57 protein-coding genes, 1 rRNA gene and 1 pseudogene are annotated in these 52,422 nt (G+C 40.3%); 17 read left to right on the top strand and 42 right to left on the bottom strand.

Features of this window, described 5'->3' with window-relative positions:
- Positions 1-86: ribosomal RNA gene (locus tag JOC78_RS15875) — 16S ribosomal RNA — on the bottom strand; the annotation flags it as partial.
- Between the two features lie 265 nt (positions 87-351).
- Entirely contained in the window at positions 352-1,221 is an 870-nt protein-coding gene (locus JOC78_RS15870) for a nucleotidyltransferase-like protein (protein ID WP_204557859.1), read from the bottom strand.
- A 156-nt stretch (positions 1,222-1,377) separates the two neighbouring features.
- On the opposite strand from JOC78_RS15870, the gene JOC78_RS15865 reads away from it, so the two are divergent.
- A complete protein-coding gene (locus JOC78_RS15865; RefSeq protein WP_204557858.1) occupies positions 1,378-1,728 on the top strand; it encodes a YgzB family protein in 351 nt (116 codons plus the stop codon).
- 31 nt (positions 1,729-1,759) lie between these two features.
- Here the strand turns inward: JOC78_RS15865 and perR are convergent, their stop codons facing one another.
- From perR to JOC78_RS15845, 4 genes are all read right to left on the bottom strand, one after another.
- Positions 1,760-2,212, bottom strand: a complete 453-nt coding sequence (gene perR, locus JOC78_RS15860; RefSeq protein ID WP_204557857.1) for a peroxide-responsive transcriptional repressor PerR — start codon at positions 2,210-2,212, stop codon at positions 1,760-1,762.
- 160 nt (positions 2,213-2,372) lie between these two features.
- Positions 2,373-3,320 (bottom strand): NAD(P)-dependent oxidoreductase, encoded by a 948-nt coding sequence (locus JOC78_RS15855; protein ID WP_204557851.1) that lies wholly within the window; start codon positions 3,318-3,320, stop codon positions 2,373-2,375.
- Between the two features lie 29 nt (positions 3,321-3,349).
- Positions 3,350-3,820, bottom strand: a complete 471-nt coding sequence (gene bcp / locus JOC78_RS15850) for a thioredoxin-dependent thiol peroxidase (RefSeq protein ID WP_204557848.1) — start codon at positions 3,818-3,820, stop codon at positions 3,350-3,352.
- A gap of 132 nt (positions 3,821-3,952) precedes the next feature.
- The gene (locus tag JOC78_RS15845; protein WP_204557845.1) at positions 3,953-4,354 is read right to left on the bottom strand and encodes a potassium channel family protein; all 402 of its coding nucleotides are present in this window, start codon (positions 4,352-4,354) and stop codon (positions 3,953-3,955) included.
- A 145-nt stretch (positions 4,355-4,499) separates the two neighbouring features.
- On the opposite strand from JOC78_RS15845, the gene JOC78_RS15840 reads away from it, so the two are divergent.
- Positions 4,500-5,789: a glutamate-1-semialdehyde 2,1-aminomutase gene (locus tag JOC78_RS15840; protein ID WP_204557842.1), complete on the top strand. Its 1,290-nt coding sequence runs from the start codon at positions 4,500-4,502 to the stop codon at positions 5,787-5,789.
- A 231-nt stretch (positions 5,790-6,020) separates the two neighbouring features.
- Positions 6,021-7,100, top strand: a complete 1,080-nt coding sequence (locus JOC78_RS15835; RefSeq protein WP_204557840.1) for an FUSC family protein — start codon at positions 6,021-6,023, stop codon at positions 7,098-7,100.
- A gap of 61 nt (positions 7,101-7,161) precedes the next feature.
- Here the strand turns inward: JOC78_RS15835 and JOC78_RS15830 are convergent, their stop codons facing one another.
- The 7 genes from JOC78_RS15830 to ntdP all read right to left on the bottom strand — a co-directional run bounded on the left by JOC78_RS15830 (position 7,162) and on the right by ntdP (position 15,382).
- Positions 7,162-8,076 carry an ABC transporter permease gene (locus JOC78_RS15830; RefSeq protein ID WP_204557838.1) on the bottom strand — a complete coding sequence of 305 codons (915 nt, stop codon included), beginning with the start codon at positions 8,074-8,076 and terminating at the stop codon, positions 7,162-7,164.
- 15 nt (positions 8,077-8,091) lie between these two features.
- On the bottom strand, positions 8,092-9,096 hold the full coding sequence (locus tag JOC78_RS15825; protein WP_204557836.1) for an ABC transporter permease: 1,005 nt from the start codon (positions 9,094-9,096) through the stop codon (positions 8,092-8,094).
- Between the two features lie 110 nt (positions 9,097-9,206).
- Positions 9,207-10,814, bottom strand: a complete 1,608-nt coding sequence (locus tag JOC78_RS15820; RefSeq protein WP_204557834.1) for an ABC transporter substrate-binding protein — start codon at positions 10,812-10,814, stop codon at positions 9,207-9,209.
- A gap of 42 nt (positions 10,815-10,856) precedes the next feature.
- Positions 10,857-11,825: an ABC transporter ATP-binding protein gene (locus JOC78_RS15815; protein ID WP_204557832.1), complete on the bottom strand. Its 969-nt coding sequence runs from the start codon at positions 11,823-11,825 to the stop codon at positions 10,857-10,859.
- The gene (locus tag JOC78_RS15810) at positions 11,822-12,811 is read right to left on the bottom strand and encodes an oligopeptide/dipeptide ABC transporter ATP-binding protein (protein ID WP_204557829.1); all 990 of its coding nucleotides are present in this window, start codon (positions 12,809-12,811) and stop codon (positions 11,822-11,824) included. The genes JOC78_RS15815 and JOC78_RS15810 overlap by 4 nt, the downstream gene beginning before the upstream one ends.
- 188 nt (positions 12,812-12,999) lie before the next feature.
- Positions 13,000-14,748: an ABC transporter ATP-binding protein gene (locus JOC78_RS15805; protein WP_204557826.1), complete on the bottom strand. Its 1,749-nt coding sequence runs from the start codon at positions 14,746-14,748 to the stop codon at positions 13,000-13,002.
- A gap of 103 nt (positions 14,749-14,851) precedes the next feature.
- Positions 14,852-15,382, bottom strand: coding sequence for a nucleoside tri-diphosphate phosphatase (gene ntdP / locus JOC78_RS15800; protein ID WP_204557824.1), 531 nt, complete (start codon positions 15,380-15,382; stop codon positions 14,852-14,854).
- A 134-nt stretch (positions 15,383-15,516) separates the two neighbouring features.
- Here ntdP and JOC78_RS17670 point away from each other — a divergent pair, with 134 nt between their 5' ends.
- Positions 15,517-15,645: a hypothetical protein gene (locus JOC78_RS17670; protein ID WP_275582041.1), complete on the top strand. Its 129-nt coding sequence runs from the start codon at positions 15,517-15,519 to the stop codon at positions 15,643-15,645.
- A 33-nt stretch (positions 15,646-15,678) separates the two neighbouring features.
- Here the strand turns inward: JOC78_RS17670 and JOC78_RS15795 are convergent, their stop codons facing one another.
- Positions 15,679-15,885, bottom strand: coding sequence for a gamma-type small acid-soluble spore protein (locus JOC78_RS15795; RefSeq protein ID WP_204557822.1), 207 nt, complete (start codon positions 15,883-15,885; stop codon positions 15,679-15,681).
- Between the two features lie 71 nt (positions 15,886-15,956).
- The gene (fabL, locus tag JOC78_RS15790) at positions 15,957-16,709 is read right to left on the bottom strand and encodes an enoyl-[acyl-carrier-protein] reductase FabL (RefSeq protein ID WP_204557820.1); all 753 of its coding nucleotides are present in this window, start codon (positions 16,707-16,709) and stop codon (positions 15,957-15,959) included.
- 92 nt (positions 16,710-16,801) lie between these two features.
- On the opposite strand from fabL, the gene JOC78_RS15785 reads away from it, so the two are divergent.
- Entirely contained in the window at positions 16,802-17,026 is a 225-nt protein-coding gene (locus JOC78_RS15785) for a hypothetical protein (protein ID WP_204557803.1), read from the top strand.
- 233 nt (positions 17,027-17,259) lie between these two features.
- Here the strand turns inward: JOC78_RS15785 and mutY are convergent, their stop codons facing one another.
- On the bottom strand, positions 17,260-18,363 hold the full coding sequence (gene mutY, locus JOC78_RS15780; RefSeq protein ID WP_204557801.1) for an A/G-specific adenine glycosylase: 1,104 nt from the start codon (positions 18,361-18,363) through the stop codon (positions 17,260-17,262).
- Positions 18,364-18,476: 113 nt separating this feature from the next.
- Here mutY and JOC78_RS15775 point away from each other — a divergent pair, with 113 nt between their 5' ends.
- Together JOC78_RS15775 and JOC78_RS15770 are read left to right on the top strand one after the other, a co-directional pair.
- Positions 18,477-19,469 carry a metal-dependent hydrolase gene (locus JOC78_RS15775; RefSeq protein ID WP_204557799.1) on the top strand — a complete coding sequence of 331 codons (993 nt, stop codon included), beginning with the start codon at positions 18,477-18,479 and terminating at the stop codon, positions 19,467-19,469.
- Positions 19,470-19,535: 66 nt separating this feature from the next.
- A complete protein-coding gene (locus JOC78_RS15770; protein WP_204557797.1) occupies positions 19,536-20,072 on the top strand; it encodes a M15 family metallopeptidase in 537 nt (178 codons plus the stop codon).
- A 21-nt stretch (positions 20,073-20,093) separates the two neighbouring features.
- Here JOC78_RS15770 and JOC78_RS15765 read toward each other — a convergent pair whose 3' ends face one another.
- Positions 20,094-20,363: a YfhJ family protein gene (locus JOC78_RS15765; protein ID WP_204557795.1), complete on the bottom strand. Its 270-nt coding sequence runs from the start codon at positions 20,361-20,363 to the stop codon at positions 20,094-20,096.
- 30 nt (positions 20,364-20,393) lie between these two features.
- The gene (locus tag JOC78_RS15760) at positions 20,394-20,723 is read right to left on the bottom strand and encodes a YfhH family protein (protein ID WP_204557794.1); all 330 of its coding nucleotides are present in this window, start codon (positions 20,721-20,723) and stop codon (positions 20,394-20,396) included.
- 68 nt (positions 20,724-20,791) lie between these two features.
- On the opposite strand from JOC78_RS15760, the gene JOC78_RS15755 reads away from it, so the two are divergent.
- Complete coding sequence (locus tag JOC78_RS15755; protein WP_204557793.1) at positions 20,792-21,460, top strand: SDR family NAD(P)-dependent oxidoreductase; 669 nt, start codon at positions 20,792-20,794, stop codon at positions 21,458-21,460.
- Here the strand turns inward: JOC78_RS15755 and recX are convergent.
- On the bottom strand, positions 21,457-22,257 hold the full coding sequence (gene recX / locus JOC78_RS15750) for a recombination regulator RecX (protein ID WP_204557861.1): 801 nt from the start codon (positions 22,255-22,257) through the stop codon (positions 21,457-21,459). The genes JOC78_RS15755 and recX overlap by 4 nt on opposite strands.
- A 184-nt stretch (positions 22,258-22,441) precedes the next feature.
- Here recX and JOC78_RS15745 point away from each other — a divergent pair, with 184 nt between their 5' ends.
- On the top strand, positions 22,442-23,344 hold the full coding sequence (locus tag JOC78_RS15745) for a TIGR01777 family oxidoreductase (protein WP_204557791.1): 903 nt from the start codon (positions 22,442-22,444) through the stop codon (positions 23,342-23,344).
- Between the two features lie 346 nt (positions 23,345-23,690).
- On the opposite strand, the gene JOC78_RS15740 is transcribed toward JOC78_RS15745, so the two are convergent.
- Both JOC78_RS15740 and JOC78_RS15735 read right to left on the bottom strand, forming a co-directional pair.
- Complete coding sequence (locus JOC78_RS15740) at positions 23,691-24,968, bottom strand: uracil/xanthine transporter (RefSeq protein ID WP_204557789.1); 1,278 nt, start codon at positions 24,966-24,968, stop codon at positions 23,691-23,693.
- A 30-nt stretch (positions 24,969-24,998) separates the two neighbouring features.
- Positions 24,999-25,568: a sugar O-acetyltransferase gene (locus JOC78_RS15735; RefSeq protein ID WP_204557787.1), complete on the bottom strand. Its 570-nt coding sequence runs from the start codon at positions 25,566-25,568 to the stop codon at positions 24,999-25,001.
- A gap of 323 nt (positions 25,569-25,891) precedes the next feature.
- Between JOC78_RS15735 and JOC78_RS15730 the strand changes: the two genes are divergently transcribed.
- A complete protein-coding gene (locus JOC78_RS15730) occupies positions 25,892-26,389 on the top strand; it encodes a DUF4825 domain-containing protein (RefSeq protein ID WP_338023222.1) in 498 nt (165 codons plus the stop codon).
- 52 nt (positions 26,390-26,441) lie between these two features.
- Here the strand turns inward: JOC78_RS15730 and JOC78_RS15725 are convergent, their stop codons facing one another.
- The 6 genes from JOC78_RS15725 to JOC78_RS15700 all read right to left on the bottom strand — a co-directional run bounded on the left by JOC78_RS15725 (position 26,442) and on the right by JOC78_RS15700 (position 31,534).
- A complete protein-coding gene (locus tag JOC78_RS15725; RefSeq protein WP_204557782.1) occupies positions 26,442-27,338 on the bottom strand; it encodes a hypothetical protein in 897 nt (298 codons plus the stop codon).
- A gap of 76 nt (positions 27,339-27,414) precedes the next feature.
- Positions 27,415-28,140: a DUF421 domain-containing protein gene (locus JOC78_RS15720; protein ID WP_204557778.1), complete on the bottom strand. Its 726-nt coding sequence runs from the start codon at positions 28,138-28,140 to the stop codon at positions 27,415-27,417.
- A gap of 126 nt (positions 28,141-28,266) precedes the next feature.
- On the bottom strand, positions 28,267-28,608 hold the full coding sequence (locus JOC78_RS15715) for a zinc ribbon domain-containing protein YjdM (RefSeq protein WP_204557775.1): 342 nt from the start codon (positions 28,606-28,608) through the stop codon (positions 28,267-28,269).
- A gap of 41 nt (positions 28,609-28,649) precedes the next feature.
- Complete coding sequence (locus JOC78_RS15710; RefSeq protein WP_239587231.1) at positions 28,650-30,317, bottom strand: methyl-accepting chemotaxis protein; 1,668 nt, start codon at positions 30,315-30,317, stop codon at positions 28,650-28,652.
- 168 nt (positions 30,318-30,485) lie between these two features.
- A complete protein-coding gene (locus JOC78_RS15705; RefSeq protein ID WP_204557769.1) occupies positions 30,486-30,926 on the bottom strand; it encodes an OsmC family protein in 441 nt (146 codons plus the stop codon).
- Between the two features lie 131 nt (positions 30,927-31,057).
- Complete coding sequence (locus JOC78_RS15700) at positions 31,058-31,534, bottom strand: GNAT family N-acetyltransferase (protein ID WP_204557766.1); 477 nt, start codon at positions 31,532-31,534, stop codon at positions 31,058-31,060.
- A 197-nt stretch (positions 31,535-31,731) separates the two neighbouring features.
- On the opposite strand from JOC78_RS15700, the gene JOC78_RS15695 reads away from it, so the two are divergent.
- A complete protein-coding gene (locus JOC78_RS15695) occupies positions 31,732-31,914 on the top strand; it encodes a hypothetical protein (RefSeq protein WP_204557763.1) in 183 nt (60 codons plus the stop codon).
- A 133-nt stretch (positions 31,915-32,047) separates the two neighbouring features.
- Here the strand turns inward: JOC78_RS15695 and JOC78_RS15690 are convergent, their stop codons facing one another.
- Positions 32,048-32,200, bottom strand: a complete 153-nt coding sequence (locus JOC78_RS15690; protein WP_204557759.1) for a DUF4083 domain-containing protein — start codon at positions 32,198-32,200, stop codon at positions 32,048-32,050.
- Between the two features lie 193 nt (positions 32,201-32,393).
- On the opposite strand from JOC78_RS15690, the gene JOC78_RS15685 reads away from it, so the two are divergent.
- Positions 32,394-32,948, top strand: coding sequence for a hypothetical protein (locus JOC78_RS15685; protein ID WP_204557757.1), 555 nt, complete (start codon positions 32,394-32,396; stop codon positions 32,946-32,948).
- A 32-nt stretch (positions 32,949-32,980) separates the two neighbouring features.
- Here JOC78_RS15685 and JOC78_RS17540 read toward each other — a convergent pair.
- Positions 32,981-33,136, bottom strand: a pseudogene (locus JOC78_RS17540) (23S rRNA (uracil(1939)-C(5))-methyltransferase RlmD); the annotation flags it as partial.
- 53 nt (positions 33,137-33,189) lie between these two features.
- The gene (locus JOC78_RS15680) at positions 33,190-34,053 is read right to left on the bottom strand and encodes a LysR family transcriptional regulator (RefSeq protein ID WP_204557754.1); all 864 of its coding nucleotides are present in this window, start codon (positions 34,051-34,053) and stop codon (positions 33,190-33,192) included.
- Between the two features lie 130 nt (positions 34,054-34,183).
- On the opposite strand from JOC78_RS15680, the gene JOC78_RS15675 reads away from it, so the two are divergent.
- Positions 34,184-34,966, top strand: a complete 783-nt coding sequence (locus tag JOC78_RS15675; protein ID WP_204557751.1) for a class I SAM-dependent methyltransferase — start codon at positions 34,184-34,186, stop codon at positions 34,964-34,966.
- A 370-nt stretch (positions 34,967-35,336) separates the two neighbouring features.
- Here JOC78_RS15675 and rlmD read toward each other — a convergent pair whose 3' ends face one another.
- From rlmD to JOC78_RS15655, 4 genes are all read right to left on the bottom strand, one after another.
- Positions 35,337-36,722: a 23S rRNA (uracil(1939)-C(5))-methyltransferase RlmD gene (gene rlmD, locus JOC78_RS15670; protein ID WP_204557747.1), complete on the bottom strand. Its 1,386-nt coding sequence runs from the start codon at positions 36,720-36,722 to the stop codon at positions 35,337-35,339.
- Between the two features lie 3 nt (positions 36,723-36,725).
- Positions 36,726-37,595, bottom strand: a complete 870-nt coding sequence (locus tag JOC78_RS15665; protein WP_204557744.1) for a DNA-3-methyladenine glycosylase family protein — start codon at positions 37,593-37,595, stop codon at positions 36,726-36,728.
- An 82-nt stretch (positions 37,596-37,677) separates the two neighbouring features.
- A complete protein-coding gene (pdaA, locus tag JOC78_RS15660) occupies positions 37,678-38,457 on the bottom strand; it encodes a delta-lactam-biosynthetic de-N-acetylase (RefSeq protein ID WP_204557740.1) in 780 nt (259 codons plus the stop codon).
- Positions 38,458-38,750: 293 nt separating this feature from the next.
- Complete coding sequence (locus tag JOC78_RS15655; protein ID WP_204557731.1) at positions 38,751-40,292, bottom strand: fumarate hydratase; 1,542 nt, start codon at positions 40,290-40,292, stop codon at positions 38,751-38,753.
- Between the two features lie 248 nt (positions 40,293-40,540).
- Here JOC78_RS15655 and JOC78_RS15650 point away from each other — a divergent pair, with 248 nt between their 5' ends.
- A complete protein-coding gene (locus JOC78_RS15650) occupies positions 40,541-41,731 on the top strand; it encodes a CapA family protein (protein ID WP_204557728.1) in 1,191 nt (396 codons plus the stop codon).
- 26 nt (positions 41,732-41,757) lie between these two features.
- On the opposite strand, the gene JOC78_RS15645 is transcribed toward JOC78_RS15650, so the two are convergent.
- The 4 genes from JOC78_RS15645 to JOC78_RS15630 all read right to left on the bottom strand — a co-directional run bounded on the left by JOC78_RS15645 (position 41,758) and on the right by JOC78_RS15630 (position 44,737).
- On the bottom strand, positions 41,758-41,949 hold the full coding sequence (locus JOC78_RS15645) for an SE1561 family protein (RefSeq protein WP_204557726.1): 192 nt from the start codon (positions 41,947-41,949) through the stop codon (positions 41,758-41,760).
- A gap of 276 nt (positions 41,950-42,225) precedes the next feature.
- On the bottom strand, positions 42,226-43,035 hold the full coding sequence (locus JOC78_RS15640) for a YfkD famly protein (protein WP_204557724.1): 810 nt from the start codon (positions 43,033-43,035) through the stop codon (positions 42,226-42,228).
- A 110-nt stretch (positions 43,036-43,145) separates the two neighbouring features.
- Positions 43,146-44,201: a calcium/proton exchanger gene (gene cax, locus JOC78_RS15635; RefSeq protein WP_204557723.1), complete on the bottom strand. Its 1,056-nt coding sequence runs from the start codon at positions 44,199-44,201 to the stop codon at positions 43,146-43,148.
- A 149-nt stretch (positions 44,202-44,350) separates the two neighbouring features.
- Positions 44,351-44,737 carry an OsmC family protein gene (locus tag JOC78_RS15630; RefSeq protein ID WP_204557720.1) on the bottom strand — a complete coding sequence of 129 codons (387 nt, stop codon included), beginning with the start codon at positions 44,735-44,737 and terminating at the stop codon, positions 44,351-44,353.
- Between the two features lie 272 nt (positions 44,738-45,009).
- On the opposite strand from JOC78_RS15630, the gene JOC78_RS15625 reads away from it, so the two are divergent.
- On the top strand, positions 45,010-46,923 hold the full coding sequence (locus JOC78_RS15625; protein WP_204557719.1) for a heavy metal translocating P-type ATPase: 1,914 nt from the start codon (positions 45,010-45,012) through the stop codon (positions 46,921-46,923).
- A 47-nt stretch (positions 46,924-46,970) separates the two neighbouring features.
- Here the strand turns inward: JOC78_RS15625 and JOC78_RS15620 are convergent, their stop codons facing one another.
- Together JOC78_RS15620 and JOC78_RS15615 are read right to left on the bottom strand one after the other, a co-directional pair.
- On the bottom strand, positions 46,971-47,807 hold the full coding sequence (locus tag JOC78_RS15620; RefSeq protein ID WP_239587226.1) for a YihY/virulence factor BrkB family protein: 837 nt from the start codon (positions 47,805-47,807) through the stop codon (positions 46,971-46,973).
- A gap of 13 nt (positions 47,808-47,820) precedes the next feature.
- On the bottom strand, positions 47,821-48,168 hold the full coding sequence (locus tag JOC78_RS15615; RefSeq protein ID WP_204557717.1) for a YtxH domain-containing protein: 348 nt from the start codon (positions 48,166-48,168) through the stop codon (positions 47,821-47,823).
- Between the two features lie 317 nt (positions 48,169-48,485).
- Here JOC78_RS15615 and JOC78_RS15610 point away from each other — a divergent pair, with 317 nt between their 5' ends.
- Both JOC78_RS15610 and JOC78_RS15605 read left to right on the top strand, forming a co-directional pair.
- On the top strand, positions 48,486-49,841 hold the full coding sequence (locus JOC78_RS15610) for an alanine/glycine:cation symporter family protein (RefSeq protein ID WP_204557716.1): 1,356 nt from the start codon (positions 48,486-48,488) through the stop codon (positions 49,839-49,841).
- A gap of 130 nt (positions 49,842-49,971) precedes the next feature.
- Positions 49,972-50,193 carry a DUF1128 family protein gene (locus JOC78_RS15605; RefSeq protein WP_204557713.1) on the top strand — a complete coding sequence of 74 codons (222 nt, stop codon included), beginning with the start codon at positions 49,972-49,974 and terminating at the stop codon, positions 50,191-50,193.
- Between the two features lie 38 nt (positions 50,194-50,231).
- Here the strand turns inward: JOC78_RS15605 and JOC78_RS15600 are convergent, their stop codons facing one another.
- Entirely contained in the window at positions 50,232-50,747 is a 516-nt protein-coding gene (locus JOC78_RS15600; protein WP_204557712.1) for a type 1 glutamine amidotransferase domain-containing protein, read from the bottom strand.
- Between the two features lie 111 nt (positions 50,748-50,858).
- A complete protein-coding gene (locus JOC78_RS15595) occupies positions 50,859-52,244 on the bottom strand; it encodes an alanine/glycine:cation symporter family protein (protein WP_204557710.1) in 1,386 nt (461 codons plus the stop codon).
- Positions 52,245-52,422 lie beyond the last annotated feature (178 nt).

Here is a 52,422-nt window from a genome sequence, read left to right as displayed (position 1 = left end):
GCAAGCTCCAGTCAAGTCCGCTCGACTTGCATGTATTAGGCACGCCGCCAGCGTTCGTCCTGAGCCAGGATCAAACTCTCCAAAAAGATGTTTGACTTGCTCATTTTGACAATTTACATTGTCGGTTGTTTCATTTAAACGTTGACGTTTATTTTGTTCAGTTTTCAAAGATCAATGTCTCGTTCGCGTTAGCTTATTTCCTAACGGCGACTTTATTATCTTACCAAGTTGTTCATTTAATGTCAACAACTTTTTTAATTTTATTTCGCCGCTGCTGTTTTTCTCTCAGCAGCGACGCTTATTAATATACCAACTTGAATTAAAAACGTCAATAGTTTTTCGTAAATAATTTTAACGATCGATAATTTTATAATAGCGGTGGTATATTCCCTGTCCCTTTGTAGGAACTTTCATTACTTCTATGAACCCTTTATCCAGCAAATATTCTATTAGCATATTTAAATCTACAGCATAGTGTTTAATCTCAGGATGATTAAGCAGCTCGTTTATTGTCCACCAGTCTCTTTCTTTTAAAACAGCTAGAAAATGTGATGATCCGCTTTCCGTTCGCGAGTGTATTAAAAACTCACTTGCTAAAAACAATAGCTCGAGCCTTTTCTGTAAATCTTCATCGCTTGTCAGGAGCTCTTCATATAATTTATATATTTCAGGTTCGATCTGTTTCACTTGATTCCATACTGTTAATTCGGGGTGGAAACCATGCTCAATGACTGCAAGACGCGCTAGGTGATGCAAAGAGTGGACGACATGATTGTATGCATCGAGATAATGACCGTTATTAAAAAAGGACTTTCCATCAATATACCTTCTAATTAACTTAGAAAATTCAATGGCCATCTTAATTTTACGACCGTAAAAAGGAAACTCTCTCATTTCGATCTTTAATTCATGAACATACTCGTTTCGATCAAACAAAATCTTGCCATGATACAGCCACTCTACAAACTTTCGGTTACTTCCTAATAATAGCCACTCTTTTAGCTGGGCTTCTGTAATTACATATAAAGCAGCTTGTTTATTTTCGTATAAATAGTGCTTAACAAACACCGGCTCTTCCGCTTCCTTCACTATAACCAGCAAAATCGCATCAAAGTTTTCAGTAAAAGAATTAACTTTCTCTCTTTTCTCTATTGATATAACTCCAAGCGTATTTCGTTGGCTCGTCCGCTCTTGATATATAGAACGAAGGATATCCTCCATTAAAAATTCCTCCAAACACAAGTTTGTTTTACACACTACTTTTCGACAAAAACGGATGAATCCCTTTAAAAATGTGATGAAAATTCGACAAGATCATTCATCTATTATTATTCTTAACAATTATGGTATAGTTTATTGTTAGGAGGTCGAATTAAAATGGCTAAAAGTTATTCAAGCAAAATAAACCGAATACGCACATTTGCACTCAGTTTAATATTTATCGGATTTATTATTATGTATGTAGGTATTTTCTTTAGACAATCTCCTCTTGTCATGACCATATTTATGCTGCTTGGCCTGCTTTCTATCATCGCCAGTACGGTTGTGTATTTCTGGATCGGCATGCTTTCCACGAAAGCTGTTCAGGTTGTCTGCCCAAGCTGTCATAAGCCGACCAAAATGCTTGGAAGAGTAGATATGTGCATGCATTGCAAAGAGCCTTTAACTCTTGATGAAAAGTTAGAGGGTAAAGAGTTTGATGAGAAGTACAATCAAAAGAAAAAATAAAAGAATTGTTCGTTTATCGAACAATTCTTTTTTAATGAATTTCTTTATTAGAATGGCATTCAGGACATTCACCGTAAATTTCCATGCGATGATGACTAATCTTAAAGCCTGTTACGTGAGAAGCCAGCTGTTCTACCTCATCTAAACCCGGATAGTGGAAGTCAACAATCTTGCCGCAGCTTTCACAGATCACATGGTAATGTTCAGTCGTTACGAAATCAAATCTGCTGGAAGCATCTCCATAGGTCAGTTCTTTCACCAGTCCTACTTCACGAAACACACGCAAATTATTATAAACCGTCGCCACACTCATATTAGGGAATTTACCTTCTAACGCTTTATAAATGTCATCAGCCGTCGGATGAGCCATTGATTGAATCAGAAATTCAAGTATTGCATGACGCTGAGGAGTGATCCTAACACCAGTTTGCTTCAATGTATCTAATGCTTCTTTTAAATGATTGTGATCATGAGACACGGTCATGCACCTCGCTATTTTAAAAAGTATTATTAAATTATAATCTTTATAAATAGTGTACTAATTTCCCCTGTGTTTTGTCAATATAACGGACTAAATTACTTGTATTATGAACCTTCATTAAAAAAAGAACAAACTATGATCATTCTAGTTTGTTCTTTGTCGTTCAATATCCTTTTTCTACATCAATCAAGTTTTGCAGATCTAGATCCGATTGCAAATACTTTTCTAAGTTGTATTCAAATATTTCAAATGCTCTAGGCAAATACATTTTCGAGATACTTGAAATATGAGGCGTAACCGTCAGGCGATCTTGATGCCAATACGCATGATCTTTAGGCAAAGGCTCTTCCATAAATACATCTAAATAAGCGTGAGCAATCTGATTGTCATTCAATGCCTCCAACAAAATCTGCTCTTCAAATAGATCGCCCCGTCCGATATTAATAAAAGCTGCTTCTTGTTTCATCGCTTCAAAATGCGATTTTTGAATGAAATATTTCGTTTCCTTTGTACTTGGCAAAACAGAGACAACAAAATCTGCCTGAGGAAGAGCTGTAAGTATATCATCTTGTTTAAAGATGCGGTCGAAGTGTTCAGCAGAGCCTCCACTCCGATTAACTCCTGCTGTATTCATACGAAATGCTTTGGCTAACCTTGCGATTTCACTTCCAATGGCTCCCGTTCCCAACACCAGCAATTCTTTGCCCGAGAGCTCCTGTAGCGGCAGCTTTTTATTCCACATCTTTTCTTGCTGCAATTTTAATAGCTCCGGGAAACGCTTGACGTGATTAAGCATATACCCCATTGTAAATTCAGCCATCGGAATTTTGTGAATCCCCCTGGCGTTAGTCACGATGATCTGTCTTTTTTTAATGGATTTAAATGGCATTCTCTCAAGACCTGCTGACGCCACCATGATCCACTTTAAATTCTGGCACTTATCAATGTACTCATCAGTTAAGTCTTCGCCAAATGTGACAAGCACTTCTGCTTCCTCTAGCATTTCTGCTTCCTTAATAGAAGGATAAAACAGAAACTCTGCACTCGAAAACTTTTCTTTCATTTGTGCTTGCAGCTCTCTGCTTGGACGAAATGTAGATACCACCTTCACAAAAATCCCCTCCATCCCTTATGTATGATTTAAGACTGCTTGTCCTGTATAAATTGCAGGGCTTCTTCAACATGCCCTTTCACTTTGACCTTTCTCCATTCCTTGATTAGCGTGCCTTCTGGGTCAATAATAAACGTCGATCTTTCAATGCCCATATATTCCTTGCCGAAATTCTTCTTTAGCTTCCAGACACCATATAGTTCACACGCCTTGTGTTCTTCATCTGCCAGCAAAAGAAAAGGCAGGTCATATTTATCAATAAATTTCTTGTGGCGTTCAACAGGGTCTGTGCTAATTCCTAGAATAACCGTATTTAACCCGCTGAATTTTTCATGCTGGTCACGGAAGTCACAAGCTTGTGTCGTGCACCCAGGCGTCATATCTTTCGGATAGAAATAAAGCACGACGTTTTTCCCTTTAAAATGAGATAAAGAAACTTCTTCTCCGCTGTTAGCTAACAGTGTAAAATCCGGTGCCATTTCATTCAATTGTGCAGTCATATCATTCTTCCTCCTTGTTAACTTTGCAAGCACCCGTTTCTAAGAACTCGAAACTGTTCATAAAAAAACGGCAGGCTCTGCTTTTCTTTTAGCCTACCTAATCATGGATAATATGGCAAATTAAAAGGCGATTTACCGAGAATCTTTTTCAAGCATCGTACGGACGACGAACGCCGTTGGAATCGTATAGCCGACCCAGGCTTCCAGCATAGCGACCCATCGACCAGCTCCCTCTGGAACAATATCGCCATACCCCACGGAAAATAACGTGATGCCGCTAAAATATAAGGAGGTGAAGAATTTATCCCAATAAGTAATGGCCGGCGAGTTTTCACCCGTGATGATAATGATGTTCATCATATCCATTAATAAATAGATAAGAGCAAAGCCAATCATGATCGTTAAATACAAAAAACCAAAATATATAAAGTAAGTAAACGAAAGATACCGGTGGTGAGGTCTAGCAGGGCTGAACAGTCCTTTCATGCTCATGATCATACAAATAACAACCGCACCTGTCATCATGACCGTCATTTTTCTTCTCTCCCTTCGCAATGAAGAAAAGCTTGTCATCCTACTATACGTCCGCTGCCATCCTTTTATGAACTATCCCAATCATTGCGAATGTTAGCCTACCGTACTAAAATGATAGGAGAAATCCAATTGGAGGTACATATACATGAAATTTACACAGTCCGAAATGATCCACAAAGAGGCACTTGAACATATCGTAGGCGGCGTCAATAGCCCGTCAAGATCTTACAAAGCGGTTGGAGGCGGCTCTCCTGTTGCTATGGAGAGAGGAGAAGGAGCTTACTTCTATGATGTAGACGGTAATAAGTACATAGATTATCTTGCTGCGTACGGTCCGATTATCACAGGACACGCTCACCCTCACATCACAAAAGCGATCACAAAAGCAGCGGAAACCGGTGTGCTATTCGGAACCCCCACTCCCTATGAAGTGACATTTGCAAAAATGCTGAAAGAAGCCATGCCAGCGATGGACAAGGTTCGTTTTGTCAACAGCGGAACAGAAGCGGTTATGACTACGATTCGGGTGGCACGAGCTTATACAGGCCGCGATAAAATTATCAAATTCGCCGGATGTTACCATGGACATTCAGATTTAGTGCTAGTAGCGGCAGGCTCTGGTCCTTCAACATTAGGTACGCCTGATTCCGCTGGTGTTCCTAAGAGCATCGCCCAAGAAGTCATTACTGTTCCTTTTAATGAAATTGAACCTTTGAAAGAAGCTCTTGAAAAATGGGGGGACGAGATCGCCGCTGTTCTTATTGAGCCGATCGTCGGAAACTTCGGCATCGTGGAACCGAAAGAAGGATTTTTAGAACAAGTAAAAGAGCTAACTCATCAAGCGGGGTCTTTATTAATATTTGATGAAGTGATCACAGCCTTCCGCTTCATGTACGGCGGAGCACAAGATTTGTTAGGGGTTACACCGGATTTAACAGCTCTTGGCAAAATCATTGGCGGCGGCTTGCCGATCGGCGCATACGGCGGACGCGCGGAAATTATGGAGAAAGTCGCTCCATTAGGCCCTGCGTATCAAGCGGGAACGATGGCTGGGAACCCTGCCTCTATGCTATCCGGAATTGCTTGCCTTGAGGTATTGAAAGAAGAAGGCGTGTATGAAAAGCTCGATGAACTTGGGGCAGTCTTGGAAGAAGGAATTCTTAAAAGTGCGCACAAACATGGAATTAACATCACCATTAACCGCTTAAAAGGCGCGTTAACAATCTACTTCACTAACGAAAAAGTAGTGAACTATGAACAAGCGGAAGCGACAGACGGAGAAATATTTGGCCGCTTCTTTAAATTAATGCTTGAACAAGGCATTAACTTAGCTCCTTCGAAATATGAAGCATGGTTCTTAACAACCGCTCACACAGAAGAAGATATTGAAACTACATTGCAGGCAGTAGATATGGCTTTTTCAAAACTGAAGTAATTCATTTAAAAGAGGTCCTTGCTGGCCTCTTTTGTTTTATTTAACTTTAGCTCTATGCGTATAACAAACGAGTTGTGTAAATATAATGATACAATATGTTCTTTTGTCCCTTGCTATTAAATCCAGTCCATTGTATAGTACAATATTGTTTACACTGTCTTGTTTATCAACAAACAAATAGTGGTAATCACTTTTTAATAAACTTCCATCAAGAAAGGAATTATTTATTCTATGAAGCTAGGTGCCCGCATATTTAAAACGGGAATTGCCATTGTGCTCGCTTTATATGTATCTGACCTGCTTAACTTGCCGTCACCGGTTTTTGCAGGCATTGCTGCGATCTTTGCGATTCAGCCAAATATCTATCGTTCCTATCTAACCGTCATCGAACAGATTCAGGCCAATATAGTTGGGGCAGTTATTGCTATAGCCTTTGTTTTGCTTTTTGGAAATCATATTATTATTGTAGGTTTGGCCGCAATCGTCGCCATTAGCACCATTTTAAAGCTGCATTTAGAAAAAACCATCGGGCTTGCTCTGGTGACCGTTATTGCCATTATGGAAGTTCAGAACGAACAATTTATACAGTTTGCCACCATTCGGTTTTTCAATATATTTATTGGTGTCGCGTCAGCCTTCCTTGTCAATTTAGTGTTTCTGCCGCCTAAGTACGAAACCAAGATATTTAACCAGGTCAGTCTAGTGACAGAGGATATCTTAAAATGGATTCGCTTAAGCTCAAGGAATGCTTCTGAATATCATTTACTGAAGAAAGACTTGCGGAAGATTAAAGAGCGGCTCATAAAGATTGATAACTTATATTTACTCTACAAAGAGGATCGTGTGAAAAGAAAGAAGAAAAGAATCGCTAAAAACCGAAAAATTGTTCTCTTTCGCAACATGATCACTTGTACGAGAAGAAGTTTTGATATTTTACGGAGAATGAATCAGTTTGAAAATGAGATCTATCATTTAAGTCCCGAACTCCAAAGAACTCTCCAAGACCACCTGGATTGTCTGATGGGTTATCACGAACATATCTTGCTGCGGTTTAGAGGAAAAGTAAAACAGGATATGGATTCAGAAGATATCTTTGAATTATGCATCAATAGAGAAGAATTTATGGATTTGTTTACGAAAGAAATTCATAAAGGTTCAACAGAAGGCGAGAACACATCTATTCACCTGCTGCACATCCTTTCTTCTGTATTGGAATACGGAGAAACCCTTGATCACCTGGATCAATTAATGACTAGCTTCCATAAATATCATAAAGAAGACGACATGATTGAATTCGAGGATGAGGAATAATAAAAGCGTTCAAAATCGGCTTGGCTGATTTTGAACGCTTTTTTTGATTAGATATATTCTCTTAATTCTTCATCCGCGGATCTAGAGCATCACGAAGTCCGTCGCCCATAAGGTTAAAACCTAAAACGGTCAGCATAATCGCGACACCTGGAAAGAATACTGTCCAAGGGGCCTGCATGATAAAGTCTTTAGAATCCGCAAGCATTTTCCCCCACTCTGGAGTTGGCGGCTGTGCGCCCATTCCAAGGAATCCAAGAGCAGCCGCTTCAATGATCGCCGTAGCAATTGCCAGCGTACCTTGAACGATAATCGGAGCGAGACTGTTTGGCAAAATGTGATGAACAAGTATTCTTCCATCTTTCATGCCAATCGCCTTTGCCGCCGTAATATACTCTTCCTCTTTAATCGTCAGCACTTTAGATCGGACTAGCCGCCCAAACGTTGGTACGTTTATGATGGCTATCGCGATTAATGCGTTTTGCAAGGAAGGGCCAAGCATAGCGACTACCGCAATCGCCAGCAAGATACTTGGAAATGCCAGTAAAATATCAAATATTCTTGAGATAATGGTATCTACCCATTTCCCGTAGTATCCGGCAATGATGCCGAGTGTTGATCCTACAATTACTGACCCAGTTACAGATAGTAATCCGATCCACAATGAAATTCTTGCTCCGTATACGACTCTGCTGAAAATATCGCGGCCAAACTCATCCGTTCCAAACCAGTGTTCAGCCGATGGAGGCAAATGTTTGTCTTCAAGAATCGTTTCTTTAAAGCCATATGGAGCAATCCAGTTAGCGAATATCGCCAAGAAGACGAAGAAGCCAACTAATCCTAGCCCAAATACAGCCGCCTTATTTTTCTTAAATCTTCTCCATACATCTTTCCAGGGAGTGGCTGCCTTTTCTTCCTGATTCGGTTCTAAATTAGGTTCAGTAGGAGGCAATTGTGTTTGTTCTGCTAATTCTGCCATGTTCGTGCCCTCCTTTTAACGATATTTAATCCGCGGATCGATTGCTGCGTACAATAGATCAACGATTAGATTGATAATAACAAAGATCGTTGCGACTACTAGAATACCTGACTGAATAACCGGATAATCACGATACTGAATGGCATCGTAAATATAGTTTCCTATGCCCGGCCAGCCAAAAATGGTTTCAGTTAAAATCGCCCCGCCTAACAAGAGTCCCATTTGAAGACCAATAATAGTTAAAATCGGGATAAAGGCATTTTTCAAAGAATGCTTATACACGACTTTCAACATGCTCATGCCTTTTGCACGAGCTGTACGGATGTAATCTGATCTCATGACTTCAAGCATGCTTGAACGAGTGATCCTCGCAATGATCGCCATCGGTATCGTGGCTAACGCGATTCCCGGCAAAATTAAATGTCTGATCACTTCAAAAAATTGATCGATTCTCCCCTGCATAAGCGTATCAATCAAATAGAGGTTTGTAATGGCTGTGACTGGATCCCGGATATTATCCCGTCCTGTCGTCGGCAATAAATCCAACTTAATAGAAAAAACATATTGCTCCATTAACCCTAACCAGAAAATCGGCATGGAAACACCGATAAGCGCCAGCACCATGAGTAAATAATCGAACCAAGAATTTTGAAACCAAGCAGAAATGATGCCCGCATTGACTCCAACGAAAATGGCGATAATCATCGCAAATATGGACAATTCTATAGTAGCTGCCAGATAAGGCCAAATTTCTTCCGTGATCGCCGTCTTCGTTCGAAGGGAATCTCCTAAATCACCTGACAATAAATTTTTGATGTACTCGATAAATTGAATATACAGCGGCTGATCAAGCCCCATTTTTTTAGTTAGAGCTTCTACAGCACTTGGCGAAGCCTGCTGCCCTAACATAATTTGGGCTGGATTGCCTGGTATCGCATGTATTAATGAAAAAACAATCAATGCCATTCCGAGCAACACCGGAATGAGCATAGCAATCCGCCTGATACTATAAGCAAACATAATCACACCTGCTTCCTCAGTTTAATTCTAGTTGGAAATAGAAATATGTAATGCAATCAATCGTTTTCTTAGTAAAAAGGGAGAGTGGCATTCACTCCCCCCCTTTTTAATTATTTAATCGATACGTCGCCCATTGGCTGAGAACCAGTTGGGTGCGGGAAGAAACCTTCAATATTTTTGTTTCCTGCAAGCAATGGTGTAGAGTGTGCAAGCGGAACCCAAGGAGCATCTGCATGAATGATTTCTTGAGCTTGTTTATAAAGCTCTGCACGTTTAGCTTCATCTGTTTCAGCTTGAGCTTCTAACAATAGCTTGTGAACCTCTTCGCTTGCGTAGCGGGAATAGTTGTTAGAGCCGATGCTGTCTTTATCAAGTAAAGCATATAGGAAGTTATCAGCATCTCCATTATCACCTGTCCAGCCAAGCATGAATAAAGAAGATTCTCCAGCTTGAACTTTCTCAAGGTAAGTCGCCCACTCCATTGTGACGATGTTCGCTTTTACGCCGATTTTTTCAAAATCAGCTTGTAACGCTTCCGCTACTTTTTGACCGTTTGGCATATATGGACGAGGAACTGGCATAGCCCATAAATCTACACTGAAGCCATCTTTGTATCCAGCTTCTGCTAATAATTTTTTCGCTTTTTCTAAATCAAATTCATAGTCAGTCACTTCGTCATTGTAACCATTAATGGAAGGTGGAATCGGATTTTTCGCCGCTTCAGCTGTGCCTTCATAGAAGTTTTTGATTAGTGCTTCTTTATTAACTGCATGGCTTAATGCTTGACGCACTTTCGGATTGTTGAAAGGTTCTTTCTCAACATTGAACCCTAAGTAGCCAACGTTCATAGATGGTCTTTCAAATAATTGCAAGTTTTCATCGTTTTTCACTTTTTCAGCATCACTAGGATTTAATCCGTCAATTAAGTCTACTTCGCCTTTAATTAATGCGTTTAAACGAGCTGAGTTGTCTTCGATTACTTTAAAGATTAATTTATCAACTTTAGGATTTCCTTCTTTGTGATACTCTTCATTTTTCACAAGAGTGATCGTATCATTACGCTTCCAGCTTTCGAACTTGAATGGACCTGTTCCTACTGGATTTTCACCATACTTATCTCCGTGCTCCTCAATAGCCGTTGGGCTTGAGATAGAGAAAGGTGACATCGCTAAGTTTTTCAAGAAAGGTGCTTGTGGACGATTAAGTGTAAATACAACTTTGTTTTCTCCATCCGCTTTTACTTCTTTAATAACTGCTGTTTCTTGACCTTTAAAACCGCCAAACTGAGAAGCGAAGTAAGCAAATGTAGCTTCGTCATTGCTTGTCAGCCATCTGTCCACGTTTTTCACAACCGCTTCAGCATTAAAGTCTGTTCCGTCATGGAACTTAACGCCTTCTTCAAGTTCAAACGTGTACGTTAATCCATCTTCAGATACTTCCCATTTTTTAGCTAGACCAGGTACGATATCTGTTGTTTCTTTGTCGTAGCTCACTAACGTCTCAAGAACTTGCTCGGCAATAATCATGGATTCCCCATCTGTTACTTGAGCCGGATCCAGCTTAACTGCATCTCCGCCTTTAGCGTAGATTAGAGTAGAACCGCCGGACTTGCCGCCGTCTCCTCCGCTTCCTTCATCAGATGACCCTGATCCGCAGCCGACAAGGGCTAAAGAAAGCATCAACATGAGTGTGACCAAACTAATAAACCTTTTCTTCATTCCATTTCCCCCTCTTTAAAAAATATATATTATTACGGTTTGTCACTCATAGAGATGACAAGCAGCGTAATGACCTGGTTCAACTTCCTTAAACTCCGGCCTGATGGAAGCACATTGTTCCATGACCTTTGGACAGCGCGCATGAAAAGGACACCCAGCCGGCGGGTTAGCCGGACTCGGCACGTCCCCTTGCAAAATAATTCTTTCTTTCTGATAATCGACATCAGGAATGGGAACCGCGGAAAGCAGCGCTTCCGTATAAGGATGCTTAGGAGATTCGTAAAGTGTTTCACTATCCGCAAGCTCGACAATATGTCCTAAATACATGACTCCTACGCGATCACTGATATGGCGTACCACGCCTAGATCATGTGCGATAAATAAGTAAGTCAAGCCAAATTCTTTTTGCAGGTCCTGCATAAGGTTAAGCACCTGCGCCTGAATCGACACATCCAGTGCTGAAACTGGTTCATCTGCTACAATCAGCTTCGGATGAACGGCCAGGGCCCTCGCAATCCCAATTCTTTGCCGCTGACCGCCGCTGAATTGATGCGGATAACGCTTGCCATGATAGCTATTTAATCCAACCGTTTCCAGCAATTCTTTCACTCGTTTTTTACGTGCAGCTTTATCTTTTACTCCATGGACAATTAATGGCTCTTCCAGAATTTTTTCTACTGTATGCCGAGGATTTAAAGAAGCAAATGGATCTTGAAAGACCATTTGAATTTCTTTTCTCATCTTTCTCATGTCTGAATTCGACAGCTTCGTTAAATCTTGCCCTTCGAAAAAAATCTGCCCCTCTGTCGGTTCCAGCAATCTGAGAAGCATCCGGCCTGTCGTCGACTTCCCGCAGCCGCTCTCTCCAACGAGGCCAAGCGTTTCTCCTTTGTTGATGAAGAAAGAAATATCATTAACAGCTTTTACTTCTCCCACTTGCCTGCCAAGCAATCCCCCATGAATAGGAAATGATTTTTTCAGGTTGGTTACCTTTAGCAATGGCTCTGTCATATGATTTGCTCCTTTTCCTCTGTATACAGCCAGCATCTCACTTTCTGACCACTTGATAGCGCTTTCAAATCCGGTGCTTCCTTTAGGCATTTTTCATGTGCATGGTCGCAGCGCGGTGCAAATTGGCATCCAATTGGCAAGCTGCCCGGCTTAGGTACATTGCCCCGTATAGAAAATAACCTATCCTTCTTTTCTCTCATGTCCGGCACAGACTGAATCAACCCTATCGTGTAAGGATGCTTAGGGTTCTTAAAGATATCGCTTACATTTCCTTCTTCCACTACTTTCCCTGCGTACATGACGATGATCCTCTGGCATACTTCGGCAACTACACCTAAATCGTGAGTAATCATAATAATGGCAGTGTCAGTTTCTTTATTAAGCGACTTCATCAATTCTAAAATCTGAGCTTGAATGGTTACGTCTAAAGCGGTTGTCGGTTCATCGGCAATAAGAATTTCCGGATGACAGATCATAGCCATAGCAATCATCACTCGCTGCCTCATTCCGCCTGAAAGCTGATGCGGATATTCATCAATTAACTCATCTGCTCTCGGTAAACCCACTTTCTTTAACATATCAATCGCTTGTACCTTCGCTTGTTTTTTAGAAACTTTTTTATTATGTATGCGAATGGCCTCAATCAGCTGGCTTCCGATCGTGAATAAAGGATTTAAACTAGTCATCGGTTCCTGAAAGATCATTCCGATTTCGTTACCTCTAACCTGCCGCATTCTCTTTTCATTGGCTGCAGCTAGATTCTCTCCTTTAAACAGGATTTCACCTTCCACTTTACTCGTTAATGCAGGTACAAGCCCCATAATAGATAAGGAGGTTACACTCTTTCCGCATCCCGATTCCCCTACGATTCCAAGCACTTCTCCAGCATTGACGTGAAAATCCACATCATTAACAACAGTTAATAAACCATCGTCGGTAAAAAAAGAAGTTTTCAATTTTTTTACATCGAGCACAGGAGTCTCCACATTCTGTCTCCTTTCTTTGCTGTCAATTTTTAATATTTTTTGTTTTTATAAATTTAAAAATATTGTAACAATTAATTTTATGAGTGTCTATTTATTTTTTAAAAATTGCTATATGAGAATATGAAAATTAAAAGTTATAAACGAAAAAAAGCAGTTCTACCAATGATGTTGGTCGAACTGCTTTAAGGTTAGCTATCCAGTTGCTGAACTTGAAATAGCCTATAATAACCGCCTTGTTTTTCCATTAATTGCTGGTGCGTTCCACTTTCTGTAATACGTCCATGTTCAATCAGCACAATTCGGTCAGCATGGGTGATCGTGGACAGCCGGTGGGCAACGATAAATGTAGTCCGATCCTTTGCCAGCTGTTCCAAGGCCTCTTGTATAAGATGTTCACTTTCTAAATCCAGAGCAGAAGTCGCCTCATCAAGCACCAAGAGTGGCGGATTTTTTAAAAATACTCTTGCTATGGCTACCCGCTGCTTCTGTCCTCCAGATAGCTTGACTCCTCTTTCTCCCACTTTTGTATCGTATCCATCAGGCAGATTCATGATAAACTCATGGGCATTGGCAGCCTTTGCCGCCGCTATCACTTCTTCATCTGAAGCATTGGGGTTCCCGATTAAAATATTTGTCTTAACCGACTCACTGAACAGAATATTATCCTGCAAAACCATACCAATTTTATCACGCAAGCTGTGGATATTCAGATCTCTAATATCCGTGCCGTCTAGCAGGATCCTTCCTGACGTGACATCATAGAAACGGGGGATTAAACTGACTAGGGAAGACTTTCCTCCGCCGCTCATTCCGACTAGCGCAATCGTTTCACCTTCTTGCACCTCTAAATGAATATCCTTCAGCACTTTTTCTTCCTCTTGATCATAAGCAAACCCGACATGATCAAAAAGAATATGACCTCTTACATTCTCACACTGAACGGCATTTTCTTTATCCGTGACATCATATTTCTCATCAAGAAGTTCAAAGACCCGGTCCATCGAAGCAATGGCCTGCGTCATCGTAGTAGATGAATTGACAAGTCTTCTAAGAGGACCATACAACCTGTCAATATAGGCAATAAATGCAGCCATCGTTCCCACCGTTAAGTCGCCTTGGATCACCTGATAACCCGCATAACCAATAACTAGCAGCGGGGCAATATCTGTAATCGTATTCACCACAGCAAACGCTTTTGCATTCCAGCTGGTATGCTCAAGAGCTTTTTTCAAAAAATTTGAATTCTGCTTTTTAAATTGCGTTTGTTCAAAGTCTTCAATGGCAAAGCTTTTGATCACTGACATCCCTTGCACACGTTCATGAAGATAGCTTTGCACCTCCGCAAGCGCTTGAGAACGGACTCTCGTTAATGTCCGTAAATTCCCGAAGAAGTACCGGACAGACAGCGCATAGAAAGGAAATACAATTAAGGACACAATGGTTAATTTTACATCCATGGAGAGCATGATAATCACCGCAATGATAATCGTCGCTGTATCTAGCCACACATTCATTAAACCTGTTATAACAAAGTTCTTGGTCTGCTCAACGTCATTAATCACGCGAGAAATAATCTCCCCCGCTCTCGTATTGGCATAATATTTAAAGCTCAAACGCTGTATATGCGAAAATAGCTGATCGCGAATGTCATACAAAATTTTGCTGGCCGTCCATTGAGCAAAATATTGCCGGTAATATTCTACCGGCGGCCGGATCACTGCAAATAAGACGAGCATAATTCCAATGACAAATAGCAGCTTATCCGTTTTTTCAGCGGCTGACAGAATATTGCTTCCTACCACATCATCGATTACATACTTAATTAAAACGGGAATTAAAAGTGGAATGCCAAATTTAATAATACCGATCAGCAAAGTGCCAAGAATTTGCCATTTATACGGTTTAACGAATCGCATATATCGTTTAATGACTTCCATTGGTTTGCCTCCTTTCTTTATGTTTGATAAGACCTATTAATCGTTTCACCAAATGAAAAAACCTGTTGAAAGTTCAACAGGCGCCTTCCTCCTGGCTTCACATCTATCCTCGATGCGTTAAATATTTCCCGTACCATTTATCAATAAAATCAGGTGCAAAAGGACCTTTACGCTGCTGGATTAAATAAATGAGATGATCCACGTTCCTTTTAAGAATTTTATCAATGACTTCAGGATAATTCATTTGCTTGCGATGCTGTTCATATTCATCTTCATCGAGCAAAATATAGGTCATGTCTGGAAATACTTTAATATCGAGATCATAGTCAATGTACTTAACCGCCCCTTGATCATGTACGAAAGGAGAACTAATATTGCAATAATAATAAATCCCGTCTGTACGCAGCATGCCAATTATATTAAACCACTGTTTAGCGTGGAAATAACAAATAGCCGGCTCCCTTGTAATCCACGTCCTTCCATCTGATTCGGTGACGATCGTGCGGTCATTGCCGCCAATTACAAGGTTGTTTGTCGCTTTTAAGACTACGGTCTCTTCCCAAACACGATGAATATGGCCGTCATGTTTATAGCTATGGATTTGAATTGATTCACCTTCTGTGGGAATCGACATACTTCTCCCCTACTTTCCTTCCTGGCTGTTGCCTTTACTTTTTCCGTATTCCACATAAATGAAACGTTCTTTAGTTCATTATTATAACGATTATGAAAGGAAATTAAAACTAAAGTGACAGGAGAATAGGAAATTTGCTTAATGAAGGAGCGGATCAGGAAATGAAAAAGGGGATGATCCAAGCTAGAATTGACTTGCCTATACTAATAAGAAAACAAAAAGGGTCCAGCAGCGCATTCGCTGTTGAACCCTCTTTGCCATGACTAAATCCAGCCACTGTTCGTGAATCGATTCAGTTATTGTTGTTGTTGATTGTTGTTGTTTGAAGCTTGAGCTTTACGAGCTTCAGACTGAGCGTTTTGCTGCTTTACGTGCTGAGCATCAGTTTCATTACCGAACTCAGTACCGTAAGCTTGGTTTTGCTGACCCATTGCAGAAGCAGCGTTTTGCTGTTTTACATGGTTCGCATCAGTTTTTTGTTTTTGATTAGGTTGGTTTTTCATCTTTATCACCTCCACGAATACTAATTTGTCCAGGAGGCGAAAAAAATATCCACCAATTTCAAAAAAATTTTTTAAACTAACAGAGAACGTCCTCCGTCCACAATAATGGTTTGTCCTCGAATCATATAAGCACCTTCAGAAATCAAAAACATAACCGTGTGAACCATATCCTCAATCTCTACAATTCGTCCAGCTGGCGTGTTCTCTTTCGCATCCTCAAGTATTTCATCACGATTAGGAAAATGTTTTAAGGCTTCTGTATCAATTGCGCCGCCTGATACGGCATTGACGACAATATTCTTTTCAGCAAGCTCCACCGATAAATATCTGGTCAGCGCTTCTAGTGCGGCTTTGGATACGCCAACAGCTGTATAGTTCTTCAAGTAGCGGATGGCTCCCAGTGAACTGATACTGACGATGCTGCCTCCACCGGTTTTCTCCATCAGACGGGCCGCTTCCTGAGCACAAAACAGCAAGGCTTTACTATTGATGTCCATTGTCCAGTCCCAGTGTTTCTCTTCCAGCTCCATGATCGGTCGCTGAACTCCGGAAGCTGCATTATTAATAAATACATCCAAACGGCCAAATGTTTGGTCAATTTCTTCAAACATGGATTTAATTTTTTCAATATCCCCTACGTTAGCTTTCACCACAAGTGCTTTTCGTCCAAGTGCTTGAATTTCTTCTGCTGTCTCTAGCGCTGCGGTTTTGCTGCGGGCGTAATTCACGACAATGTCATATCCCTGTTCAGCAAGCTTCAAAGCGATTGCTTTCCCTACACCGCGGCTGCTTCCAGTAACAAGTGCCACTTTACTCATGATCATTTCCCCTTTCTTATCTATTTTCGATTTTACTTTCTTGTTGAATAGCCGACAAGCTGCAGGAGAACAATAGTGAAAAAAGGAGGTCATTTTTTATGTATGTCGGCCGTGATATGACCGAATTATCCATGGTTTCTATAAAAGAATGGCGAGAAACTGAATTAGCTTATTTCCATCATGCCCTGCAGCAGATGGTTCCTTATTTAAACGCAGAAGGACAGTCGATCCACACAGAAATCATCAAAGAAATTGAGCAGCGCGGCGGATTAAAACGCCAGGAAGCGAATTATACACAAGGAACAGAAATCCCTTTTGACTAACAGAAGAGAAGACTCAACCGGCTGCGTTGAGTCTTCCTCTTTTTGGATAAAGTTTTTTGGTTGAATCGGGCTTTTTAGAAAATATATTGGCAGAATCGCGAATAAAATCTCACTTCACAATCAGCAAACAAGCAAAGGACTGGAGTTTTTTTAGATTTCAGCACATGTGCAACCTGATTCAAAAGCAAAAACTCGTCCGACAGAGCGACAGAAACAGCAGAATCGTTCTCCCTTTAAGTTCGCTTCTCCTCTTTGACTTTCTTCCAAATTTTCTGATGGGAAACAGAAAATGCGTAGGTTTCTAATTGTTCAGCTGATACGAGCTGGCTTTTTTCTTTACTTAATCGTTCTATGTTTGCATTTCCATAATACACATCAATATCCCACGTTAGATGAGAAAATACGTGCTGGATTTTTGCCAGAGAGTCTGATTGGAGAACCGCGTCAATGCCGTATTCTTTCTTTAAGAACAGTTCTACGTCCTGCTTTGGATTGCCGGAGCTGCTCAGTTCTACATTGGGAAATTCCCATAGTTTGGCTAACAACCCAGTGTCAGGCCTTTTTTGAATTAAAAATTCTCCTTCAGGCGTTTCAATAACAGTAGCTCCTAAATGGAGATGCTTCATGTTTTTCTTTTTTGTTTTTACAGGCAGCTCCGCTTGGACACCTTCATGAAAAGCCTGGCAGTGTTCGCGCACAGGACACAATAGACAGGAAGGCGATGTCGGTGTGCAAATTAAAGCGCCAAGCTCCATTAATGCCTGATTAAAGGACGAAGGATCTTCCTTTGAAATTAGTTGGCGGACCGCTTCTTCAAAGATTTTTCGCGAAGATGCTTTCGCAATATCATCCCAAATGGATAGGATTCTTGACATGACCCGCATGACGTTGCCATCAACTGCAGGCTCTGGCACACCATAAGCAATGCTTAATATGGCTCCGCTCGTGTAAGGGCCTACCCCTTTCAGCTGAGAAATCTCTTCCTTCGTTTGAGGTACGATGCCCCCATACTGCTCTTTCACTTCTCGAACCGCCTGCTGCAAGTTACGCACCCGCGAATAATAGCCGAGTCCCTCCCATGCTTTCAATACCTTCTCTTCTTCTGCATCTGCCAACGCCTCTATCGTTGGAAAAGAATCAATGAAGCGATTAAAATAAGGAATGACGGTATCTACTCTCGTTTGCTGGAGCATAATTTCAGACACCCATACTTTGTATGGATCCTGATCTTTTCTCCATGGGAGTTCTCGTTTTTCTGATAAATACCAGCCAATTAAATCATTTTGAAACTCTTTAGAATCAATATTTTTTATTAAATGAAGTGATGGAAAATTCACAACTTACCTCCAGGAAAATGTTAAAATAACAATAAAAACGGGAATATATAAACACCTGTTATCTTTTCATCATAACATGAAGCGGGCATACTAATGAAAAAGGGGGGCTATGTTTGGATACTGGAACTCACATTGTGATGGGGTTTGCGCTCGGCGGACTTGCCACGCTCGACCCTGTCGTTGCGAATGACCCAGTGACACAATATGCGGTACTTGCCGGTGTTGTTGCAGGGTCTCAAGCTCCCGATATAGATACGATTTTAAAACTTAGAAACAACGCTGTCTACATTAGGAATCACCGGGGAGCCACGCACTCCATTCCGGCTGTGCTGCTTTGGCCCCTGCTTATTGCCGGCGGCGTTTACTTACTGTTTCCTGAAAGCAACCTTCTTCATTTATGGCTTTGGACACAGCTTGCTGTGTTTCTTCATGTGTTCGTCGATATATTTAATGCATACGGCACTCAGGCACTGCGGCCTTTCTCATCAAAATGGGTCGCACTTGGCGTGATCAATACATTTGATCCATTTATCTTTTTCATTCATGTAGCCGGACTCATACTTTGGGGTATTGGATTTAACCCGGGTTACACTTTCATAGTGATTTACCTCATTCTCATCGGCTATTATATCTTGCGCTTTCAGATGCAAGGCGCGGTCAAAAGCGCAGTGAAAAGATTAATTCCTGATGCAGAAGAAATCATTATTGCGCCGACCATCCGTTTTAACCAATGGCGCATTGCAGTTAAGTCAGATACGCATTTTTATGTAGCACGAGGCTACAGGAGATCCGTGACGATTCTTGATAAATATAAGCGTGTTCCTGTCCCTGAAAGCAAATTGTTCGAAGCTGCTAAACAAAATGACAATCTGGCTGCCTTCCTGCACTTTTCTCCCGTCTATCGCTGGGAAGTCGCTGAATACGATGATTGCTACGAAGTGAAATTCATTGACCTGCGCTACCGCAACAACGGGCACTACCCTTTCGTTGCCGTCGTCCAGTTAGATCTTGACCATAATGTGATCGGATCCTATACCGGCTGGATCTTCAGCGAACAGAAATTGAGGAAGAAACTGCAATTGGGGGTCAGACCCCCACAGCTTTAAAGCACTAAAGGATCGGACAGGTGAATCATTTTGGTTCGCCTGTCCTTTCATGTTAAAGAGAGGAACATGTTTGTGAAGATAAATAACCTTTTCGCTTGGCTCTTGATAGCCAGTGTGATTGGCGTCTTTTATATTTATATCGATCAGTTTCACCAAAAGAAAGATGTGCCATTGCCGACTCAGCTGCACCCGGAAGTGATTGAAAAGAAAGACGCACTTGTGTCCAAGGCAGCTGAGAAAGGGATTCCGATCGTCATCACGGATGGTTTCCGCTCCTTCTCCGAACAAAATGAACTGTATGAACAAGGCCGTTCAGCAGAAGGAAACATTGTCACTCATGTAGAAGGCGGAGAATCTTATCACAATTATGGACTTGCGATCGACTTTGCGATCCAGCTAGACAACGGACAAGTGATATGGGACATGGAGCATGACGGCAATAAGAATGGTCAATCTGACTGGATGGAAGTCGTCGACCTAGCTAAAGACCTTGGCTTTACATGGGGCGGTGATTGGATGGGCTTTAAAGATTATCCTCACTTGCAAATGGACTTTGGATTAAGTATTCGTGAACTCAAGAATGGAAAGCGCCCTCCCGAATAATGATCGAGAGGGCTGCTTTTTTTAATGCGTCACATCTTCGTCATCATCGAGAAGATGCTTGTATTTAGGGTTAATGGCAGCGAAATCATGCAGTCTGTCACCGTAATTGGCAATCATCTGCGCGACCACTTTTTCTGTCATTTCTCTTCCTTGATACTTATAACCCGCCTTAGCATATGTCGCTTCAAAATCCTCCCAAAGCAGTTCTATCCATGTACGGGCTCTTGCATAAGTCAGCTGATCGTTCTTTTGTAATAAGAGAGCCGTCAGCCGCTCAATAATATCTTCCATATAACCTGACTCCTTTCTTATGTACTTGTATTACCCTTGTTCTTCCTTTTTCAGCATGGAAATCGGCAGCCCCTCTTCTTTTCCATCACCGTTTAATCGATATCCCCACGCAAACACACCATTCATATAATCGATCTTAAAATAAGTTCCCGGATCTCCATGAATCGCATAAATTTTTCCTGGAACAAATTCGTCAGGGTTCATTAAATAAGCTTGAGCCATCAATGACTTTCTCTCTAAAACCGCAAACTCATTAACAATACCCAGCTGCTCTGCTTTTCTTGCCTTTTCTCTTAAACGGGCGATTTCTTGCTGCAATTCGTACTCTGACATTTCGCTATATCGTTTTTCTGTTTCCATAGTTGCACCTACTTTCTCTCTTAAGTATAGTGAAAGAACAACTTTTAAGAAAGTGAGGAATCGTTAATATGAAAGCTTGTCTCATTACTGGCGCAGGTACAGGTCTTGGCAAAGAACTCGCATGCCTATATGCTGAAAAAGGTTATATGATTTATCTTGTTGGCCGCTCAGAAAATAAACTGGCTGAAGTACAATCAGTCATTCAGGATAACGGCGGCAAGGCGAAATTATTCGTCTGCGATCTGAAAAAGACATCTGACATTGAAGCATTGGCTTCTTATATAAAAGCAGAAAATATTATACTCGATCTTGTCGTAAATAATGCCGGCATTGGGATATTTGGGGCGTTTCAAGAAGCATCTGCAGCTGATCTTGAAACCACATTTCAAACAAATGTATATGGCCCGATCTTGCTGACAAAATCGCTGCTTCCCGTTATGAACAGCGGCACGTTTATAAATATTATTTCCACCGCCGGCCTCCGAGGTAAAGCAAATGAGGCGATCTATTGTGCCAGTAAGTTTGCCCTGCGCGGATTTACAGAAGCCCTTCAAAAAGAATATGAAAACAGCGAATTCCGATTCATTGCCGCTTACATGGGTGGAATGAACACGCCGTTTTGGGATGATTCCAATTATGTGAAAAACCCGTCTCACCTGCCTTCACCCAAAACAATTGCTGAACAAATTGTAGAAGAAGCAAAAACAAGTGATGAAATTATTATTGAACGTAACTAATCACTATCCTCTTGAAGCCTTTCAATCGCTTGATCGATATCACTAATGGCAAACCCTTTGCGATAAAGCGACTGCTTCATCTTTTGTTTATACTCACCGCCGGTAAATTTACTGTATCGGCGGTGAACTTTTTCAGCTTGATGCATTAATGCCGCGTCTTGCTCTTCACCATCATCTGCGGGTTCTAGTTGCTCTAACGCTTCATTAATCACATTCCAGCTATACCCTTTTCTTACGAGAGCTTGCTGGATTTTTTGTTTTTGAATCATCAGTGATTCCTTTTTATTCTTCTTTCTGTACTTTTCAGCTATATGCACAGCTTTCTCCAGCTGTTTATCAAAGTCAAACGACTGTAAACTTTCTTCGATTAAATCGTCTGTCAGCCCCTTCTCCTTCAGTTCGCGTTCAATCGTTTTTGGTCCTTTATCCGTCGTATTGATTTGGGTTTTGACAAAGGCATCTGCAAATTGCGCTTCATTTAAATAACTTAAGCGGTAAAGTGTCGCAATAATTTCCCTAATACCTTCAGGCTCTACTTCCTTTTTAGATAAATAATCCGCTACTTCTTTTTCTGACCGCATTCGTAAAGATAAGTAGTGAATCGCCATATTTAACCCTTTACGCACATGATCCTGGCGTTCAATTGCCACAAGTTCATCCCTGCTAAGTTCTTTTCCCTTTTTTAAGTCAAAGCGTATCAGTACAGACTCGTCCACACTAAATTCATACTTTTCATTTATAAAAATATTATATCGGTCTTTTCGTTTTTCCTGTATTGATACTTTCGTTATAAGCATTGCCACTTTTCTCACCTCATTACGAATGTAACACATCCAAAATGTTTTGTTTGCTTTAATGAACGGTAAACTAAAAGAAAGCTAAGTATCGCGCAGCTTCACTTATACAAAAATATATCGCGAGCGTTTTTGAGCATAGACGTATTTGCTATTCATATCAATGAAATAGATGGAGGGATTAATGATGAAGGCAGCAATTGCAGGAGGAACCGGCTTTGTAGGCAGATATGTCACGGAGGAACTGTTAAAGGAAGGCTATACGGTTTATATTTTAACCCGCAGCGCAAAAAATAAAAAGAATACTGAACACATTAAATATGTTGAATGGCTAAATGACAAACATCCCGAAACCATGCTTGAAGGAGTGAACGTGTTTATCAACCTAGCCGGACAATCGCTAAATAGCGGCCGCTGGACTGACGAAACAAAACAAAAAATTGTAGAGAGCCGCATTTCGTCTACTAGAGAAATTATTCGTATCATGGGACAGCTCAATGAAAAGCCTGATGTCTTCATAAATGCAAGCGCCATTGGTATTTATCCTATTTCAAAGACAGATACATTTACGGAAGAGTCTACTGCGGAGGGCAGCGGATTTTTAGCTGAGACCGTCAAGATATGGGAGAAAGAAGCTCGAGGGGCAGAAACATTAGGCATTCGAACCGTCCTTACCCGCTTTGGAATTATCTTAGGAAAGGAAGACGGCGCCCTTCCTAAAATGGCCATGCCTTACAAAATGTTTGCTGGCGGAAAAATTGGATCAGGAAAGCAATGGATGTCCTGGATTCATGTCAAAGACATTGCTCGTGCTATAGTTTTTACCATTAAAGAAACCTCTATCGAAGGACCTGTTAATCTGACAGCCCCTCATCCAAAAACAATGAATAACTTAGGAAAGACACTGGCAAAAGTATTAAAACGGCCTCATTGGCTATTTGTTCCTGGCTTTGCAATGAAGACGGCACTTGGTGAAATGAGCACATTAATTCTTGATGGACAAAAAGTGCTGCCTGTTAAATTATTGGATCATCATTTCATATTCAGCTTTTCAGAGTTAAAAGGTGCTTTAGAAGATATATATAAGTGAAAATAGAATAATATTTAATGGGGTTGGCAGCTTTGAAGCGAGGCAAGATGACTCTGTTCACAAATTTACCCACAGGTTGTGAATAATGTGAATATTCTACAAAAAAATAGCAAAAACCGCTTTAGGCTTTTAAGCCGGATCAAACAAATCTATCCACATTTTGTGGATAGATTTGTTTGAATTGTGGAAATCTTTTGAATAAAACAATCAATCGACATCTTCTCTTATTTTTCCACAATAATTACCCACAAGTTTTTAAATATAACAGCTACACTTATCCACTATTCACATGTTGAAAACAAACAAAAGAAGCTGCGCCAGCAAAATTCAGCACAGCTTCTTTCTCTTACACTTTCTCCCAATCGACCAGCATTTCTAACACAATCGATATCAATACACCCATAATAAATCCATTTGAGACAATCGGCTGAATGTACACAGGCAGGTTACTGAAAACAATTGGGTCGATCGCCATGAGACTGACCCCTGCCAAAACAGGGACAGCCAGCCGAAAGATTGAATTTGAATTAAATTCAGTTCCATTCAGTGACTTTAATGTGGTACCGAACAGCTGGAGGTAGGCTACGAATAATACAGCATTTCCAACGGTTACAGGTATCGTTGCAAAAAACGCACCAGCGGCTGGAATGATTCCGAGTAAACTGAAAAGAAGTCCGCCAATAATAAACGGCTTTCTCTCAAAAATCCGTGTGCTTTCCAAAAACCCGATGGAAGAAGTGTAAGGAGCATAAGGCACTAACCCAAGCCCACCCGCTGCAATAGTGTAAAATCCCGTCCATGAGATTGAACGATTAAACACCTTGCTAGAAGGGGTATCTTTATATAGGATCCCCGCTGCTTGTATAGAAGCAATTGTGTTGCTCATATTAATGACGCCTGCCACAAAAGTGACGGCTACAATTCCCCATTCTAAATTAGGGGTACCGAGCGGAAATAAATGAAAGGCGCTGCTTTCTACAATCACTCCTTCTCCCCCGTTAAATAGTAAGCGATACAAGATCCAGCCAACTACAATTCCAATTAAAATGGAGAAATTACTGATGCTTTCTTTTCCTTTAATTTTTAATACACTAACGAATACCACAATTCCAATTGAAAATAGGCTGACAGGCACATCTAATTGACCAGTCGGTGTCAGCTTCAGCATCCCTGCGAAAAAAATCAAGATCAGCTGCAGTGTAAGCAAAAACAAATAGACGCTCATGACCATAGAAGAAAATATTTTCTGAAGCATAGGCACCAGTCCAAACAAGCCAATGACCAGCATAAAAGCACCTGAGGCGAGTATTCCTGTAGCAATTCCGCCGCCAATCGTCTGCAGATCCATGCCTAAAGCGGATGCTGAAGCACTTAAACTCAGCAAAAGCCCCCATGTTAAACCAGAATGCCCCTCCATTAAAGGATACCGATGCCCCCATAACCCTTGTATCACACAAGCAATCCCAGTAAAGATAAGCGAGCTTCTGACTGTCATGGCTGTTTCCGCTGCTGTTAAATCAAAAGCCAGACCGATTGAAATAGGCACGACAATCGTATTCGTAAAAATAAAAAATAGCCATTGAATGGAGGCCAGCCCTGTAGTGATTGCCTGTAATTTATTCATCGTTTCACCTGTCTTTCCTCTCTCTCATATCTATTTTTCTTCCACGTTTTTTAGAATTTTAGCTGGATTTCCTCCGACCACCGTGTTTTTTGGCACATCTTTAGTAACAACCGCACCTGATGCGATAATGGCATTGTCCCCAATTTCTATACCTGGATTAATCACCGCTCTTCCCCCAATCCAAACATTGTTGCCGATTGTCACTGGCTTGCCAAACTCCACACCCGATTTTCTTTTAATCGGATCGATAGGATGAGCAGCAGTGTAAATATGCACGCCGGGAGCCAGCAAGCAATTGTCGCCAATTCTCACTTCACATACATCTAATATGACACAGTCAAAATTCGCATAAAAATTCTCGCCCACATGAATGTTGTAGCCATAATCACAGCGGAAGTTAGGTTCTATATATACGTTTTCACCTGTGGACCCGAATAACTCTTTTAATAACTCTGTCCGTTTCGTCAGTTCCGTCTCATCTGATTGGTTGAACAGACGAGTCAATCGTCGCGCTCGTTCTCGGTTCTTCACCAATTCTTCATCTGAAGCTATGTACTCTAATCCTGCGATCATTTTCTCTTTTTCTGTTCTTAACGTCATCATACCACTCCTTATGCAAGACAATAATTAATCTATCATATCATGAGCTTCGCGGACCGAGAAAAAACTTTAGTCAATTACCTGATATCAATATTATAAACTAATTATTAATAATTGCATTAATATCAAAAATATTTTTCAACTTGTATCAATCTTATTGCTACTTTTTTCGAAATACACTCTTATTTACTAATAATCAACACAACTATATAGATATTGGATATTTATGTTAAACTTATTAGACGTACAGAGCTAAGCTAGCTAACTATAAATTCTCTATGGCAAGCTATCTAATCAAATAAAAATGTATGGGAGGGATAAAAGTGAGGAGAAGGACATTATTTATCTATATATTTTCATTTGCATTTTTAATCTTAACCGGGTGCAATTCAACTGCAGTTAATAAAAGCGATGATCTCTTTCAATATAAAGATTCTTATGTAGGAGATAGCGGCGCGGTCGGAAATATCACTAGAAGATTGCCAAATCCAGCTGGTGAACATTTAAATGGATTAGAACTTAAAACGAAAGAAGAGCCTTATGGAGTTATCTTAAATTATATCGAGGCAGATAAAATTGAGGATATTGAATTAAATTACAGTGAGCTCGCTCTCTATAACGCCACATTTATATTTGCGCTAGTTAAAAATGCTGACTGGGTTCAATTCAACTTTGTTGAAGATCAAATGTTAATAACAAGAGAGAAACTACAAGACTGGTATGGAAAAGACATACGCCTTTTTAGCAGCGAAGAAGAGCTTAATCGTTTCGTTCAAGAGCACTTAAAAGATCAAGATAAAGTTAATCAATTCTTTCATTAGAAATTGCTCACAGCATTTAAAGCTGTGAGCAATTTTTTGATTGTGTGTTTTTTTATAGATACACAGTTTCCGGATACGTCTCTACCTTTACCTCTACGGCTATCCGGCTCATTCCCATCGTCATTCGGCCCTGATCCATCGTTGTGATGTTTGCCATATGAACGAAGCTCGGAATATGATCATCTACGTAAATAGCAACATTTTCTTTTACCAGCTGAATTCGATCCCAGTCAGTCAGCATCTTTATGTCCTGATTCTGATCGCGAGTCAGAAAATCCGTTGCTTTTTGTACAAGCGGCGTGTGGGCGGGGTTCTTTAATTTTTGATAAGGATTGGAGAAAATAACTGTTTCAAAAATTCCCGCTTGCTGAAATTTTTCTATCGTTCTGTAGACAGCCTGTTCCGCTCCATTGCCGAAATTGCCAGGTATGATGCAAATATCCGCTTTTAATTGTTGTATATCCTGTACCCCTGCCATCAATGTGTACATATCAGAGCAAATCACAAAAAGCACCGTCTTTTTCTCTCCATTTATTTGGATTTCTACCTTATTTAAATAATGATAATCGGCTACATTGATTGCTGGAAATTTCTCATCATATTGGATGCGTTCAAAGGACTGAGGCGTGATTTTTGCCTGAGGTGTATGTACTTTTCCTTCTTTAGTGAAAATAGTTAAGGTGTTATAATTTTTATTCTCTTCTGCATGCGGTAAGTCTTGAGGAATGATATTAAGTGTAGTAATCACATTGATGTTTCTTTCTTTGGTGATTTCCTGCAGCTTCTGAAAAGCCCTTTCAGATCCTTCTGTTGTACTAGCTACATACTCTGGAAGTATCGCCGTTCCCCCTTTTGGCACAGCATATAATTGATCCAAACAATCCTCTAGAATAGCTGATTCCTTGCTTAAAGCGTAGCTTAACACGTACCACGGATGCTGTTCGTTCATTCCCTTACCCCCATTTAATTTCATAATAATACCAATATTCTATCATTTCTTTCCTTGCTTTCCTATATAATTTTTATTAATGGCTAATAGGGGGTATGTGATGAATTGGCCGATTTTTCAATGTTACTGTTACATTTTTTTCTTCATCAATACTTGCAAAGAACACTTCTTCTAACTTCTGCACACCCACATATCTCAATCTTTCTTTAATGAATTCCTCATTCAACTGTAAGAAATCGAGTACTTCTTGAAATAATTTCCCTTCAATAATCACTGGATAAGATAGACCGCTCGCTGTTTTGACTATATTCAGATCTTCATTCGTTACTTCTTGTTTTTCTTGGGTCTTCAATATTGTTAACTTCCCATTTCCTTCAATAATTCCGACCTGCACATGACTGATATCAAATACCCCATCCTCTCTTAACATAAATAAAAGATTATCGATAGAGTATTGAATTTTCCTTAGATTCTTTTCTATAATTTCCCCGTTCATGATGACAACAATGGGTTCAAAGGTGATGAATTGACCAACCATTCGACTTTTGATTTTTAGAATGGCCACGGCTTTTTGGAGCAGCCCTATGAGAATGATGGCGACAGCCGTATGAATATGTTCAATTTTAGGATCCGCTATATCAGCCCCAACGACAGCACCGAGGGACATCAAAATGAGAAAATCAAACACTGGCAGTTCTCCAATGGATCGTCTCCCCATAAATAATGTGACTCCGAGCATCAGCGGCAAGATCGTTACAACTCTTCCTACTAAAATAAAGAATTCATTCCACGTGATTTCCATAGTAACCCTCCAGCTTAGTTTCTTGCTGATAGTTTAACCTGACTGCTGAAAAATAAAGCAAGTGATATGAAAGTAAAAAAGCTTGAGCTGCAGGATCTCTCCTTTTCGCTCAAGCTTTTTGGGCTGCTAGATCTTTTTGACGAACTCAGATTTCAGCTTCATTGCGCCAAATCCGTCAATCTTACAATCGATGTTATGATCTCCTTCTACTAAACGGATGCTTTTTACTTTAGTGCCTTGTTTTAAGGTAGATGAACTGCCTTTTACTTTTAAATCTTTAATGACTGTAACCGCATCACCATCTTGCAGGATGTTGCCGTTTGAATCCTTTACTACTTTTTCTTCTTCAGCATTTTCCACTTCTGATTCCTGCGTCCATTCATGAGCACACTCCGGACAAACAAACATACTTCCATCTTCATAAGTGTATTCGGAATGGCATTTAGGACAATTAGGTAATTGAGACATAGTGATTTCCTCCAGGGTTTCCTAGTGTTTTTTTAAAGTAATTAATAGTTAAACTTATTCAGTGAGTCACGCAATTCAACGGCTGTATTAGCCATTTCAGCGACAGCTGCCGTGATCTCCTGCAAGGTGGCGCTTTGTTCCTCAGAAGCTGCTGCCACTCGCTGCACTCTTTCAACCGAATGGTCAGAAATATGATGGATTGAATCCATACTTTCTACAAACATTTCGGCATCCTGTTTAATTTTTATAATCGCATCTGTTATTTGATCGGTTTCTGTTGAAATCGATTCGATGGCTTTATAGATATGATTAAACGCCTCACCTGTTTGGTCAACTAACTCTCTTCCATCTTGAACGCTTCGATTATTATCATCCATCTCTTTCACAGCCCGCTTCGTCTCATCAAGAATCTGATAAATAATTTCACTAATTTGCTGCGAAGCAGAACGGGATTGTTCGGCTAAGCTTCTGACTTCACTAGCGACTACCGCAAATCCTTTTCCATGCTCTCCGGCCCGCGCCGCTTCAATTGAGGCATTCAAAGCTAACAGATTGGTCTGGTCAGCAATCGTTGCAATTAACGTAATCATTTCACCAATTCGGTTCGATTTCTCATCCAAGCTGTGGATCGCTTGAGTAATATGTTCTGTCTTAGTGGAAATCGTATGAATCTGGTTCATAACTCGATCGACATAATTATGTCCTGATTCCGTCAGTCTCGTCGTATTCTTCGTTGAATCATTAAATGCTTCGATACTGTCTGTCACTCGGTTAATTTCTTGCAGCATATCAACTACAAATGTATTTACTTCATTTACTTCTGTTGCTTGCTTGCTCGAATCTGCCGCGATTTCTTGGATGGATTCACTTACTTGTAAATTCGCATGACTAATCTCATTGCTGCTCGCCGCAATTTCTTCGGACGTGGCAGCTACTCTCTCCGATGACAGGACAATATGTCTCATGGAATCTTGCAGCTCATCGGTCATAGCGTTAATCGATTTTCCTAATTGGCCGAATTCATCATTTTGGTCATAAGCAACTTTGGAAGTAAAATCACCTTTCGCCACTTGATTTAAGTAGCTGCCGAATGATTGAATGTTCGAATTGAGTTTTCTTGCCACAAACCATGTGACAGGAATCATGACGAGCAGGCTGAGCACCGTTAATGTAATCAATAAGATCTGAATGCGCTTTCCTTCTGCTTCAATGGCATTCATTTTGTCTGTAATGATTTTATTTTGGTCATTCGCCATTTCTTTACTGAACACTACGAGCTTTTGCGAGCCTTCTCCCAAAATTGGAGCAGAAACAGCTACAGCTTTCGCACGGTCACCAGATTCTATCAGCGGGAGAATTTCTTGATCAATCGCATCCTCCCAAGCTTTAAATTGCTGTTCGAATTCCTGAAAGGCTTCAGTTTCCCCACCTAGCTGCTTTACGCGCTCTATAGCGGCATGAGCTTCTTCTCTAATTGATAAGTAGTTGGCTTTCATCTGATCTTTATTGTAGATCATATAACCTCGGATCGCCGCATTGGCTCGAACCGTGTGAAACGCCGTATCATTATACGCCGCCATTAGTTCCTCATGATTATTCATGCTTGTAATTGACCGGTTAACCGATTGGATGTTAAAAATGCTTGCTAGGCTTATTATAAGCAGAAGCAGGATCGAAAGCACACTCGAACCATACAGCTTTGCCTTCATCGTTTTCAATAGATGACACTCCTTCTTCCCCATACCTATACTACCTTTTATTATAAATCAGCAGGTATGGAAAAGATGGAAAATTGATGTAGTTTTAGTGAAAACGTACTTTCACTTACGTCACATTAAAAATCGCTGCCCTAGTTAGAGCAGCGATCGTTTAAATTATTAGTCCGCTTTTTTCCACGTGTCGTTCATTTGTACACCAGCCGCTTTCATCATCGTATAAACCGGGCAGCGTGATTCCACATTTTCCTTCAGTTCCTGCAAACGATCTTCTGATTCATTCGTTGTGACAGTTACTTCGACTGTGACCGATTCAAAATACGGGCACACATCTGGAACGCCCATAAAGCCGCGCGGATCAAATGTACCTTGAACCTCTACTGAAAAATCCTGCAGGTCAAAATCCATTTCCTTCGCTGTCACTCTCGCTGTGACATTTTCACAGGCAGCAAGTGAAGATAACACCGCCTGCAGCGGATTCATCCCCAAATCTTGCCCTCCCATTTGCTTCCCTTCATCAATAACTATTTCATGCTTTTTAGTTGAGGCTCTTACCGTCATTCCTTCTGATTTGGCGTTTACTTTCATTGTGATCTTCTTCATTTCACTCATCACCCCTTCTATTGTTCTATGAATAATGATTCATATATCTTATATTTTAATATATTGCATCGAAATAAAATATAAAAATGGTTTTAATGGTTTTTTATAATCAATTTTTTTAGGAAACTATTCTATCCCTTCATCATTCGGATAGTTTGAAGCTTATGCCCTTTAAAGTCCTCCTCAAATTCTTTAATTACTTTAAATCCTCTTGCATCATAAAACCTTTTCGCTCTGAGATTTTCTTTTTCTACATTCACAAACAGCTGCTTTACTTCTCTTAAACGAACTAATCCTTCTTTCAAAAGGATTGTTCCAATTCCGCGACCTTGAGCTTCTGGGAGCAAATAGATGGCAAATAATTCACAAGCGCCGCCATTTATTTCAGAAAAATTAGCAAAACCTGTGAGCACTCCTTCTTTCTCTGAAATTATCATGAGGGAGGATTTCATTCTAATCTTTAAATAACTAGTTGAATAGGCTTCCTTCAAAAATGCTTCTTGAATATCAGAAGGAATCATTCCTTCATAACTATCTGCCCAGCTTTCTTTGGCAACCCGCTGTATAAAAGGAATATCTTTTTCTTCCATTAAGCGAATATTGTTCATTTTGCTCCACCCTCTATATCTATTAATATTTGTCCAAAATTTTCCGTGTCATCAAAAAGCCTAATGATTTAAATAAGTAAAATAATTAAAAATCTATCGAACTAATTATTCTAAAACGAAACTAAAGTGAAACCTTGAACGTAGAATTAATCATATTAAAAAACAAACGGTAATTAATATGGAAATGAGGGATCTCAATGAGAGAATGGATGAAAAGAAAGAAAAAAAGCAGAAAGGCAAAAAAGAACAGCGATGACTATACAATTGCTGACTTCTTTTTTGAGCTGCTATTTTGGATTCCAGAATTGCTTATTCTCCCTTTTCGGATTATATATTGGCTGGCAAGAGGACTGGGGAGATTTATCTCAGATATGTGGTGAGCAGCACTAGCACTTTTTCTTTACCTCTTTAACGCGGTACACTTTAGCAGAGTGGGGGTCTGACCCCGAATTTTCCTTCATCTATTCACCTCTAAAATGATTAGATTACTCGGCCAACATACCGAATTACATTTCAATCCTTACTCAGCTTATCAATTTTTTCTTCAATTCTTGCGAGACGATTGGATCGCTTCTTCAAAAACCTAAAGAACAGGATGGGTAAACTAATGAACGTTCCTAATACTAACAGCATTAATAATTGAAAAATAAGATCCGCTGTATTCATGTGTCACACCTCCAATTAATCGTGTGTATAGCTATTACTGAAACTAAACTTATTAGTTATATTTTACCATGAATAACAATCATTGTTTTATCCAGATTATTCAATATTATTTGTATTCTAGAAAAAAGATTCTCATATGCTCTTTCTAAAAATGGTATAATTAACCAAAAACAGAATAGGAGTATGAATGTTTATGAAATTTTATAGAAAGACAATTTTCTTTTCATTTTCTATCATTGCTGTGTTTATTCTAATATTTTCCTGGATTTATCCTTATTCAATGCTAAGTATCCACAAAAGCTATACATATGAGCCTGACCCGTTGGTAATTAAAGAATATGTTCAAGATATAAAAGATTTTAAGCGTTCTTCCCAAGCAGATTTAAAGAAGTCAGAGATGACCGAAAAGTTTATGAACATTCTTGAAATGTTCCAACAACATTGGCTATTAAGTAAGAAACCGGTCATTATGGATGAGCAACAAATGGAATTCTTATTTGCTGAGGTAAAAGAATCGAGACACTCTTTACTCCAATTGTTAATAACAGAAGATTTTTCGAAAGAAGAAAGGTCTTTTTTAATTCCAGCGATCGAGGAATTACTCACGTTAGAGGAATCTATTGTTCAGCTTAGCCTTGCCCATACTGCTTCACGAGCAACAATTAACCTGCGCTGCCGCAATCTTCATATAAATTTCATCAACTGCTTCCATGCATATGAAACCTTCTATCATGCACAATCAAAATAAGGAAGAATGCCCTCGGCACTCTTCCCTACTAATTATTTCAACACCAGCAGCGCGCAGCTTTCCACATGCGCTGTCTGTGGAAACATATCCACAGGCTGAATGTATTCCACTTTGTACAAAGTGGACAACTGGTTGATATCTTTTGCTAATGTGTAAGACACATAAACAAAACGTTTGGGTTTCATTTTTTATAGTGGGGTCAATCCCCGAAATACAATTGATAAAAGACTGCTACTATTGGTCAAAACTTTGTTATAGCTTCTTTCAAAAATTGCAGAAACAGTACCACTTCATCCGTTTCCACTTTTGTTAAAACATAGGTAAAGGATTTCGGTGGGATTATTTTATCTGGCTTTATTTCTATCAACCTATTCTTACTTATTTCATCTTTGACCATAGTATAAGGCAAATAAGAAACGCCGAGTCCTTCTTCAATGAAACGTTTTGTTACCTCTACTTGATCAACCGTCATCGTCTGTATATTTGGATAATATCTCTTTACATCAATCAATAGATTGTTCCAATAGTCTGGATGATTATTGGTTATTAGCCTGTACTTTTGTAAAATCGCTTTTTCATCACCCTTACATTCATTAGGTGCAACTAGTATGACGTTTTCTTCATGCAAGATTTCACTTTTTATATTTGATTGGATGGGAAGAATTCTCGTGAGTCCTAAATCTGCTTTCGACAAGCTAATTTCCTGACCAATTTCATAAGATTTTACCACGTTTATTATCAGTTCGATTCCTGGATGTTTATCAATAAATGTTCTCAACAATGAAGGAAGAAACGAAGAAGCAATTTGCGGAGCAGTTGCAATAACCAATTTTTGATTATAACCTTGCTTCCATGATTCGAAATCTTTCAACCCCTCATCATACTTGGTAACTATTTCTTTTGCGTGAGGAAGAAATTTCAAGCCTGCTGGTGTAAGAGTAACTGTTTTTCCTTTTCTATTAAACAACTTAATACCGAGATGTTCCTCCAACCTTCTTATTTGTTTTGTAATAGCTGGTTGAGTCAAAAACATCTCATCAGATGCTTTTCGGAAATTTTCATACTTAGCAGCAGTAAGGAACGTTCTTAAACATCTTACATCCATATACACCCTCCGTAATAACATTTAGTTATTGATTATCTCATTTTTTGTTAATACCCATTATTTAACTTATCAGATAAAATTAGGACTAACAATATTGAGTTATGAAAATTAGTTTTTGGGAGGGATAAGAATGACACACAATGATATAACAAAGGACAATTGGAATGCAAATCTATATGACGGAAAACATTCCTTTGTTTCTATGTTTGGCAGTGACTTGATTGATATATTAGCACCACAAAAAGGGGAAAAGATTATTGATCTTGGTTGTGGGACAGGTGATTTGGCAAAGAAATTATTTGACTTAGGAGTAAACGTTATCGGTGTAGATAAATCAGAAAATATGATAAGTAGTGCCAAAAGCAAGTATCCAAGTATATATTTCGAGGCTAAAGATGCAATAAAGTTAGAATATAATTGTGAATTTGATGCTGTTTTCTCTAACGCTACTCTCCACTGGATAAAGCCTCCGAATCTGGCTCTTCAAAACATTTATAATGGATTAAAACATGGAGGAAGATTCGTTGCGGAATTTGGCGGTAAAGGAAACGTTCAAAAAATAACAAGTGAAATACTTAACCAAAGGAAAGAAGCAGGTTATGAGTTTGATATAGAGAACTTTCCTTGGTATTACCCAAGCATCGGAGAATATACTTCTTTAATGGAAGAAGCAGGTTTTAGAGTCACCTTTGCTCAACACTTTGACAGGCCAACGCCTTTAACTGGATATAACGGATTAAGAAACTGGATAGAGATGTTTGGCAGCAGCCTTCTAGACGACCTATCTGAGATTACAAAAAATCATATAATTGCAAATGCAGAACTTAATTTAAAAGGAACTTCATTCAACCAACAGAATAATAGTTGGACAGCAGATTATAAAAGGATACGCGTGATTGGAATAAAAGAATAAATATTCCGATTAGAAACGTTAATTTTACTGCTTTTTGATTTTAAGACGGTTTTGTTCCAACCTCTTATGCTTCTTTTTTTTACAACTTTTATTTTTCCAAAAAATTGTTTAAAGGCAATCATAATAGTTTGAACCCTTTACTAAAAAAGTGTCACGACCAACCGATTAAAACCTTCTATCATGCACAATTCAAATAGGAAGAATGCCATTGGCACTCTTCCCTAATAATCTTTCAACACTACCAGTGCAGCTTTCCACAAGTCTGGAAGAGCATATCCACACACTGAACTAATCTTCGTATTGCCATTTAGGCAGCCGCTTTCACCCTTCACCGCTGTATACTTTAGCAGAGTGGGGGTCTGACCCCACTCTATTTCAACACCAACAACGCGCAGCTTTCCACATGCGCTGTCTGCGGAAACATATCCACGGGCTGAATGTATTCGACTTTGTACAAAGTGGACAATTGGTTGATATCTTTTGCCAATGTGGATGGATTGCAAGACACATAGACAAAACGTTTTGGTTTCACTTTTTTCAGTGTGTCGATCAGTTTTTGATCACAGCCAGTGCGCGGCGGATCAACGATAACAACGTCTGGTTTCCAGCCTTCGTGTTGCCACTTCGGCAGCCATTCTTCTGCTGTTCCGACTTCATAAATCGCCTGAACTCCATGCGCTTCGGCGTTTTTTCTCGCATCTTTGATGGACTCAGCTATGATATCCATCCCGCGGATCTCTGCAGCATCTTTCCCTACCCAGAGCCCGATGGTTCCAGAACCACAGTAGGCATCTACTACTTTTTCTTTGCCGGTTAATTGCGCCGCTTTTTTCACTTCATTATAAAGCTTCGTCGTCTGAACCGGGTTAAGCTGGAAGAATGCCCGAGCAGATAGTTTATATGTGTACTCTTCTAACTGTTCTTCAATCGTTTCCGGGCCAGCTAACGGAAGTGTCCGGTCTCCGAAAATTAACGAGGTTTTCACCGGATTGATGTTGTGGATAATTGATTTCACTTCTGGAAGCCGCTTTTTGATTTCCTCAATAATTAAATCCTTCTTAGGAAGTTCATTCGTTGCCGTTACAAGAACGACTTGAATCTGTCCAGTCGAAATCCCTACCCTCGTGACAATCGTTTTAATGCTTCCCTTATTCTTTTTCTCATTATAGATAGATATTTTTAGATCTTGTAGAATCTGCTTCACCGTTACCAGCACTTTGTTAATCGCCGGCTGCTGGACGATGCATTCTGGTATATCAATTAACCGATGCGAATTTAAGCTATATAATCCGGCGATGACCTTGCCATCTTGCTCTCCGACTTGGAATTGGCTTTTATTCCGGTAATTCCATGGGTTTTCCATGCCGATCGTTTCACGAATATTTAACGAATCAATGGCAAGCTTCGTATGGCGCTCGAATGATTGAATCAAGATATCGCGTTTTTCTTTCAGCTGCTGCTGATAGTCCAAATGCTGAAGCTGGCAGCCGCCGCACTGCTCATAAACGGGGCAAGGCGGTGTAGTGCGATGCGGAGAAGGCTTACGTATTTTTTTCACCCTCGCTTCGGCGAATTTCGGATGAACCTTTGTCGTCTCTACCACCACTTCTTCTCCTGGCAAGGCACCAGGTACAAATACGACTTGGCGTTTAAAATAACCGACGCCTTCTCCGTTAATTCCAAGCCTTTTAATGGTTAGCGGAAAACTTTGTTTTAATTTTATTTTTAATTGATTAGATTGATTAGTTGGTTTCATTCGTCACTTCCCTTTCTCAATGCTTCTCCACAAATACAGAGAGGCATAACTCAAATAAGGGGACCAGTCCTTGCTCATTAAAAGTAATTCTGCCGGGGTTGGCTTGCGCTCCATTTTCATTAGCTTTTGGATGGCCCGCTGCAAACCAATATCTTGAACAGGAAATTCATTATGTCTCCCTAATCCAAACAACAGGAAATTTTCAATGGTCCATTGACCGATTCCTCTAACTTTAATTAATGTTTGAACGACTTCTTCTCGTGAAGCCTGCTGTAATTTTTCTAATGAAATCGTTTTGTCTGTAATCAAATGAGACAAGCCGATAATATATTCCGCTTTCTTTTGGCTGAACTGCATGTCTCTTAACTCCTCAACAGTAATTAAAGCTGCCCGTTCCGGAGAAGGATAAAACCAAATACCGTCTATTTCTTCCCCAAATGCCTTGACGTATCGTTCGGTCAATTTAAAAGAAAATGCGAGATTCAGCTGCTGATGAATAATTGATTTAATAAGACAGGCATAAGGGTCAAATTCCAAAACAATAGGCGTTCCGCTATGCTCTTCAAAAATATCCTTTAAAACAGTATCAGAAAAATGGGCATTTACCTCTTTTAAAGAAGTTTCCCATTGAAAGATCCTCTTCAGTTCATTTAAAACGACAGATTTTGTCGCCGGATCCTGACCAGTTATATAGAAAGCTGGCTGCTCCATTGTACCAATTGAACAAATAACTGCTATTTCTTTCGTTTGATAAATCGGCACTGTAATCATTTTTTCTGCCAAATCAATATTATTTAAAGGATCGAGCGACATACGATCCAGCACTTTTTCAAAATCATAGGGACTATTCACTTTGACCGTTTCATTCCACATAGCTGTCCCCCTTTTCTTAACTATAAAGAGTATAACAAATAATCACGAAAAACAGGACTGCTTAGCACAGTCCTTTGATCCGCTACTTACTTTTATTTGCTTTCACATAATGATCCAGGCTTTCAAATCGGTACCCCTGCTTTTTCAAATCTTTAATCACTTTGGGCAGCGCCTCTGCATTGTCTTTTGATACAGTATGCAAAAGCAAGATCGCTCCAGGGTGAATTTGGTTCATGATATGATCGTAAGAATATTTCCAGCCTTTTTGATCATCCGTGTTCCAATCGACAAAAGCGAGTGACCACATGACGTGCGTGTAACCTTCTTCTTTAGCTAATTGCAGCGTTCGTTCACTTAATACTCCTCTTGGCGGGCGCAAATAATCCATTTTCTTTTGCTTCGTAAGCCGCTTCGTTTCATCCTTCACGAGCTGAAGCTCACTTCTAAATTTTTCGTCTGATACTTGCGTTAAGTCCGGATGGTGCCACGAATGGTTGCCGATAATATGACCTTCTTTTTTCATGCGTTTTACAAGGTCGGGCGCGCTTTGCAAATAATGGCCCGTAACAAAAAATGCAGCAGGCACTTTTTCTTTTTTAAGGGTATTTAAAATGTTTTCTGTAAAACCATTTTCATATCCATTATCAAAGGTTAAATAAATCACTTTTTCCTTATCGCTGTCTTTATAAAAAGCACCATATTTAGCTAAAAGGTCGTCTAGCTGTTTGCCTGCCTGTGCTTGCTGTCCATCTTTTCCTTTTTGGAATCCCCAGTTAATGGGCTGATTAGAGGCGGAAAAAGCAGGGAATGCCGATTGGAACGTCATAACGGCAAGAATGGCGAAGCTCAATATCCATTTCATCGTCATCTTCCTTTACTCTTTTCTTTAGTGTCTGTCAGCGTGAAAAAAATATCCGTTTCTTTTAAGGACAAGCTGAATTTGCTGTATCGCCGATAGAACGGCCAAAGCCGCTGATAGAACTTCGAAAGCCGCCGTTAGACAGCAGCCATTCAATATTCAGGCTTACCTTTATCCTTAATAATCTACAATTTTTACTGTTTCAGCCAGATTTTTATCTTTTTATTTTTATCATTTCCAATCCACAAAAAAACAGCCAGCAAAAATTTGCTGGCTGCCCGCTCTATCTTATTTAATTAGCTGAATACAGGCTCTTTAAATTGCGCAAGCTTTTCTAAAGAGGATTTATCCACATGTTCATGCAAGCTGTTTCCATGAGAATCCATCGTTACAACAGCTGTAAAGTTTTCCACATCTAAATGCCACATAGCTTCTGGAATACCGAAGTTCATTAGATCAACGCCATCCACGGATTTGATGCAGTCCGCATAGTACTGTGCCGCGCCGCCGATCGCATTTAAGTAAATGCCGCCATGCTCTTGAAGTGCCGCTAATGTTTTAGGTCCCATGCCGCCTTTTCCAATTACAGCGCGGATGCCAAACTTCTTCATGATATCCCCTTGATAAGGCTCCTCACGAATGGAAGTAGTTGGTCCTGCCGCTTTCACATGCCACTGGCCATCCTCATCTTTCATCATAACCGGTCCACAGTGATAAATAACTTGGCCGTTTAAGTCCACAGGTGCATCATTATCCATTAAATATTTATGAATCGCGTCGCGTCCTGTGTACATTCTTCCGGTAATCTGCACCACGTCGCCCACTTTTAATTCACGGATTTGTTCTTCCGTAATCGGAGCAGTTAACGTCACTGTGCGGCTTTCTGATTTCACTTCTTGCTCTTGCTGCTGCGCTTGATCAAAATCGATCTTATCGCCATCTTGGTAGAACCATTCATTAATTTCACCCGTTTGCGCATCAATTTGAACACCTAAGCGGCGGAATGCCCAGCAATTGTAGGCAACTGATACGAAGAAACTCGCCGGAAGACGGTTAATGACACCAACCTTACATCCGAGCAAGGTCGTTTCACCGCCAAAGCCCATTGTTCCGATTCCAAGTTCATTGGCATGCTCCATTACGTACTCTTCCAATTTGCGCAGATCTTCATGAGGATTCACGTCATCCACGCGGCGGAATAGCTGCTCTTTCGCTAAATCGTATCCAGAAGAGCGGTCTCCCCCGATACCTACACCAATAAATCCGGCGCTGCATCCTTGTCCTTGTGCTTGATAAACGGAATGCATAATGCATTTACGGATTCCATCTAAATCACGTCCAGCTTTTCCAAGGCCTTCTAATTCACATGGCAGACTGTATTGAATGTTTTTATTCTCACAGCCGCCGCCTTTTAAAATCAGGCGGGCATCGATATAATCTTTATCCCATTGTTCAAATTTAATGACTGGCGTGCCTGCTCCTAAGTTGTTTCCGCTGTTGTCTCCAGTTAAAGAATCAACTGAATTCGGACGCAATTTCCCGTTCTCTGTCGCTTTAACAATGGCATTATAGATCGCTTCTTTAATCACCATTTGATTCACGCCAACAGGAGTTTTAATTTTAAAAGTCGGCATCCCTGTATCTTGGCAGATTGGAGAAATATTATCATCCGCCATTTTAATATTCGTTGTAATCGTATCTAAACTCATTGCAGCACTTGTTCCGGCATTTTCACGCTCAGCCGCTGCTTTAACGGCACGGCGAACGTCCTTTGGTAAATTAGTGGAAGTTTCAACCACTAGCTGGTACATACTTTCCTGAAATTTTTCAAGGTTCATTTGAGTTCCCCTTCCCTCATCTCAATTATATGTATATAAATTTTTCAAAATATTTCTTTTCTTATTATACTCCTACAATTTTGCGTTTTAAAGTATAATTTGCAACCGATTCCAACAGGAGTATTCACTCAGACCCTAAAATATTTGTCGAACGAAAGTATCATTTAACTGACATAATTCCTGCATACTTTTTCCTGAATCCTTGTTAAAATAAGTTTAAATTTGTATAGAGAGAAAGGGTATGGAAATTGACGCGAACATATAAACGTAAAAATCGAAAGAAAAAGCAGTTCATTCTAATGGGAATGATCTCTGTTTCTCTCACCTTATTTCTGTCGCTGCTGTTTGTTTATATTGGTTTAAAAGAAGATTCTCCGCCTAAAGAAGCGTTAGCCGCTGAAAAGACTCAACCTCAAGTGAATAATGAAAGGACTCAAGCAACCCCGCCTAACGAAAAAATTCCGCCTGAGCCAAAAGCTGAACCTGCTGCTGTAAGTCACCAGCCTATTACGCTCTCTTTTGCCGGTGACGTTTTACTTGATCGCAGTGTCGGTGAAAGCATCAAAAAACACGGGGTGGATTATCCGTTTAAAGGGACTGCAAAAGTATTTCAGTCAACAGACATTGCCGCATTAAATCTAGAAACATCTGTTTCGACTCGCGGAAAGCCAGCCAATAAACAATTTACTTTCCGTTCACGCCCTGAGACCCTTCGCGGTGTAAAAAATGCTGGAATTGATGTGGTATCATTAGCTAATAACCACACACTTGATTACGGTGTAGATGCTCTATACGATACGATGAAACACTTAGATGACTATAAAATTGGCCATACAGGCGCCGGCAAAAATGAAAAAGACGCGTTTTCTGCCCGATATATTGATGTAAAAGGAAAGAAAGTAGCGATTATCGGAATCAGCCGCGTTCTTCCTGAAGTTTCATGGTTTGCCACAGGCAGCAAACCTGGAATCGCCAATGCCTATCATAACGAGCCAATGATGACTCATGTGAAAAAAGCGGTTAAAAATTCCGATTACACGATAGTCATGATTCATTGGAATCGCGAGCGGCAAGATTATCCTGAACCATACGCACGCCAGATGGCGAAAATGTTTATAGATGCGGGTGTGGATGGTGTCATCGGATCACACAGCCATTGCCTTCAAGGGATTGAATACTATAAAGGCGCTCCTATTTACTACAGCTTGGGCAACTTTATTTTCACGAAGTCCGGGGATCCGCGCGGAAGAGAAACGATGATGGTGAAAATGACGATTGACCAAAAGAAAGGCATCTCGACAAGCGTTGTTCCAGCGCAGATCTTCGACGGTCAGCCAAGGCTGATGGACAACAGCTATAACCAAAAAATCTATAAAAAGCTCTCCAGCATATCCTATAATATGAAAGTAGATCAGCGTGGAAATGTCATAAAAAAATGAAGCCCGGAATTCCGAGCTTCATTTTTTTAATTATCTTCGCTTCTTTTGCTGAACTGGTCGCATTTCATTTCAATATCGTCAATCATTTCCAACAGACGATCCACATCTTCCACTTCCGTCATTTCAGGATCCATGGAATCAAGAACTTCCATAAATATATTTAATCGTTCCTTTAAATAAGTAATTTGCGAATTTTTATCGTGTACAGGCTTTCCCATTATAATGCACTCCTTTTTCCGGCTAAAAATCTCATAAGCATGTTTACCCCATTATCTCTTAAACATGCGGGAAAAAACAGTGCTAATTCAATTTGAAACCGCCTTTGAAATAGCAAAATTGGGAAAAGCATTAAATGAGCTAACCTGTGATGCCAATTTCCAATGACTTTTACGCTTCTATCGGCGGCTTTTGGATTTCTAACGGCGAGTTGCGAACTTCTAACGGCGCCTCTCTCACTCCTATCAGCGCTTCCCCCGCTCCCCCATTTCATCAGATTATGGACGCCGCTCCGATTTAAAACCAAAAGCCAAATGGTTCTTCAACGGAATCCAGGCGCTGATTTTGTGTGAGGTAATATTTTTAATCACGATCGACCGCTGCCAGCCATTCAATACGAGGTAGACTTCCCCATATGTCATTCTTCCTTTTTCATGAACAGCCGGCGCATAAGCATACAGATAGCCAGCTGTTTGTGGTGCGATATTATAGACCTGGTTTTGTTTTGTGTTCGCGCCTACGACGGTGGAAAAAGATAATGGCCACCCTGTTTTATCCATCGCTTTTTTCAGTATCATATTCTGCACTTCTTCATGATCAGAAACCTTTGTGGACAAGCCGCCTTTTATTGTTTTTTGTGCTTCTTGGACATAATGAATTTGGTAGGGGGCGGTTCCGGCTCGATTGTCATAAAAATTCGTATTGATCTTTTGATATTCCCAATTAGGAATGGTTTCTTCGGAGTGATAAGCGAGCGGCCATTCCCCAAGGAAAATGCTTGCCCGCATCCCAACAGCAAACGGTGATTTATTAACGGATGTTTCATTCAGCATGCGAATCAGATTAAGGTTTTCAATTTTAGATTTGGAAGTCATCATCAATTCTTTCGTTAACTCACTAGGTTCTAGCGACGGCAGTTCTTGATCGGTATTCAAAAATGTATTCTCTTTCGCTATTTCCCTTACCGAATTTGGCATCTGCATCGGAGTGGTGTGTTGTTTGCTTTTTTCAGCATAGGCATTCCAACTGTAGATACTTGATGAGAGCAAGAAGAAAATGGCGAATAAAAGCAAGCGTATGTTGTTCATATTGCTCCTCCTATCAGCTTCTTCATTTTCTCTAGTTTGCTCCCGGCTTCTCTTCTTATCCACTCTCCAAAAAAAAATCTGCACAGAGAATTTCTGTGCAGACCTTACGTCTATAGTAAGTAGAAACCAAGCCCCATGATAAAATAGGCAGCCAAAAGCGTTAAGCCTTCAAACCAGTTCGTTTCACCGTCATTGGAAATACTCACCGCCAGAAATACAGCAGTTACCATAGAGATCAGTTCTGGAACGGTAAAAACAAGCGGCATGGGTTTCTCAAAAAATAATGAAAGCAAAACTAAAAGCGGTGCAACAAACATGGCAATTTGCAAAGTTGATCCTACCGCAATCTCGACGGCCACATCCATTTTATTTTTCATGGCCATTAAGATCGCTGATGCATGTTCAGCCGCATTCCCGACAATTGCCACAATGATGACCCCGATAAATAACTCTGACCATCCGAATTTTTCACCTACAGCTTCAAATGTATGAACGAGCCCTTCTGATACATAGGCTACTGCTAGTGTCGCTAGAAGCAGAATAATAATAGACTTCTTCTTATCCCACTCCGGCTCTTCATGAAATTCTTCCCGACCTTCCTCCTGATGAGTGTAAACTCCGCGATGAGTGACGAGTCTAAAGAATAGCGCTGCCAAGTAAAGACCGATCAGCACGATGGAAATACCTATACTTAGAGAAAGCGTCTTCGATTCATTCATCGTCATCGAAAAGATCTCGGGAACAACAAATGCCACGATGACAGCAAACATCAATAAAGCCGAATTGTGGCGGGCATCGTACACATTGAAGGTTTGGCGCTTGAACTTAATGCCTCCCATAAAAAATGATAGACCTGCTACAAGCAAAAGGTTTCCAAGAACCGAACCTGTTAAAGAAGCTAATACCACTGCTACTAAGCCGGCTTTTAAAGCAAATATAGAAATAATAAGTTCAACTGCATTACCAAACGTCGCATTTAATAATCCGCCGATCCTTGGGCCTGTCACAATGGCTAAGCTTTCAGTCGCTCTCCCCATATAACTGGATAAAGCAATAATTGTCACACAATACACTGCAAACATAACCAAGCTAGGCCAATGCATGAGTGAGCCTGCAACTGACAAAGGAACACCCACAAACACTAAAATAGCGAATATCTTACCCATAAACTGACCTCTCCTTTTATAAAAGCCGTATCTTTTTTACAGCTACTTGTAAGGATACCCAAATATTATAATTTTTAACTTCAAATTAGTATATTGCCATCCTTTTCAAAGGGGAATCGGTCAGATGGGCATTCGCCATTTTTTTTTTACTATGGTGTCACTAATTCAAATGTTTCAACGACTTCAATAGCCGGAATAACTGATTGAACCATTGAACAATTTTTTCTTGTCAGCTCCATCGCTTTATGTATTTTTTCCTCGGTCAGCCCTTCTCCTTGAATCTTAAAGTGCATGGAGACTTTCGTGACACGGTCCGCACGCTCAGGATCTCGCTCCACTTCCGTATCGATCGTAATATCATCTACCTTTAGTCTTTTCTTCGCGAGAATTTTTCTAAGCACCCCGCCGCTGCATACAGCAATTGAAGAAACTAACAGCTGGTACGGTCGAAATCCATATTCCTCGTCTCCTGACACATCTAATGTTCCATAAGGTAAGTCTGTTGTAAATCCTCCATCTTTCATTGAAAATTTCATTTTTTACACTCCTTCGCATTTTATTAATATAATATACGAACAGCCATAAACTTTCTATTTTTTCAATTTATAATTGAACCTTCCCTTTTCACTATCTGTATGTTATTATATCTTTACATTGTAATTATTTTAATCTAATAACTGATATAAATTCTCATTTAAATTCTGCTGTCACCAACATTGGTGGCAGCTTCATCATTTTTATGAGAACTATGAAGCTGATTATTATTCTCAATTAAAATTAATGACTATCAATTAAGGAGGAATGTTTTATGAATGCAGAAGTAAAAACAATGCCTGAAAGCAAACCGGAGAGATTGATTGGCCAAAGCATCCTGCCTCATATCGAATTGATCGCTGCCTTATTAAGCGGTGTGCTGATCTTAGCTGGCTGGCTCTTAGACAAAAACGGGCTAGAAACGGCTTCAGTCGTCAGTTATTTATTAGCCTTTGTTATTGGCGGATTCGCTAAAGCAAAAGAAGGAATAGAAGAAACCATTAAAGAAAAAGAGTTAAACGTTGAGATGCTGATGATTCTAGCGGCAGTGGGCTCCGCGATCATTGGTTATTGGACGGAAGGTGCTATTTTAATTTTCATCTTTGCAGTCAGTGGCGCGCTTGAAACGTACACGATGAATAAAAGCCAGAAAGAAATTTCCTCACTTATGGATATTCAGCCTGAAGAGGCACTTCGCGTATCGAATGGATTTGAAGAAATCATTCATGTTTCAGAGCTTTCCGTTGGAGATGAGATTCTTGTTAAGCCTGGTGAAAGAATCCCTGCAGATGGAATAATTATGAAAGGCCGTTCAACCATAGACGAAGCAGCGATTACAGGAGAGTCTGTTCCAGTTTCTAAAGAACTGAATGGTGAAGTGTTTGCGGGAACAGTAAATATTACAGGCGCTCTATATGTGAAGGTAACGAAACCCTCCGATGAGACACTGTTCCAAAAGATTATTCAGCTAGTTCAGTCTGCTCAAAGTGAAAAATCCCCTTCTCAATTGTTTATAGAGAGGTTTGAAGGATTGTATGTAAAGATTGTTCTTGCTGTCGTCGGGCTTATGTTATTTATTCCTCATTTCGCTTTAGGATGGAGCTGGACTGAGACCTTTTATCGGGCGATGGTACTCCTAGTCGTTGCTTCTCCTTGTGCTCTTGTCGCTTCAATTATGCCCGCTACTTTATCAGGCATTTCCAACGGAGCTCGTCATGGAATTCTATTTAAAGGCGGCATTCATTTAGAAAACCTTGGACACGTAAAAGCGATTGCTTTCGATAAAACCGGTACATTGACGAAAGGAAAGCCTGAAGTAACAGATGTGATTACTCGTTCTGACCTTACTGAAAATGAATTAATCCGGATCGCAGCATCCATTGAAAGCCAATCTAATCATCCGCTGGCACAAGCCGTTGTGAAATATGCTGAATCCCAGCAGATCCCTTATACTTCACCTGAACATTTAGAAGATGTAGCGGGCTGGGGCGTAAAGGGGATAGTTGATGGGAAGGAATGGAAGATAGGAAAAGCAGATTTCGTCGGTAAAGATGCTGCCTTCTCTTTTAATTCTGGAAAAGCAAAGCTGCTTGCAGAATCAGGTAAAACGACAATCTTTATAGCAGATGATCAAGGTATTGCTGCCGTCATTGCTCTAAAAGATATCATTAGAGAAGAAACGAAAGCGGCACTTGATACTCTTCAACAATTAGGCATTCATACAATAATGCTGACAGGTGACAGTGACAAAACAGCTAAAGCCATTGCCGATGAAGCTCATTTAAATAGTTATGTAGCCGAATGTTTACCTGAACATAAAGTATCTCATTTAAAAGAGTTAATTGAAAAGTACGGAACAGTCGCCATGGTGGGAGATGGAATTAACGATGCACCGGCCCTTGCGACCGCGAATGTGGGGATCGCTATGGGTGAAGGAAGTGATGTGGCGCTTGAAACAGCCGATATTGTACTTATGAAAAATGATCTTCCAAAGATCGCCGATGCTATCGAGTTATCTAAAAAAATGAAACGCATCGTTAAACAAAACGTCATCTTTTCCATCAGTGTGATCATGCTTTTAATTATCTCTAACTTCTTGCAGGTTCTTGACTTGCCTTATGGTGTGATTGGCCATGAAGGAAGCACAATCCTCGTCATTTTGAACGGGCTTCGATTATTGAAGTCTTAACGTTAAAAGAGCAGCGGCTAAAAATTTAGTCGCTGCTCTTTTCCCTTTTATTCAGTAATTCCTTTTTGTTCATTCCGAAGCGCATTGATTTCTCCGCCGACTAAAATAATGATGGCAGACAAATACATCCAAATCATTAAGATAATGATTCCTCCAATGCTCCCGTATGTAGCTGAATAATTGCCGAAATTGTTGACGTAAAACGAGAACCCTACAGATGTAATGATCCATCCTGCTGCTGCGAAAACAGCGCCTGGAAACACTGTGACACATTTCACGTCTAAGTTTGGAGCAAGGTAATAGAGTCCTACAAACACTCCGAATAACAAAAGCGGGAAGATCAGCCATCTGACCCAATTCCAGATGGTTAAAAATCCATCAGATAAACCAATTGATTCAGTTGCCACAATGCCGACTTGCTTTCCAAAAACCTGCAAAATTAATGCTGCACCGACCACTACAATCAAACCGACTGTTAAGATCACTGATAAACCGCGAGCTTTATAAAAAGGTCTGCTTTCTTCTACGTTATAAGCGTAATTCAATCCTTTAATAACAGCATTCATTCCATTAGAAGCCGACCAAAGCGTCGCTAAGATCCCCACAGAAAGCAATCCGCCGTTTTGATTGTCCATAACTTCACTTAACGTTTCTTCGACCATGCTCATGGATTCTCCAGGCGCATAATCACGCACTAATCCAAGCATATCCTCCGTACTCACTGGCAAGAAGGCTAGCAATGTCACCATAAATATTAATAGCGGGAATAATGATAGAAGAAAAAAGTAAGACATTTGGGCTGCAACCCCGGTTACATCCGAAGCTTTAATCCTCTTGATCAAATGTTTAAAAAACACTCTCATCTCTGTCTTATCCAAATTCAATCCACTTCCCCCTTTATCTCGTTGCTGATTCGTTTGTCACACTTGTATCCTGTCCTTGATCAGGCAAGAATGTTCCTTTCGTTTCGCTAACTAAACTTTTCACTTCCGGTGTCAGCTCTTTTAAGCTATCGACCTTTTCACGGATAAAATTGACGTCTTCATTTACTTGTTCAGCCGTGCTTTTCGCCCGGTTAACTAATTCCATAGTTGTACTTTTCAATTGATCCGGGTCTTTTGCAAGATCAGCTAAATACTTGCCCCATTCTTTCATTTCTTCTCTCGTTTGACGATCAGTCAAGGTTAGTCCGCCGCCCACGACAGCTCCAACCGCCATTCCAATAAAAAATTTCGCTTTTCCCACAGAACTCATCCTTTCAAGACTCTCAATTGATTCTGATAATAATTATTACCTGTTTTTACATGTGAATAAACTTCTAGGTGTGCTCTTTATACAAGTATAATGTTCATATATTCCTTCTTTTTTGCTCAGTTCCTCTATGTTTTAAAAGGAATCCCTCTTTTTCTTTCCAACTTTCTATTTATTCTCTCCTTTTCATGCATATATGCAATGGTTATTTGTGAAATACAACAATTTTTTTCAAAATATTAATTTTAATTAACATAAACGCTAGTTTTTTCAGAATATTCTTTTATAATAATAAAAAAGGAGGGGAAATTATGGAGGGAAATTTTTTAGAATTATTAGGCACCATTAGTGGGTATATTTGGGGACCCCCGCTTCTGGTATTGTTAGTGGGAACAGGAATTTACTATACTTTTAGACTAGGGTTCCTGCAAATGAGACTTCTCCCTTATAGTCTCAAACTGGCTTTTAGCAAAAGTCAGGATAATAAATCTGAAGGTGACATTTCGCACTTTCAGGCTTTAATGACGGCTCTCGCCGCTACAGTAGGAACGGGAAATATCGTTGGTGTGGCTACAGCGATCTTGCTTGGAGGTCCCGGCGCTCTGTTCTGGATGTGGATGAGTGCATTTTTCGGGATGGCAACTAAGTATGCAGAAGCTGTTCTGGCCGTTAAATACCGAGTACAAGATGAAGATGGCGAAATGTCCGGAGGCCCGATGTACTACTTAGAACGCGGACTAAAACAGAAGTGGCTTGGTGTTCTTTTCGCCTTGTTTGGCGCTGTTGCAGCTTTTGGAATTGGAAACTTAGTTCAAGCGAATTCAGTGGCAGGTGTGGTTGAATCGACTTTTAGCATTCCAGCTTGGGTGACAGGTGTAGCGTTAACTATTTTCACAGCTTTGGTTTTATTAGGCGGTATTAAAAGCATTGGGAAAGTTACTGCGTTTTTCGTGCCAATTATGGCTGTCTTTTATCTAATTGCCGGACTTATTATTTTATTTATGAACGCTGGAGAAATTCCTGCGGCATTCGGTCTTATTTTCTCAGATGCCTTTACTGGTGAAGCCGTAGCTGGCGGTGCGATCGGTGCCGTTATCCGCTATGGAGTGGCACGAGGCGTCTTCTCTAATGAAGCAGGTCTTGGCTCGGCTCCTATTGCTGCTGCGGCAGCAAAAACGGATATGCCCGCTCGTCAAGCGCTTGTATCTATGACACAAGTATTTATTGATACAATCGTTATCTGCTCCATTACTGGATTGACTATCATTTTGGCAGGACAATATGACACTGGGCTCCAAGGCAGTGAGTTAACAACTGCTTCCTTTGAAATGTTCCTTGGATCTGCCGGTTCTTATGTAGTTGCTTTAGGCCTATTGTTCTTTGCTTCTTCTACGATCATCGGCTGGTCTTACTACGGAGAAAAATGCTTCTCCTATCTGTTTAGCAAATCAGTCGTCAAGTACTACCGGGCAGCATTTGTAGTAGCTGTATTCGTCGGTGCAGTAACAAGCCTTGAAGTCGTTTGGACATTCGCAGACATCATGAATGGTCTAATGGCCTTCCCTAACTTAATTGGCTTAATCGGCCTATCAGGCGTCGTTATTCACGAAACAAAGAATGTACTAAAAGCGATTAAAGAAGAAAAAGCGAAGAAAATGGTTGCTTAACAGATTTTGGGGTCAGACCCCCGGCGCGGTAACACGTTAATGCGCCGGGGGTCTGACCCTTTTTCAACATTGACAAGCGTTCAAAAAAATGGAATGATGGAAACAAATTGAGTGAGAGGATGAACAATCTGTGGATTTATCTGTGAAATCACCTGAAAATATTGAATATATGGTTGAGAAGATTACTACGAAGTTACGTATGGCTAACGTGGGGGCAATTAGACCAAATCATTTTAGTGAATCTTCTTATGAAGATTTGAAAGAGATCTATGAAATGGTAGAAAGAAAGACTAATTTCAGCCCAAGTGAAATGCAAGCCATCGCTGAAGAACTCGGCAATTTAAGAAAATAAACTAAAAGGAACTGTCCGCCTGGACAGTTCCTTTTAGTTTATTTCAAAAGTTTTAACGATTCGCGGTTAAACGCCGGCAGATCATCAGGCGTACGGCTTGTGACTAACTGATTTTGGCACACCACTACTTCTTCATCTTTATAATTGGCACCTGCATATTCCATATCGACCTTAATCGACGTATACCCAGTTGCTGTTCTTCCTTCTAACGTTTTAGCTGTGATCAACAGCTGCGGACCGTGGCAAATAGCAAACACTGGCTTCTTTTCATCCATAAACGCTTTTGTGAAATTGACAAAGCGCTCATCAGCGCGTAATTGGTCAGGTGAAAATCCGCCGGGCAATAACAGCGCATCAAAGTCAGAAGGGTTGACATCGTCAATACTTTTATCGATCTGAACAGTTGCCTGTCCTTTTTTCCCTTTTACTGTCTTGCCAGCCTCTTTTTCAATCGCTGTGATCTGGTGACCCGCTTCTTGAAATGCGTTCACAGGATCTGTATATTCCACATCCTCAAATAAATCTGTCACTAAAGCGGCAATCTTCTTACCCATAGATCATTCTCCTTTCCCAATCTAAAAATTTGTCTCAATAGTAGTCTTTCCCCTAAATACCCTAACTAAACTTTATAAGAAAAAACTGCCCTCCAATGAGGACAGTTCGACTTAGCTTGCATTCTTCTTTTCTCTAATATCCTTTAAGTAGTATTTCTCAGAGGTAAAGAATTCTTGCTTCAGTTCTTTCACTTTGTTGCTGAGCAGCAACACCGCAATGATGTTCGGCAATAAAATCAATGCAAGAGCCAGATCTAGGAATGACCAGATCGTTTTCGCCGCTCCTACCGAACCGAACACAATCGCTATTAAATAGACGACTTTAATCGCTTGTGCCGCTTTTAAGTTAAATAAGAACTCCGCTTGTTTCGCTCCATAGAAAACCACGACAATGATGGTAGACAAAACGAAGAAAATTAACGAGATGGTCACTAAATAACTTCCAGCCCGACCGAAATTCTCTGCGAACGCAATCGTTGTTAAAGCCGACGGATCCTTCATCGCTCCCTCTTGCTTCCATACACCTGAAGACAAGACAACAAATGCTGTCGCTGTACATACGACTAACGTATCGATGACGATTCCAATAACTGACCATAAACCTTGACGTACCGGATGATCGGTCGTCGCAGCGGCATGCGCGATCGGCGCTGTTCCGAGTCCTGCTTCATTGGAATATAAACCCCTGGCAAATCCCCAGCGAATGGTTTCTGCTACAGCCGCTCCGGCAAATCCGCCAACAGCTGACATAGGCTGAAACGCATGGGCAAAGATTAATTCCAATACAGCAGGCAATTGATTCAGATTCATAAATAAAATAATGACAGCTCCGCCGACATAGATTAAAGCCATGATCGGTACAAAAACTTCTGTGACACGTCCAATTCTTTTAATGCCCCCGAATACAACTAAAGAGGTAATTAAAGCAATCACAATGCCAGTATACAACCCATCAATATTAAACGTTTGAGTCACGGTTGATGCGACAGAGTTCCCCTGCACCATGATACTTGGAATCAATTCAATCATTAAGGCAAATGAAAACCAAACGCCCAGCCATTTCATATTCAACCCTTTTGTCATATAATACATCGGCCCACCGACGAATTCGCCTTTTTCATTTTTTTCACGGTAATGAACAGCTAATACACTTTCGGAGAATTTAAGTGACATTCCGATTAAAGCAATGACCCACATCCAGAAGATTGCTCCCGGACCGCCAAACATAATAGCTGCGGGTACACCAACAATATTGGCGGCTCCAATCGTTGAGGATAAAGCAGAAGTTAATGCTTGAAGAGGTGTAACCGTTCCTTCGCCTTTAGGTTTCTTAAAAATGCTTCCTAATGTTTGCTGAAATATGTATAGCGGGTACCTGAATTGAAAGAATCCCAGTTTAATCGTCATATATATTCCTGATAAGGCTAATACAGCGATTAATGGCGGACCCCAGAGCCATGCTGAAAATGTTTCAATACTGTTGATGAAGTTTTCCAAAAATGTTCCTCCTTTACCTTATTTAAAATTATAATATGAAGATAGTTCTTTAGTACCTCTACCCTATTTTATTGATGCAAAACAATCGAGTAGGAGGGGGTGACTAACCCCCGACCTCTCACACCACCGTACGTACCGATCGGTATACGGCGGTTCATTTAAGTATGACGTAAATCAT

The organism is Bacillus ectoiniformans (assembly GCF_016908875.1).
In the GTDB taxonomy this organism is placed as follows: domain Bacteria; phylum Bacillota; class Bacilli; order Bacillales; family Domibacillaceae; genus Bacillus_BX; species Bacillus_BX ectoiniformans.
The sequence above is the reverse complement of the archived record's forward strand: the minus strand, read 5'-3'. Positions and strand labels throughout refer to the sequence as shown.

Coding starts and splice junctions, on each gene's coding strand:
- JOC78_RS15870 (WP_204557859.1), bottom strand. CDS start 1,221: ATGGAGGATATCCTTCGTTCTATATATCAAGAGCGGACGAGCCAACGA.
- JOC78_RS15865 (WP_204557858.1), top strand. CDS start 1,378: ATGGCTAAAAGTTATTCAAGCAAAATAAACCGAATACGCACATTTGCA.
- perR (WP_204557857.1), bottom strand. CDS start 2,212: ATGACCGTGTCTCATGATCACAATCATTTAAAAGAAGCATTAGATACA.
- bcp (WP_204557848.1), bottom strand. CDS start 3,820: ATGACTGCACAATTGAATGAAATGGCACCGGATTTTACACTGTTAGCT.
- JOC78_RS15845 (WP_204557845.1), bottom strand. CDS start 4,354: ATGACGGTCATGATGACAGGTGCGGTTGTTATTTGTATGATCATGAGC.
- JOC78_RS15840 (WP_204557842.1), top strand. CDS start 4,500: ATGAAATTTACACAGTCCGAAATGATCCACAAAGAGGCACTTGAACAT.
- JOC78_RS15835 (WP_204557840.1), top strand. CDS start 6,021: ATGAAGCTAGGTGCCCGCATATTTAAAACGGGAATTGCCATTGTGCTC.
- JOC78_RS15830 (WP_204557838.1), bottom strand. CDS start 8,076: ATGGCAGAATTAGCAGAACAAACACAATTGCCTCCTACTGAACCTAAT.
- JOC78_RS15825 (WP_204557836.1), bottom strand. CDS start 9,096: ATGTTTGCTTATAGTATCAGGCGGATTGCTATGCTCATTCCGGTGTTG.
- JOC78_RS15820 (WP_204557834.1), bottom strand. CDS start 10,814: ATGAAGAAAAGGTTTATTAGTTTGGTCACACTCATGTTGATGCTTTCT.
- JOC78_RS15815 (WP_204557832.1), bottom strand. CDS start 11,825: ATGACAGAGCCATTGCTAAAGGTAACCAACCTGAAAAAATCATTTCCT.
- JOC78_RS15805 (WP_204557826.1), bottom strand. CDS start 14,748: ATGGAAGTCATTAAACGATATATGCGATTCGTTAAACCGTATAAATGG.
- ntdP (WP_204557824.1), bottom strand. CDS start 15,382: ATGTCGATTCCCACAGAAGGTGAATCAATTCAAATCCATAGCTATAAA.
- JOC78_RS15795 (WP_204557822.1), bottom strand. CDS start 15,885: ATGAAAAACCAACCTAATCAAAAACAAAAAACTGATGCGAACCATGTA.
- fabL (WP_204557820.1), bottom strand. CDS start 16,709: ATGATCATGAGTAAAGTGGCACTTGTTACTGGAAGCAGCCGCGGTGTA.
- JOC78_RS15785 (WP_204557803.1), top strand. CDS start 16,802: ATGTATGTCGGCCGTGATATGACCGAATTATCCATGGTTTCTATAAAA.
- JOC78_RS15770 (WP_204557797.1), top strand. CDS start 19,536: ATGTTTGTGAAGATAAATAACCTTTTCGCTTGGCTCTTGATAGCCAGT.
- JOC78_RS15765 (WP_204557795.1), bottom strand. CDS start 20,363: ATGGAAGATATTATTGAGCGGCTGACGGCTCTCTTATTACAAAAGAAC.
- JOC78_RS15760 (WP_204557794.1), bottom strand. CDS start 20,723: ATGGAAACAGAAAAACGATATAGCGAAATGTCAGAGTACGAATTGCAG.
- JOC78_RS15755 (WP_204557793.1), top strand. CDS start 20,792: ATGAAAGCTTGTCTCATTACTGGCGCAGGTACAGGTCTTGGCAAAGAA.
- recX (WP_204557861.1), bottom strand. CDS start 22,257: ATGCTTATAACGAAAGTATCAATACAGGAAAAACGAAAAGACCGATAT.
- JOC78_RS15745 (WP_204557791.1), top strand. CDS start 22,442: ATGAAGGCAGCAATTGCAGGAGGAACCGGCTTTGTAGGCAGATATGTC.
- JOC78_RS15740 (WP_204557789.1), bottom strand. CDS start 24,968: ATGAATAAATTACAGGCAATCACTACAGGGCTGGCCTCCATTCAATGG.
- JOC78_RS15735 (WP_204557787.1), bottom strand. CDS start 25,568: ATGACGTTAAGAACAGAAAAAGAGAAAATGATCGCAGGATTAGAGTAC.
- JOC78_RS15725 (WP_204557782.1), bottom strand. CDS start 27,338: ATGAACGAACAGCATCCGTGGTACGTGTTAAGCTACGCTTTAAGCAAG.
- JOC78_RS15720 (WP_204557778.1), bottom strand. CDS start 28,140: ATGGAAATCACGTGGAATGAATTCTTTATTTTAGTAGGAAGAGTTGTA.
- JOC78_RS15715 (WP_204557775.1), bottom strand. CDS start 28,608: ATGTCTCAATTACCTAATTGTCCTAAATGCCATTCCGAATACACTTAT.
- JOC78_RS15710 (WP_239587231.1), bottom strand. CDS start 30,317: ATGAAGGCAAAGCTGTATGGTTCGAGTGTGCTTTCGATCCTGCTTCTG.
- JOC78_RS15705 (WP_204557769.1), bottom strand. CDS start 30,926: ATGAAGAAGATCACAATGAAAGTAAACGCCAAATCAGAAGGAATGACG.
- JOC78_RS15700 (WP_204557766.1), bottom strand. CDS start 31,534: ATGAACAATATTCGCTTAATGGAAGAAAAAGATATTCCTTTTATACAG.
- JOC78_RS15695 (WP_204557763.1), top strand. CDS start 31,732: ATGAGAGAATGGATGAAAAGAAAGAAAAAAAGCAGAAAGGCAAAAAAG.
- JOC78_RS15690 (WP_204557759.1), bottom strand. CDS start 32,200: ATGAATACAGCGGATCTTATTTTTCAATTATTAATGCTGTTAGTATTA.
- JOC78_RS15685 (WP_204557757.1), top strand. CDS start 32,394: ATGAAATTTTATAGAAAGACAATTTTCTTTTCATTTTCTATCATTGCT.
- JOC78_RS15680 (WP_204557754.1), bottom strand. CDS start 34,053: ATGGATGTAAGATGTTTAAGAACGTTCCTTACTGCTGCTAAGTATGAA.
- JOC78_RS15675 (WP_204557751.1), top strand. CDS start 34,184: ATGACACACAATGATATAACAAAGGACAATTGGAATGCAAATCTATAT.
- rlmD (WP_204557747.1), bottom strand. CDS start 36,722: ATGAAACCAACTAATCAATCTAATCAATTAAAAATAAAATTAAAACAA.
- JOC78_RS15665 (WP_204557744.1), bottom strand. CDS start 37,595: ATGTGGAATGAAACGGTCAAAGTGAATAGTCCCTATGATTTTGAAAAA.
- pdaA (WP_204557740.1), bottom strand. CDS start 38,457: ATGAAATGGATATTGAGCTTCGCCATTCTTGCCGTTATGACGTTCCAA.
- JOC78_RS15655 (WP_204557731.1), bottom strand. CDS start 40,292: ATGAACCTTGAAAAATTTCAGGAAAGTATGTACCAGCTAGTGGTTGAA.
- JOC78_RS15645 (WP_204557726.1), bottom strand. CDS start 41,949: ATGGGAAAGCCTGTACACGATAAAAATTCGCAAATTACTTATTTAAAG.
- JOC78_RS15640 (WP_204557724.1), bottom strand. CDS start 43,035: ATGAACAACATACGCTTGCTTTTATTCGCCATTTTCTTCTTGCTCTCA.
- cax (WP_204557723.1), bottom strand. CDS start 44,201: ATGGGTAAGATATTCGCTATTTTAGTGTTTGTGGGTGTTCCTTTGTCA.
- JOC78_RS15630 (WP_204557720.1), bottom strand. CDS start 44,737: ATGAAATTTTCAATGAAAGATGGAGGATTTACAACAGACTTACCTTAT.
- JOC78_RS15625 (WP_204557719.1), top strand. CDS start 45,010: ATGAATGCAGAAGTAAAAACAATGCCTGAAAGCAAACCGGAGAGATTG.
- JOC78_RS15610 (WP_204557716.1), top strand. CDS start 48,486: ATGGAGGGAAATTTTTTAGAATTATTAGGCACCATTAGTGGGTATATT.
- JOC78_RS15600 (WP_204557712.1), bottom strand. CDS start 50,747: ATGGGTAAGAAGATTGCCGCTTTAGTGACAGATTTATTTGAGGATGTG.